52 protein-coding genes and 1 pseudogene (2 of these 53 cut by a window edge) are annotated in these 57671 nt (G+C 48.7%); 16 read left to right on the forward strand and 37 right to left on the reverse strand.

Going from position 1 to position 57671, the window contains the following annotated elements:
• Both cysE and trmJ read right to left on the reverse strand, forming a co-directional pair.
• A protein-coding gene (cysE, locus tag V7D78_RS00330; protein WP_333606425.1) for a serine O-acetyltransferase crosses the window boundary here: on the reverse strand, positions 1-637 show its 5' portion. It extends 173 nt beyond the left edge of the window; only the first 637 of its 810 coding nucleotides appear in the window; its start codon is at positions 635-637; its stop codon lies off the left edge, out of view.
• A gap of 5 nt (positions 638-642) precedes the next feature.
• Complete coding sequence (gene trmJ, locus V7D78_RS00335) at positions 643-1422, reverse strand: tRNA (cytosine(32)/uridine(32)-2'-O)-methyltransferase TrmJ (RefSeq protein WP_333606426.1); 780 nt, start codon at positions 1420-1422, stop codon at positions 643-645.
• 179 nt (positions 1423-1601) lie between these two features.
• On the opposite strand from trmJ, the gene V7D78_RS00340 reads away from it, so the two are divergent.
• The 3 genes from V7D78_RS00340 (at position 1602) to V7D78_RS00350 (ending at position 5643) form a co-directional block, all read left to right on the forward strand.
• Entirely contained in the window at positions 1602-2438 is an 837-nt protein-coding gene (locus V7D78_RS00340) for a class I SAM-dependent methyltransferase (protein WP_333606427.1), read from the forward strand.
• Positions 2439-2463: 25 nt separating this feature from the next.
• A complete protein-coding gene (gene purD, locus V7D78_RS00345) occupies positions 2464-3756 on the forward strand; it encodes a phosphoribosylamine--glycine ligase (RefSeq protein ID WP_333606428.1) in 1293 nt (430 codons plus the stop codon).
• A gap of 117 nt (positions 3757-3873) precedes the next feature.
• The gene (locus tag V7D78_RS00350) at positions 3874-5643 is read left to right on the forward strand and encodes an ExeM/NucH family extracellular endonuclease (RefSeq protein ID WP_333606429.1); all 1770 of its coding nucleotides are present in this window, start codon (positions 3874-3876) and stop codon (positions 5641-5643) included.
• Here the strand turns inward: V7D78_RS00350 and V7D78_RS00355 are convergent.
• Positions 5640-6032 (reverse strand): MAPEG family protein, encoded by a 393-nt coding sequence (locus V7D78_RS00355; RefSeq protein ID WP_333606430.1) that lies wholly within the window; start codon positions 6030-6032, stop codon positions 5640-5642. The two genes, V7D78_RS00350 and V7D78_RS00355, sit on opposite strands and share 4 nt — an antisense overlap.
• Before the next feature lie 163 nt (positions 6033-6195).
• Between V7D78_RS00355 and V7D78_RS00360 the strand changes: the two genes are divergently transcribed.
• Complete coding sequence (locus V7D78_RS00360) at positions 6196-7092, forward strand: phosphoribulokinase (RefSeq protein ID WP_333606431.1); 897 nt, start codon at positions 6196-6198, stop codon at positions 7090-7092.
• Between the two features lie 27 nt (positions 7093-7119).
• Here the strand turns inward: V7D78_RS00360 and speD are convergent, their stop codons facing one another.
• From speD to V7D78_RS00400, 8 genes are all read right to left on the reverse strand, one after another.
• Positions 7120-7926: an adenosylmethionine decarboxylase gene (speD, locus tag V7D78_RS00365; RefSeq protein WP_333606432.1), complete on the reverse strand. Its 807-nt coding sequence runs from the start codon at positions 7924-7926 to the stop codon at positions 7120-7122.
• A gap of 94 nt (positions 7927-8020) precedes the next feature.
• The gene (locus tag V7D78_RS00370) at positions 8021-8446 is read right to left on the reverse strand and encodes an OsmC family protein (protein WP_333606433.1); all 426 of its coding nucleotides are present in this window, start codon (positions 8444-8446) and stop codon (positions 8021-8023) included.
• Between the two features lie 103 nt (positions 8447-8549).
• Positions 8550-8900 carry a DUF3802 family protein gene (locus tag V7D78_RS00375; RefSeq protein WP_333606434.1) on the reverse strand — a complete coding sequence of 117 codons (351 nt, stop codon included), beginning with the start codon at positions 8898-8900 and terminating at the stop codon, positions 8550-8552.
• Between the two features lie 124 nt (positions 8901-9024).
• Positions 9025-10494 (reverse strand): succinylglutamate-semialdehyde dehydrogenase, encoded by a 1470-nt coding sequence (gene astD / locus V7D78_RS00380; protein ID WP_333606435.1) that lies wholly within the window; start codon positions 10492-10494, stop codon positions 9025-9027.
• A gap of 60 nt (positions 10495-10554) precedes the next feature.
• On the reverse strand, positions 10555-11571 hold the full coding sequence (gene astA, locus V7D78_RS00385) for an arginine N-succinyltransferase (RefSeq protein WP_333606436.1): 1017 nt from the start codon (positions 11569-11571) through the stop codon (positions 10555-10557).
• Between the two features lie 105 nt (positions 11572-11676).
• Positions 11677-12903, reverse strand: coding sequence for an aspartate aminotransferase family protein (locus V7D78_RS00390; RefSeq protein ID WP_333606437.1), 1227 nt, complete (start codon positions 12901-12903; stop codon positions 11677-11679).
• Between the two features lie 301 nt (positions 12904-13204).
• Positions 13205-14317 (reverse strand): HDOD domain-containing protein, encoded by a 1113-nt coding sequence (locus V7D78_RS00395; protein ID WP_333606438.1) that lies wholly within the window; start codon positions 14315-14317, stop codon positions 13205-13207.
• A 77-nt stretch (positions 14318-14394) separates the two neighbouring features.
• Positions 14395-14985 carry an anthranilate synthase component II gene (locus V7D78_RS00400; RefSeq protein WP_333606439.1) on the reverse strand — a complete coding sequence of 197 codons (591 nt, stop codon included), beginning with the start codon at positions 14983-14985 and terminating at the stop codon, positions 14395-14397.
• A 314-nt stretch (positions 14986-15299) separates the two neighbouring features.
• Between V7D78_RS00400 and V7D78_RS00405 the strand changes: the two genes are divergently transcribed.
• The 3 genes from V7D78_RS00405 to V7D78_RS00415 all read left to right on the forward strand — a co-directional run bounded on the left by V7D78_RS00405 (position 15300) and on the right by V7D78_RS00415 (position 19856).
• A complete protein-coding gene (locus V7D78_RS00405; RefSeq protein ID WP_333606440.1) occupies positions 15300-19199 on the forward strand; it encodes a hybrid sensor histidine kinase/response regulator transcription factor in 3900 nt (1299 codons plus the stop codon).
• Positions 19200-19287: 88 nt separating this feature from the next.
• Positions 19288-19536, forward strand: coding sequence for an AbrB/MazE/SpoVT family DNA-binding domain-containing protein (locus V7D78_RS00410; RefSeq protein WP_333606441.1), 249 nt, complete (start codon positions 19288-19290; stop codon positions 19534-19536).
• Positions 19530-19856 (forward strand): type II toxin-antitoxin system PemK/MazF family toxin, encoded by a 327-nt coding sequence (locus V7D78_RS00415; RefSeq protein WP_333606442.1) that lies wholly within the window; start codon positions 19530-19532, stop codon positions 19854-19856. The genes V7D78_RS00410 and V7D78_RS00415 overlap by 7 nt, the downstream gene beginning before the upstream one ends.
• A 27-nt stretch (positions 19857-19883) precedes the next feature.
• Here the strand turns inward: V7D78_RS00415 and V7D78_RS00420 are convergent, their stop codons facing one another.
• The 5 genes from V7D78_RS00420 to V7D78_RS00440 all read right to left on the reverse strand — a co-directional run bounded on the left by V7D78_RS00420 (position 19884) and on the right by V7D78_RS00440 (position 23980).
• Positions 19884-20498, reverse strand: coding sequence for a hypothetical protein (locus V7D78_RS00420; RefSeq protein ID WP_333606443.1), 615 nt, complete (start codon positions 20496-20498; stop codon positions 19884-19886).
• Between the two features lie 166 nt (positions 20499-20664).
• Positions 20665-21255, reverse strand: a complete 591-nt coding sequence (locus V7D78_RS00425; RefSeq protein WP_333606444.1) for a carboxymuconolactone decarboxylase family protein — start codon at positions 21253-21255, stop codon at positions 20665-20667.
• A 273-nt stretch (positions 21256-21528) separates the two neighbouring features.
• Positions 21529-22050 (reverse strand): Lcl C-terminal domain-containing protein, encoded by a 522-nt coding sequence (locus tag V7D78_RS00430; RefSeq protein ID WP_333606445.1) that lies wholly within the window; start codon positions 22048-22050, stop codon positions 21529-21531.
• Complete coding sequence (locus V7D78_RS00435; protein ID WP_333606446.1) at positions 22047-22376, reverse strand: hypothetical protein; 330 nt, start codon at positions 22374-22376, stop codon at positions 22047-22049. The genes V7D78_RS00430 and V7D78_RS00435 overlap by 4 nt, the downstream gene beginning before the upstream one ends.
• Positions 22377-22411: 35 nt before the next feature.
• Positions 22412-23980, reverse strand: a complete 1569-nt coding sequence (locus tag V7D78_RS00440) for a DUF1566 domain-containing protein (protein WP_333606447.1) — start codon at positions 23978-23980, stop codon at positions 22412-22414.
• Positions 23981-24350: 370 nt separating this feature from the next.
• Here V7D78_RS00440 and V7D78_RS00445 point away from each other — a divergent pair, with 370 nt between their 5' ends.
• Positions 24351-24611, forward strand: a complete 261-nt coding sequence (locus tag V7D78_RS00445; protein WP_333606448.1) for a hypothetical protein — start codon at positions 24351-24353, stop codon at positions 24609-24611.
• A 36-nt stretch (positions 24612-24647) separates the two neighbouring features.
• A complete protein-coding gene (locus tag V7D78_RS00450) occupies positions 24648-25829 on the forward strand; it encodes a helix-turn-helix transcriptional regulator (RefSeq protein ID WP_333606449.1) in 1182 nt (393 codons plus the stop codon).
• A 1-nt stretch (position 25830) separates the two neighbouring features.
• Here V7D78_RS00450 and trpS read toward each other — a convergent pair whose 3' ends face one another.
• Both trpS and rpe read right to left on the reverse strand, forming a co-directional pair.
• Positions 25831-26835 carry a tryptophan--tRNA ligase gene (trpS, locus tag V7D78_RS00455; RefSeq protein WP_333606450.1) on the reverse strand — a complete coding sequence of 335 codons (1005 nt, stop codon included), beginning with the start codon at positions 26833-26835 and terminating at the stop codon, positions 25831-25833.
• Positions 26836-26893: 58 nt separating this feature from the next.
• Positions 26894-27568, reverse strand: a complete 675-nt coding sequence (gene rpe / locus V7D78_RS00460; RefSeq protein ID WP_333606451.1) for a ribulose-phosphate 3-epimerase — start codon at positions 27566-27568, stop codon at positions 26894-26896.
• Between the two features lie 236 nt (positions 27569-27804).
• On the opposite strand from rpe, the gene V7D78_RS00465 reads away from it, so the two are divergent.
• From V7D78_RS00465 to V7D78_RS00475, 3 genes are all read left to right on the forward strand, one after another.
• Positions 27805-28488, forward strand: coding sequence for a TorF family putative porin (locus V7D78_RS00465; protein WP_333606452.1), 684 nt, complete (start codon positions 27805-27807; stop codon positions 28486-28488).
• Between the two features lie 109 nt (positions 28489-28597).
• Positions 28598-28846 (forward strand): hypothetical protein, encoded by a 249-nt coding sequence (locus V7D78_RS00470; RefSeq protein ID WP_333606453.1) that lies wholly within the window; start codon positions 28598-28600, stop codon positions 28844-28846.
• Positions 28847-28848: 2 nt separating this feature from the next.
• Positions 28849-29040: a DUF2970 domain-containing protein gene (locus V7D78_RS00475; protein WP_333606454.1), complete on the forward strand. Its 192-nt coding sequence runs from the start codon at positions 28849-28851 to the stop codon at positions 29038-29040.
• Here V7D78_RS00475 and V7D78_RS00480 read toward each other — a convergent pair.
• From V7D78_RS00480 to V7D78_RS00520, 9 genes are all read right to left on the reverse strand, one after another.
• The gene (locus tag V7D78_RS00480) at positions 28985-29863 is read right to left on the reverse strand and encodes a Dam family site-specific DNA-(adenine-N6)-methyltransferase (RefSeq protein ID WP_333606455.1); all 879 of its coding nucleotides are present in this window, start codon (positions 29861-29863) and stop codon (positions 28985-28987) included. The genes V7D78_RS00475 and V7D78_RS00480 overlap by 56 nt on opposite strands.
• Positions 29856-31184 (reverse strand): SPOR domain-containing protein, encoded by a 1329-nt coding sequence (locus V7D78_RS00485; RefSeq protein WP_333606456.1) that lies wholly within the window; start codon positions 31182-31184, stop codon positions 29856-29858. Before V7D78_RS00485 ends, V7D78_RS00480 begins: the two co-directional genes overlap by 8 nt.
• Positions 31184-32242, reverse strand: coding sequence for a 3-dehydroquinate synthase (gene aroB, locus V7D78_RS00490; protein ID WP_333606457.1), 1059 nt, complete (start codon positions 32240-32242; stop codon positions 31184-31186). Before aroB ends, V7D78_RS00485 begins: the two co-directional genes overlap by 1 nt.
• A gap of 22 nt (positions 32243-32264) precedes the next feature.
• Positions 32265-32783: a shikimate kinase AroK gene (gene aroK, locus V7D78_RS00495; protein WP_333606458.1), complete on the reverse strand. Its 519-nt coding sequence runs from the start codon at positions 32781-32783 to the stop codon at positions 32265-32267.
• A gap of 157 nt (positions 32784-32940) precedes the next feature.
• Positions 32941-35004 (reverse strand): type IV pilus secretin PilQ, encoded by a 2064-nt coding sequence (locus V7D78_RS00500; protein WP_333606459.1) that lies wholly within the window; start codon positions 35002-35004, stop codon positions 32941-32943.
• A gap of 15 nt (positions 35005-35019) precedes the next feature.
• Positions 35020-35559, reverse strand: coding sequence for a pilus assembly protein PilP (locus tag V7D78_RS00505; protein ID WP_333606460.1), 540 nt, complete (start codon positions 35557-35559; stop codon positions 35020-35022).
• Positions 35556-36152: a type 4a pilus biogenesis protein PilO gene (locus V7D78_RS00510; RefSeq protein ID WP_333606461.1), complete on the reverse strand. Its 597-nt coding sequence runs from the start codon at positions 36150-36152 to the stop codon at positions 35556-35558. Before V7D78_RS00510 ends, V7D78_RS00505 begins: the two co-directional genes overlap by 4 nt.
• Positions 36149-36730, reverse strand: coding sequence for a PilN domain-containing protein (locus V7D78_RS00515; RefSeq protein ID WP_333606462.1), 582 nt, complete (start codon positions 36728-36730; stop codon positions 36149-36151). The genes V7D78_RS00510 and V7D78_RS00515 overlap by 4 nt, the downstream gene beginning before the upstream one ends.
• On the reverse strand, positions 36718-37797 hold the full coding sequence (locus V7D78_RS00520; protein WP_333606463.1) for a pilus assembly protein PilM: 1080 nt from the start codon (positions 37795-37797) through the stop codon (positions 36718-36720). Before V7D78_RS00520 ends, V7D78_RS00515 begins: the two co-directional genes overlap by 13 nt.
• Before the next feature lie 201 nt (positions 37798-37998).
• Between V7D78_RS00520 and V7D78_RS00525 the strand changes: the two genes are divergently transcribed.
• Positions 37999-40575, forward strand: a complete 2577-nt coding sequence (locus V7D78_RS00525; RefSeq protein ID WP_333606464.1) for a penicillin-binding protein 1A — start codon at positions 37999-38001, stop codon at positions 40573-40575.
• A 68-nt stretch (positions 40576-40643) separates the two neighbouring features.
• On the opposite strand, the gene argH is transcribed toward V7D78_RS00525, so the two are convergent.
• The 8 genes from argH to metB all read right to left on the reverse strand — a co-directional run bounded on the left by argH (position 40644) and on the right by metB (position 52946).
• Positions 40644-42035: an argininosuccinate lyase gene (argH, locus tag V7D78_RS00530; RefSeq protein WP_333606465.1), complete on the reverse strand. Its 1392-nt coding sequence runs from the start codon at positions 42033-42035 to the stop codon at positions 40644-40646.
• A gap of 5 nt (positions 42036-42040) precedes the next feature.
• Entirely contained in the window at positions 42041-43246 is a 1206-nt protein-coding gene (locus tag V7D78_RS00535; protein WP_333606466.1) for an argininosuccinate synthase, read from the reverse strand.
• Between the two features lie 8 nt (positions 43247-43254).
• Positions 43255-44169 carry an ornithine carbamoyltransferase gene (locus tag V7D78_RS00540; protein WP_333606467.1) on the reverse strand — a complete coding sequence of 305 codons (915 nt, stop codon included), beginning with the start codon at positions 44167-44169 and terminating at the stop codon, positions 43255-43257.
• Positions 44170-44227: 58 nt separating this feature from the next.
• The gene (argB, locus tag V7D78_RS00545) at positions 44228-44992 is read right to left on the reverse strand and encodes an acetylglutamate kinase (protein WP_333606468.1); all 765 of its coding nucleotides are present in this window, start codon (positions 44990-44992) and stop codon (positions 44228-44230) included.
• Positions 44989-46020: an N-acetyl-gamma-glutamyl-phosphate reductase gene (gene argC / locus V7D78_RS00550; protein ID WP_333606469.1), complete on the reverse strand. Its 1032-nt coding sequence runs from the start codon at positions 46018-46020 to the stop codon at positions 44989-44991. The genes argB and argC overlap by 4 nt, the downstream gene beginning before the upstream one ends.
• A gap of 142 nt (positions 46021-46162) precedes the next feature.
• Positions 46163-49102, reverse strand: coding sequence for a diguanylate cyclase (locus V7D78_RS00555; RefSeq protein ID WP_333606470.1), 2940 nt, complete (start codon positions 49100-49102; stop codon positions 46163-46165).
• A 183-nt stretch (positions 49103-49285) separates the two neighbouring features.
• A complete protein-coding gene (gene metL / locus V7D78_RS00560; protein ID WP_333606471.1) occupies positions 49286-51658 on the reverse strand; it encodes a bifunctional aspartate kinase/homoserine dehydrogenase II in 2373 nt (790 codons plus the stop codon).
• Between the two features lie 16 nt (positions 51659-51674).
• A complete protein-coding gene (metB, locus tag V7D78_RS00565; protein WP_333606472.1) occupies positions 51675-52946 on the reverse strand; it encodes a cystathionine gamma-synthase in 1272 nt (423 codons plus the stop codon).
• Positions 52947-53143: 197 nt separating this feature from the next.
• On the opposite strand from metB, the gene metJ reads away from it, so the two are divergent.
• Together metJ and V7D78_RS00575 are read left to right on the forward strand one after the other, a co-directional pair.
• Entirely contained in the window at positions 53144-53479 is a 336-nt protein-coding gene (metJ, locus tag V7D78_RS00570; RefSeq protein ID WP_333606473.1) for a met regulon transcriptional regulator MetJ, read from the forward strand.
• A gap of 157 nt (positions 53480-53636) precedes the next feature.
• Positions 53637-54605, forward strand: a pseudogene (locus V7D78_RS00575) (sugar phosphate nucleotidyltransferase).
• A 93-nt stretch (positions 54606-54698) separates the two neighbouring features.
• On the opposite strand, the gene V7D78_RS00580 reads toward V7D78_RS00575, so the two are convergent.
• The gene (locus V7D78_RS00580; RefSeq protein WP_333606474.1) at positions 54699-55940 is read right to left on the reverse strand and encodes a malic enzyme-like NAD(P)-binding protein; all 1242 of its coding nucleotides are present in this window, start codon (positions 55938-55940) and stop codon (positions 54699-54701) included.
• 636 nt (positions 55941-56576) lie between these two features.
• Between V7D78_RS00580 and V7D78_RS00585 the strand changes: the two genes are divergently transcribed.
• Positions 56577-57509 (forward strand): tetratricopeptide repeat protein, encoded by a 933-nt coding sequence (locus V7D78_RS00585; protein ID WP_333606475.1) that lies wholly within the window; start codon positions 56577-56579, stop codon positions 57507-57509.
• Between the two features lie 96 nt (positions 57510-57605).
• Here V7D78_RS00585 and rpmE read toward each other — a convergent pair whose 3' ends face one another.
• On the reverse strand, positions 57606-57671 hold the end of the coding sequence (gene rpmE / locus V7D78_RS00590; RefSeq protein ID WP_008951171.1) for a 50S ribosomal protein L31. 147 nt of this gene lie beyond the right edge of the window; the window shows 66 of its 213 coding nt (coding positions 148-213); its start codon lies off the right edge, out of view; it ends in the stop codon at positions 57606-57608.

Here is a 57671-nt window from a genome sequence, read left to right on the forward strand (position 1 = left end):
GCAAATGGTCAAGCAAACTGCCGATGGCATTAGCCACAGGATCAGGATTGTCCGCAGCAACGGCATAGGCATCAAAGCCGAATTTTTTCGCCAGTTGCTGCCGTTGCGCAGATACTGCAGCATCGGCTTTCGCCACTACCCGTCCGGGAATACCAATAACAGTAGCACCGGGCGGCACATCTTTTACCACTACCGCATTAGAGCCTACCCGCGCCTGCTCACCTACAGTTAAGGGCCCCAGCACTTTGGCGCCGGCGCCAATGACAACACCATTGGCCAGAGTGGGATGGCGCTTACCAGGGTTCCAGCTGGTACCACCGAGCGTCACCCCATGATAAAGAGTACAATCATCACCAATTTCAGCAGTCTCACCAATCACCACGCCCATGCCATGGTCTATAAAGAAACGACGGCCAATTTTAGCGCCAGGATGAATTTCTACCCCCGTAAGCCAACGCGCAACCGTACTTAAAAAACGCGCCAGCCATTTCCAGTCAGCGCGCCATAGCCTGTGGCTTAAGCGATGCCACCAGATAGCATGCAAACCAGGGTAAGTGGTTAATACTTCAAAGGTGCTGCGGGCTGCCGGATCCCGCTCAAATACACTTTTGATATCTTCTTTGATACCAGCAAACATCGCCATTACCCCTTGTGAGTATTGTCGTTATCAGGTAACTGCACCGCAGTTTGTGTACTCTGTTCTGCTTTTTGCAGCCGCAGCAAGGACGTTAACATGCCACGTAAAATATTGTACTCGGCTTCTTCAGGGCGGGCCCGGGTAAACAGGCGCTTGAGTTTGGTCATCACTACGCCCGGATGCTGTTTAATAATAAAACCGGTATGTTGTAATGCCGCTTCAAGATGCTGATAAAAATTTTCCATCTGCAGCGCTGAGGGATAACGCACCGTATCGCTTTCAGGCGTCGGTTCACTATTAGCTAATGCCGCCATTCTGACTTCATAACAAAAAACCTGCACTGCCATCGCCAGATTAAGCGAACTGTATTCAGGGTTCGCATCAATACAGCAATGAAACTGGCATAGCTGTAACTCTTCGTTAGTTAGGCCGCTGCTTTCACGACCAAAGACTAAGGCCACCGGTTGTTGCTGACTTTCCATAATAGCTTTTTCAGCGCACTGTCGTGGATTGAGCATGGGCCAACTCAAGGTGCGACTGCGGGCGCTGCTGCCAACGACTAAGCCACAATCAGCTACGGCACTGGCTAAATCGTCAAATAACTGTGCTTTAGCCAAAATATCACTGGCACCTGCAGCCAGTGCATAGGCCTGGCCATCAGGTTCGGATTTAGGTGCTACTAAGCACAGTTGGGATAAGCCCATGGTTTTCATGGCGCGGGCCACCGAACCTATGTTACCGGTGTGGGTCGTTCCCACTAATACCACTTTGATCTGATCTAACATTTGGCCATCCCACTAAAAAGGGCTGGCATTCTACCATAGCAAATCACAATTGTTGATTGAAATTTAGCAGTCTAGCCACCTAAAAATTATACTTTAATCTTAGCTTATCTGGCAAAATCGCTGCAATGTCAGCGCCTTTTTGCTAGACTAGCCGTTCACTTCATCAGAGGTTTTACCCTATGAAAACAACTACCCTGTTATCTGTCGTCGCCTTATTAGGCTTAACCGCCTCACTCTGCACTGTGCCACGTGCCCTGGCCGCTAACGAGGAGCTAGAGCAAGCCGCTACTCATCATGTGCGTACTGAGCAAAATAAAGCACGGGATCAATACCGTAACCCAGTTGCTACGCTGGCGTTTTTTGATGTCACCCCTCACAGCAGCGTTGTAGAAATTTCTCCCGGCGCCGGCTGGTATACTGAAATACTGGCCCCCTTGTTAGCCGCACATGGCAATTTATATGCTGCGCATTTCCCGGCCGATACCACATCAGAATATGGCCAGCGCGCCAGGGCCAATTTTGTTACTAAGCTGGCCAGTGATCCTATATACCGCAAAGTACAGCTCACTGCCTTTGCCCCGCTGGCGGGCGTCGAAGTGGCACCAGCAGGCAGTGCCGACGTGGTTTTGACCTTTCGTAACCTGCATAACTGGTATATGGCCGGCGGTGAAGAAGCCATGCTGCACGCCTTTAACAACTTTTATACGGCGTTAAAACCCGGTGGCGTACTGGGTGTGGTAGAGCATCGCTTACCCGAGTCCCGCCTGGATACTAACTGGACGCGCAGTGGCTATTTTCCGCAAAGTCTGGCAGTAAAAATTGCCGAGCAAGCTGGTTTTGTGTTCGAAGCCAGCAGTGAGATTAATGCCAACCCTAAAGATACCGCTGATCACCCTAATGGCGTTTGGACTTTACCGCCGTCTTTGCGGGTAGGCGATGCTGATCCAGAGATTTATAAGGCCATTGGCGAGAGTGACCGCATGACCTTAAAGTTTCGTAAACCTTTAGCACAATAAACTTGTCAAACAAACGGAAATCTGAATGAAAGTAATGGTAATTGGCGGCGGTGGCCGCGAGCATGCACTGGCCTGGAAAGCGGCGCAATCGCCGTTAGTTAGCAAGGTGTTTGTAGCGCCCGGTAATGCCGGTACTGCCCGTGAGGGTAACTTACATAATGTGGCTATAGCCGCTGATGACATAGACGCCTTGTTAGCCTTTGCTAAAAGTGAGCAAATGGACCTGACCATAGTTGGCCCGGAAGCCCCACTGGCTAAAGGCGTGGTAGACACATTCCGCGCCAACGGCCTGGCCATTTTTGGCCCGACTCAGGCGGCAGCACAGTTAGAAAGCTCTAAGGCCTTTGCTAAAGACTTTTTGGCGCGTCATCACATTCCGACCGCCGCTTACCAGAACTTTACCGAAATCAGCGCCGCTAAAACTTATGTGCAGCAGTTAGGCACCCCTATCGTTATTAAGGCCGATGGTTTGGCCGCCGGTAAAGGCGTGATTATCGCCCAAACTGAAGTTGAAGCCTTTGCCGCAATTGACGATATGCTGTCAGGGAATAAATTTGGTGATGCCGGCAGTCGGGTAGTGATTGAAGAGTTCCTCAGCGGCGAAGAAGCCTCTTTTATTGTCATGGTCGATGGTGAGCATGCTCTTGCCTTTGCCTCGTCACAGGATCATAAAGCCCGTGATAATGGCGATAAAGGCCCCAATACAGGCGGTATGGGCGCCTACTCACCGGCGCCGGTGGTCACGCCAGCTGTACATGACTGGGTGATGCAGCAGGTGATTTATCCCACCGTGCGCGGCATGGCGGCAGAAGGAAATGTGTTTACCGGTTTTTTATATGCCGGCCTGATGATAGCGCCGGACGGCTCAGCTAAAGTACTGGAGTTTAATTGCCGCTTTGGCGATCCGGAAACCCAGCCGATAATGCTGCGACTGGACTCAGATCTGGTGGCACTGTGTCTGGCAGCGGTTAAAGGTAGACTCAACAGCACTGACATTCAGTTTAAGCCTCAGGCAGCAGTAGGTGTCGTGCTGGCCGCCGGTGGCTACCCGGACAGCTATGCCAAAGGCAAGGTTATTCATGGCTTGGATGACATTAACAGTGACAGCGCCCGGGTATTTCATGCCGGCACAGAATTACTGGATGGTCAGGTGGTTAGTAATGGTGGCCGGGTACTTTGCGCTACGGCGCTGGGGGAGAACGTCACGGCCGCTCAGCAAGCCGCCTATCAATTGGCCAGCAAGATAAGCTGGCAGGATATGTTTTACCGAACCGATATAGGCTATCGTGCTATTGCCCGTGAGCAACAGCAGCCTTAACCAGACTGTCATCTTTGCCGGTTACATTAGTAAAAATTAACGATTTTAAATCGAAACAAAAAGGTGCTGCGGCACCTTTTTTACTCTGACGTTGTATTAGTAAATGGAATCAACACTATGCTGCGTGTTTCCCTGTTATTGCTATTATTGATGCTAACCGGCTGCCAACGTGCAGCCTTACATTGTGATACAGCCTTTACTCCTATCGCCACTATTCAGGGCATAGGCGAGACCAGCCCTTTGCTGGGCAAGCAATTAATTACCCGTGGTGTGGTTCTCAGTGCTATATATACTGACAGCCCTAAACCGGGCATAGTGCTGCAAAGCCTGCAAGCCGATAATGACCCACGCACCGCAGAAGGCCTGTTTATCAGCCTGACTGAACCCGAGCGCTTTAGCCATGGAGAGGTATTACTACTGCAGGGCACCGTTGCGGAAATAGATCAGATGACCTCGCTGGTTGATGTCAGCTTAATCGAGAGCTGCGGTACTCACTCTGTTACCCCGCAGGAAATAAGCCTGCCGCTGCCTGCGGAACTGAATTGGGAAGCACTGGAAGGCATGTGGCTGCGCTTTATTCAGCCATTGGTGATCAATGATACCTATCAGCTGGGACGTTATGGTGAAATTTTGCTGGCCGATAAACGCCTGATGGTCCCAACACAGGTGGTGTTGCCTGGCGAGCCAGCCAGACAGCGGGCACTTGCGCAAGAGCGGCGTTCTGTGGTGCTGGATGACGGTTTATGGCAACAAAACCCAGATCCCTTGCCAAGCCCTTTTAATCTGCTCAGCGCTGTCACCCCCATTCGACTTGGTGACACTCTGCAAAATGTTGAAGGCATTTTAGTGCAAGACCAACGTGGTTTCCGCTTAGTCCCTACCCAAACTCCGCAACTGGTACAACGTAATCCCAGACCGGCACCACCGCAAGCAACAGCCCCCAGACAACTTAGAGTCGCCAGCTTTAATGTGCTGAACTTTTTCACCGGGGCTGATCAGCCAGAGGCCTTCCCTACCCGTCGCGGTGCCCGCTCTATGCAAGAATTAGCTCGTCAGCAAGCTAAACTGGTCAGTGCCATACTCTTAATGGATGCCGATATTATCGGCTTAAATGAATTGGAAAATAATGGCTATGACAATGGTAGTGCTATTGCGACGCTGGTAGCCGCACTGAACACCCAGACTGAACGGCCTTACGCTATAGTGCGCACCAATGAAACCCCGGGCACCGATCATATCAAAGTGGGCATTATCTACCGCCCGGATACAGTGCAAACGGTAGGGCAACCGGCAACACAAACCCAGGCTCCCTTTCATCAGTTACACCGGCCACCGGTTGCCGCCAGCTTTAAACATCGCTTTAGCGAGCAACCGCTGACGGTGGTGGTTAATCATTTTAAATCTAAAGGCAGCTGCCCAAGAGAAAATGCGGCTTCTGCCGCTCTACAGGGTGATCAGGGTGATGGCCAGGCATGTTGGAATGCTGCCCGGCTAGAAGCCAGCCAGGGCTTGCAACAATGGTTGCAAAGCAACCCTACTGGCATAAACAGCAACTATCAACTGCTACTGGGCGACTTAAACACGTATCGGATGGAAGACCCTATCCGTTATTTGGAGCAAGCCGGCTGGCACTATCTGTCGAGCAGTGAAGCCGAATATTCCTATACCTTTCGTGGCAGAAGTGGCTCTTTAGATCATGCGCTGGCCAGTCCGGCACTGGCTGCTCGCTTAGCAAAAGTGACCCACTGGTCAATAAATGCAGACGAAGCCGTGTTACTGGATTATAGCAGTCGCTTTAAACCGGCTTCGCTCGCAGCAGCACTCTATGCCGACAACCCCTTTCGCTCATCTGATCACGATCCTGTGATTGTCAGCTTACAGTTTTAAAGCGCCTGAATGGCCAGTAGCAACATGCTGCTGGCCATCACCATCCCCAGCAGCCAGGCAATAGAGCGGGCACTGGCCCAGTCAAACCAATAGCAGATTAGATAGGCGATTCTGGCAGCAACAAAACCCCAGGCTAACCAGATAACCGTAGTGGTGACTAAACTGGCCGCCACTACCGCCAGCATCGCGGCCAGATACACCGCTAAGGCTTCAAAACAATTGTAGTGAGCAGCATTACAGCGCTGACCAAAGCCGGTTAAGCGCGATTGTTGTTGCCGCGGGTAATGATTGTCATAGCCGCCAGCACGGTGCATCGCCCACACCAATGGTGCCTTAGCGATAAAGGGTAACAACGCAACAATAAATAACGTGGTTAACAAAGTGGCCATCGGTGATTGTCCTTTAGATCGGGTGCAATATTAAACGCCGTGCCCCAGCCGGCCGATCAGTAAGAGTAACACTATATCATCGCTTTATTGCTGAAGAATAACAGTTGCACCCTTGGCGTGGGTTGTTTTATGGTAAGAGTCCATTTTTTACAGGCGGCTGTGTATGTCACATAAAAATCCCATTATTGCCATTACCGGCTCTTCAGGTGCCGGCACCACCACGACGACCATCGCCTTTCAGCACATCTTTCGGACTTTGGGTATAGATGCCGCCTTTGTCGAGGGCGATTGTTTCCATCGCTTTAGCAGGCCGGAAATGGATTTGGCCATTCGCAAAGCACAGGAAGCCGGTAAGTACATCAGTTATTTTGGCCCTGAAGCGAATGATTTTGGCGCGCTCGAAACCTTTTTTGCCAGCTATGCTGAAACCGGCAGCGGCCGTATTCGCCATTATTTGCATACCTTTGATGAAGCCGTACCCTATAACCAACTACCCGGTACCTTTACGCCCTGGCAGGATTTAAGGCCCAATACCGATTTGTTGTTTTATGAGGGCCTGCATGGTGGAGCCGTAACAGAGCAGCACAATGTGGCGCAGCATGTTGATTTACTAATCGGCATGGTGCCGATAGTCAACCTGGAATGGATCCAGAAAATTATCCGCGACACCTCAGAGCGCGGTCATAGCCGTGAAGCCGTGCAAGCCAGCATAGTACGCAGCATGGATGATTATATTAACCATATTACGCCGCAATTTTCGCGCACCCACATCAACTTTCAGCGGGTACCGACAGTAGACACCTCTAACCCGTTCAGTGCCAAAGATATCCCGTCGCTGGATGAAAGCTTTGTAGTGATCCGCTTTCGTGGCATTAAGCATGTCGACTTCCCGTATTACCTGAGGATGATCCACGGCTCTTTTATGTCGAGGGTGAATACGCTGGTGGTACCGGGGGGCAAAATGGGTTTGGCGATGGAGCTGATTTTAACGCCACTGATAGAAGCTATTATGGTCAAGCGGCGACAGGCGCGTGGCCAGGTAGACTGGCTTGGCAACTAAAACGGGGCCGCAGCCCCGTTATATTGCTTACTTCATTTCTGGCAGATTACGGCCATAGAAGATTTCGCGGATTTCTTTAAAAACTTTTTTACTGACTTCTTTCTGTTCATCAGCTGGCATGCTATCGGTGCCCACACCAAACAAGTAGTTATTCAGGTTAGCTTCTTTAAGCATCATCTTGGTGTGAAACAGATTTTCCTGATAGACATTCACATCAATCATCTGGAAAGCTTTTTTGGTATCGCCATCCATAAAGTTCTGAATAGAACTGATCGGGTGATCAATATAATGCTTGGTACCGCTGATATCACGGGTAAAGCCACGCACCCGGTAATCGATGGTCACCACATCAGATTCAAAACTATGAATAAGGAAATTCAACGCTTTCAAAGGTGAAATAATGCCACAAGTTGATACTTCAATATCTGCGCGGAAAGTACAAATACCATCATGCGGATGGACTTCCGGGTAGGTATGCACACAGATATGGCTTTTATCTAAATGCGCTACTACCGTTTCTGGCAATGGGCCTGGGTTTTCAGAGTTATCCGGATCGACCAGAACCGGCTCTTCACTGACCAGAATAGTGACACTGGCTCCTTGTGGATCATAGTCCTGACGGGCGATATTCAGTACATTTGCGCCAATAATATCTACGACTTCGGTTAAGATATCAGTAAGGCGATCAGCATTGTACTGCTCGTCAATATACTCAATATATTCTTGCCGGTGTTGCTCGGTTTTGGCATAACAAATGTCATACAAACTGAAACTGAGGCTTTTTGTCAGGTTATTAAAGCCGTGCAGCTTTAATTTTTCAAAAGGCTTGACCACTTTTTCATCTCTCCAGTACAGGTGACATCATGTCACTGCAGTGCCCGCTAAATACATTGTCTGTATAGGCAGGCTTTATGTGTCAGAGCAGGCGTTAACTCTCAGCGCCTTGCTCTGGCGCGATAACACTGAACGAGTGCGTTACTTCAACACTTTTCGCCAACATTATAGAAACCGAACAATATTTTTCCGCGGATAAATCCACCGCCCGAGCCACCTGCTTTTCATTCAGGTTAACGCCGGATACTTCAAAGTGCAGGTGCAGCTTGGTAAAGACTTTTGGTATGGTCTCAGCGCGCTCTGCCGTGAGCTTAACCTGACAAGCGATGACCTGCTGCCGGGCTTTTTTCAAAATGCCGACCACATCCACTGACGAACAAGCGCCGGCAGACATCAACAGCATTTCCATCGGGCTTGGCGCCGCACTGGTGTCGCGATTTGCATCAAACACCACCGCATGACCGCTGCCCGAATGACCGATAAAGGTTAAGTCATTAACCCAACTGACTGTGGCTTGCATGAGCAGGCTCCGTCTAAAAATAAGGCGGGTATTTTACGTAAAAGCGGGGCGGGTAGCTAGCAGAAATGCCGTTAAATTGGCTGTTAATACATTTAATCGATGCTTAATCCAATAAATCGGCAACAGCGCTGTCAAACAGGTTTTTTATCAGCAAGGCGACTTCGTTAAGCAGCTCCGCCTGGGCAGGGGTAGCCGGCTGCTCCAGTACACTGGATAATACTTCCTGAAAATCATACATAATGCCATCTACTTCGCGGATAATCATTGAGCGATGATTCACTTCCAGTTCAGTGTGTTGAGTGCAAAGGGTAATAATTTGCTCTGCAATGCGTTCTTCGAGCAATTCACCAATACTTTTAGCATCAGGTTGACTAGTGTTGGCTTCCGTAAAGAGGGCCAGGTGTTCAGTCAAAAACTGGATAAGATGCTCGTAACCGGGTTTATCCGTGACCATAATAACGCCATACCTTAAGTGTTTAACTAGCAGCCTGCTTAACCATAGCCGTATTTAAGCAAAATGTCGCGAGGAACACAAATCGGGGCCGTAGCCCCGATCATGTTTTTACTAAGAAGAGAGATTAAAATTGCAGGCCAGGTGACAATTGCTCAGGCAGTACCACCTGTTCCAGCTCTACAGACGCCACCGGATAAGCACAGTAGTCCGCCGCATAATAAGCGCTGGCTCGGTGATTACCGCTACTGCCGATACCACCAAAAGGCGCTGCTGAACTGGCACCGGTAATAGGCCTGTTCCAGTTAACAATACCCGCGCGAATTCGCCGGAAAAAGTGCTGATACAATTCGGCGCTGTCGCTGAGTAAGCCTGCAGATAAACCAAAACTGGTATCATTGGCAGCATCAATAGCGGCATCGAAGTCATTAAAACGGAACACTTTTAACAGCGGACCGAAATGCTCTTCATCCGGGAAATTTTTAATAGCTGTGCAGTCCAGAATACCTGGCGATACCAGACCGGTGTCGGATTTTAAGTGTTTAAGTTCTATCAGCACATCGGCACCGGCAGCAACCAACTGCTGCTGTGCTGCTACCATGCCTTTAGCCGCTGCGACAGAGATCATTGAGCCAAAAAACGGCTGTGGATCGGCATCATACAAGCCTACCTGAATATTACGGGTGACTTCGATTAAGCGGCTGAGGATGGCATCCCCTTGAGCACCCTGGGGTAAAAATAATTTACGGGCGCAGGTGCAGCGCTGACCGGCAGAAATAAAAGCCGATTGCACAATATCATGTACTGCCGCATCAAGATTACTGACATCCTGTACGATAAGCGGGTTATTACCGCCCATTTCCAGCGCCAGAATTTTGTCTGGGCGGCCAGCAAATTGCTTATGTAAATAATGGCCGGTGCGTGAGCTGCCGGTAAAAAACAAGCCATCAATACCATTATGGCTGGCAATGGCTTTACCGGTATCAACTTCACCCTGTAACAAGTTTAATACGCCGGCCGGCAAGCCAGCCTTTTGCCATAATTGCACGGTATATTCGGCGACCAGTGGTGTTAATTCTGAAGGCTTAAACAACACCGTATTGCCCGCCAGCAAGGCTGGCACTATATGACCATTTGGCAAATGCCCCGGGAAATTATAAGGGCCGAATACCGCGACCACACCATGGGCTTTGTGGCGAATAAAGGCACGGCCTTGCGGCATCGGGTTTTCTTTAACACCAGTGCGCTCTTCATAGGCACGTACAGAAATATCAATTTTACCGATCATGGCTGCCACTTCAGTGCGGCTTTCCCACAGCGCTTTACCGGTATCACGGGCAATACACTGCGCCATCTGCTCTTTATTGGCACTCAATTGCTCTGCAAAGTTTTTAACAACAGCCACCCGCTCAGCAAAAGATAAATCGCCCCAGCTATACTGAGCAGCTCTGGCCGCCTGAATGGCCTGATCGACTTGCTCAGCTGATGCGGCTTCGCCTTGCCAGACAGGCTGGTTTTTGGCCGGATCCAGCGATACAAAGCTGTGGCCTTCGCCTGACAGCCACTCGCCATTAATAAATTGCACCTTGTTCGTCATGCTTACCTCAAATTATATGCGGCCTGAAATGAATACGACTTCATTAGTGTCAGACCGGCGTTAAATGCGACTGAGCCTGACCCAATCACCGGCAGACACCTGTAACGCCTCGGCAAACGCCGCTGGCAGTGTTACCTCTTCACTTTGTTCGCTCAGTTCCAGGTTTAACCAACTGGCCCGGAAATTAGCAATATCCGTATTGCAAATTAAGTACGGCTGGCTGCCTCTCACTTCACCAATCCTCACTTTTAGCCGACGACTATAGCGGATTGAGCGGATATGCTCCACCCTGGCTTCTACTGTTGGGCCGGCATCAAAAATATCCACGTAGCCGCGGTTAGAAAAACCCTCTGATTGCAGCAAAGCTAAAGCGGGTCGGGTTTTCTCATGCACTTTACCAATCACCTGCTGCGCCTGCTTACTTAGCAAGCTGACATAAATCGGATACTTGGGCATCAATTCAGCAATAAAAACCTTTTGGCCAATACCGGTCAAATAGTCGGCGGTGGGGAAATCGACTGAGAAAAAGTGTTCCTGCAGCCACTGCCAAAATGGTGAATTGCCATGTTCATCAGACACACCGCGCATTTCAGCAATAACCCTGTCAGCAAAACGCTCGGCAAACTCGGCCATAAATAAAAACCGGGTTTTTGATAATAAGCGACCATTGTTTTTTTCGCGACGGTTTTCACGCAAAAATAAGGTGCATAGCTCACTGACTCCGGTGTAATCATTACACAATGTCAGAATGTCGACTGTTTTATACACTCCCAGTGAACGGGAACTGTGTACCACCTTACCCAGATGGTAATGATAAAAGGCATCATCCAGTCCTACTGCAGCCTCTAAAGCACTGGTACCACAGACTTCTCTACTCTTTACATCTTCCAGTACAAACAAATAGCCTTCATCACCGGGGGCGGTCACCTTTTTGGCAAAGGATTGCTCTGAGCGGCTGATTTTTCGCATCAGCAGCTCATCGTTCACCGGCAAAGACGTAAAACCATGCCCTGATTCTACCGCCATCTGGTAGAGAGCCTGGTAATCATCCGCACGGATTGGGCGAATCACCATCATGGTCGCTTGCTCCATTTTTGCTTTATAACCTTACCGGGACCGCAGCCCCGGAATGCTTCATTGTTCGCGGTCTTTATGCCGCTGTATGCTTATTAAAGCCGCGTGTTATGCAGGCTGTAATTCTGTTACTTGCTTAACTGCTGCTTCAAAGCGCTGCATACCTTCACGGATTTCCTGTTCAGTTATCACCAGTGATGGTGCAAAGCGGATTACATCTACACCGGCAACCAATGCCAATAAACCCTGATCAGCTGAAGCCAGGAAGAAATCACGTGAGCGGCCTTTATAGCGCTCATTTAGTACCGCGCCCAGTAACATGCCCTTACCACGAACCTCGGCAAAAACCTGGTATTTGTCGTTAATGGCGGTCAGGCATTCACGGAACAGTTGCTCATTACGCAATACACCCTGCAGAACCTCAGGGCTGTTAATAGTATCAATCGCTGCTTCAGCCACAGCACAGGCTAGAGGGTTACCGCCGTAGGTGCTGCCATGAGTACCTACTTTTAAATGTTTTGCCACTGTTTCCGTGGTCAGCATAGCGCCCACCGGGAAACCACCGCCCAGTGATTTAGCCGAGGTCAGGATATCTGGCGTGACACCAGAATGCATGTAGGCAAACAACTTACCAGTTCGGCCAACACCGGTTTGCACTTCATCCATAATCAGTAACGCATTGTGCTGATCGCACAGCTGACGGACGCCACGCAAAAATTCATCATCGCCCGGAATAATACCGCCTTCACCCTGAATGGGCTCTAACACCACCGCACAGGTATGCTCAGTAATTAACGCTTTTACGCTATCCAGATTATTAAATTCAGCGTGTAAAATAGCACCGGGCTTAGGTCCAAAGCCATCGGAGTAGGACGCCTGACCACCTACCGTAACGGTAAAAAAGGTACGACCATGGAAGCTTTTGCTAAAGGAAATAATATCCTGTTTTTGCGCACCATAGTTATCCAGAGCCCAGCGCCGGGCCAGCTTAAAGGCGGCTTCGTTCGCCTCAGCACCGGAGTTACAAAAATACACTTTCTCAGCAAAGGTAGCATCGACCAGTTTCTTGGCCAGACGCAGCGCGGGTTCGTTGGTTAACACATTGCTTAAATGCCACAGTTGCTCGGCCTGATGTTTTAAGGCGCCTACCAGAGCAGGATGACAATGCCCGAGGCTGCTTACCGCAATACCACCAGCGAAATCGATATAATCGCGCCCGCTTTGATCCCAGACACGTGAGCCCTGACCTTTTACCGGGATCAATTGTGCCGGAGCATAATTGGGCACCATTACTTCATCAAACAGAGCGCGCGTTACCTGCATTTGAGCCGTCATTTTTGCGTATCCTCTTCTACTTAGGGTGGCGGTGGCCAGCATATCAGCGACCACTGTAAAGGCTTTTTTATACGTCATTATTGCAGATTAAACACGGCTTGTCTTGCTCTGAAAAAGGCTCAAACCCAGAAAAATCAAGGGCTGCAGATAGATTTGCATACTAAATGAATAAGTACGCATTGTCGTGTTGAAGCAGCATTTAAACGCAATGAGAGGCAGGTAGGACTAACGCGGCAAAGCCGCCTGTTGCCGCTGGGAAGCCTGCAACAGGCAGCTTTGCATGATTATGGTAAAGTTTTTTTTAACTATCAGCGGCTAAACGGCTTAAATCGGTGCTGTCTAATAGCAGACATTGCTCTGTACTAAGCTCTGCTTGCTGCAACCAACTCAAACGTTCTTCACTACTCAGCTTCTGTTGCTGCCACAGCTTAGTGGTTTGCACATAGACCTGAGCCTGTCGCACTAACTGGCTAAGAGGGGCCTGGCTAAATTGCATTTCATCTTCAGCCAGCAAATCCAGTGTTTGACATAACGCTAAGCGTTTAAGCCCCCAACGTGCCGTTAAATCAGCACTAAGAATAGCGGCAAATTCCTGTAATAAACTACTGAGAAAACTGCCATCAGCCGTTAAATTGTCTAAGGCATCTGTCAGCTCATAGTGACGCTCATTACGCGCTTTGAGTAACTCTCCCTGACGCACCTGCTGATAGGTGCGCAAGTAATTACGACACACCGCCATGTGTCCGAGGCTGTGATATAAGCCTATACAAAAGGCGGCATAAGGTAATTCAGCGCTCTGCTCTGCCAGTTTTCTGGCGGCCAGTGCCGTAGCAAGGCTATGATCCCAGATGCGCATCTTAAGCGCGATAAAGGGATCGGTTGAGTGAGGCAAGCTGCGACGCAAGCCATAAACAGGCACCACTGACTGCAGGGTTTCAAGGCCTAAAAACCGTAATCCAGTTTTAATATCCTTAATAAGAGCGCCGGATTTGGTACGGTTGCGGTATTGTGGTTGATTGACTAATTTCAGCAAATCCTGTTGCAGCCAGTCAATCTGGTGCACCAGAGGGTCCAGTGCATTTAACGTGACGCTGGGACTGGATAGCCGGTCCAGTAATTGGAAAAAAGCCTCACCCAGCTCAAACAAACTACTGCTCACCTGCTCAATATTTGCCAACTTACGCAGTACTTCATCCGCGACCTGCTCATGCAGATGAGCTTGAGTAAATTCAATAAATTGCTGCTTTGCTGCTTCTCCTGCAAGACGGGCTTGCTGCGCTTGTGCCTCAACAGCTAATAGGGTACGCCGGCTTTGTGCACCGGACTGACGATGGTCTAAACGCTGAGCTGCGGGGTTAACACCAATTAGCTCGTCCCAATATTGCTGTGATAATGCACTGAATCCCTTTAACATCTTGAAGAGAAGCTCCTTGATTGTTGCTGCGTTCTGCCAGAATACAGTCTTGTTATTATTAGCTGAAACACTATGACTTAATCGGCATTTGCCAGCGCCAGAAAATTTGCCAGCATGCTTTTGCCACTATCACTAAGTATAGCCTCCGGGTGAAACTGCACGCCATGCACAGCTAACTGCCGATGACATAACCCCATCATTTCTGCTGGCAAATCATATTGTACTTCAGCCCAGGCTGTTGCCATCAATTCCCCAGGCAAGCTATCTGTTTCCACTAATAGTGAATGATAACGGGTAACACTGAGTGGGTTGGGTAAGCCTTTAAACACAGAGGCATTGTTATGCGTAAGCCAGGAGTTTTTGCCATGCATCACCTTAGCCGCACTCACCACACGAGCACCAAACACCTGCGCAATAGCCTGATGGCCTAAACAAACACCTAACACCGGCACTTTACCGGCAAAATGTTCTATGGCGGCTAAACTAACACCGGCCTGATCAGGATTGCCCGGTCCCGGAGATATCACCAGATAATCAGGGTTAAGCGCAGCGAGTTGCTTAACACTAAGCTCATCATTGCGTTTAACCATCACCTGCTGCCCCAGCTCTGCAAAGTACTGCACCAGATTCCAGGTAAAAGAATCGTAGTTATCTATCATCAGCAGCATGCAGCTGATACTCCATTTAAATAATGGCTAGCATTAAACCAGACAGCTACCCTTGCCAGCAAGCACTAGCATAAATAATGAGTTAATTGCTTATTACTTGCGCTACTATATTTATTACTGCTAATTTATTAAAACCAGACATGTAGAACAACAATTAAATGGATTTTAAGCGTTTACTTATTTTACGTCTCGTAATTTGCATCGGTGCGCTGTCATTTACAATACGTGCAGAAACTTGCCTTATCGACAGACTGTCTGTTCGTAATATTAGTCTGTCAGGCTTAACTGACAACAGTACCATTACCGGCATTGATATGGATAGCATAGGCCGGCTTTGGCTAAATACTGAAAATGGTGTGCTGTTGTACGACGGCCAACGGGGTTTCCCACTGCGATATGAACCCGGCAATAGTGAGGGCTTAGCCTTTACCTTTGCTGGCGCAGTATTAGAACAAGACAAATTTTATTTAATCCCTCACGACAACGTACAACATACTTTGATAAATAAAGTGGACGGCAGTATTGAACAACTGCACGCAACCCCCCTGCCAAATTCAAGATTGCGTAAGCTAACACCAGATACCTTACCACAGTTTTATTTTGCCAATATGCGGGGGTACAGGTTGGGTGAAATGATGCAAACATTTTCGTATGAAGATATCGATCTATTTCTTATTAACCGGGACTTACTATCAGCAGCCACGTTGTGGCATCAGGCAGAAACTTATATTCAACGTCAGCCAACCCCTTGGTCACTGTCACGGGTATTTCAGTGGCAAAACACTGGCATAATGCTGGCGCGAGATACGACTACCAGTAGCTTTCTGAATCCCTCAGGTAGCCTGATACAGGTTAGGAACAACCAGCTGCAACAGCTTCAAGATTTCGGTAACAACATTATAGATGCTATTCCCCACCAAAATAGCCTGTTGCTGTTATCCACCGACGATAACGGGCTGTACTTAAGGCAGTTAAACCAGGGCTTACAAACGATCAGTACACATAAAATATCAACAAAGGCTACCAGCGGCACCCTGTTACTCGGGCCAGAGCAGACTATATGGGGGCTAACTAATGACAAAACCTTATTTCAATTGTGTGATGGCAAACCGCGTTTCGCCGGGCTTACACCTTATCTGCAGCCAGATAACCTTTTTAATAATAAAGGCGGTTGGGACTACTTCAAGCGCTTGTGGATAGCGGCACCGGAAGGTGGCTTACAGCAACTGAATATCACACCAGAATACCTGCGGTTGTACCACCCGCTTAACAGTGGCCTGCCGACGCAAGCTACCCGGGTAGCAAAAGTGTTTGATGACAATACCTTAATTGTTGCTACTCAAAATGAAGGCGTTTATTTACTCAACAAACACAATGGACGTTTAATTAGCGATATGACTCCGCAAGAGGGTATGTCTGGCTGGCGGGATCTGCATGTTGATAACGGTGATATCTGGCTGTCCGGAATTTATGGCTTATGGTTTAAACCTGCTCAAGGCCAATGGAAGCAACTTGAGCAAATACAAGGATTTAGCCTGACATTTGACGAAAGCAGCATCTGGCGTTTAACCGTCAAAGGGGTGACGCATTGGGATAGTGCTGGCCAGCTAATTAACCGTTATGAGCATAACCTGCCTGCACGGGCAGCCTTTATAAAAGACCATTCGCTGGTTGTGTCACACCACTTAGGTGAGGCAGAGTTTTACCGGCTGACTGCCAATAACCTTACCCCTGAACTTATCACCCCAGACCAGCGCAGCAATCCCTACCCTTTTGCCCTTACCCCCTATCGCAACGGGGTATGGCATGGCAGCTGGGGCGGCGGTTTAAGTTATTATAATGAGCAACTTGAGCTGCAATTTCAGCTAACCACCCGCCATGGCCTGCCCTCGAATATTGTGTTTGGTATCTTAACTGACGAGCAACAACGGGTGTGGCTAAGCACTGATCAGGGCTTAGCCGTACTGACTTTTTGCGAGCAGGAACTTAATGTTGCTTGCCTAAAACAGATCGATATCATTGACGATAAGCAAGGTTTGCTGTGTAACGAGTTTGATTCTGAAAGCCATTACAAAGCCAGTAACGGTGATTTGTATTTTGGTGGCCAGTGTGGCGTGGTCAGGATCACCCCCAGCCTTTATCAGTCCAATGCCATACCTGTGAGCTTATATTTAAGTGAACTACAACAAGATGGCCAGCACCTGCCGGGGCTAAGCCCTTTTAACCTGCCCTTTAACCAGGCGCAGTTAACCCTTAATGCCAACAGCAACATTAAGCTAGCTTTTGCCGGTGCGCCCTTAGGGCAACTGCAACAACTCAGATACCGGCTAAATAAAACCGATTGGCAGTTATTAAGCGCCCCCTTTGAATTGCAGTTTGCCCGGCTGGGTTATGGAGAACAACTGATTCAAGTGCAGGCGCTGGATGCCAATCACCGCCCGGTCAGTGAGCTATATCAATACACTTTGCTGGTGTTAACACCCTGGTATTTTACCCACTGGGCGCTACTATTTTACCTGTTAATGCTGGCCGGCGGCCTGCTGGCGCTGTACCGCTATCGCCAGCGTTTATTGCTTAAGCGTAATAAAGAGTTGCAACAAGAGGTGGCAGAAAAAACGGCCGAGTTGGGCAACAGTAATCTGGCGCTGCACAACAACCTACAGCAGCACCAGCAAATGGTGGAGTATTTAAGCCATGAGCTACGCACGCCGTTAAGCCTGATGCTACTGCCGCTGCAGCAGCTGGAACCGCAGCTGAGCGGTAAGCAAAAAACCCTGTTGCAACAAGCCGAACTGGCCGGTCAACGGCTGCACGGTTTTATTGAGCAACTATTACAACTGGGCCAGCACACCGACTTTAGCAAGCAACCCAGGGTCTTTGTCGAAATACCCGTTATTGTGCAGCAATTGGTGCAAAGTTACCTGCCGCTGGCACAAGCTAAGCAACAGCATCTGCAGCTTGCCGGCGACCTCAGTAGCCAAACCGGTTACTGGCAGCGCCAAAGCCTGGATATTATTTTGTCTAACCTGCTTTCCAATGCCATTAAACATTGCCCTTTAGGGGCCAGCATCAGAGTGAGCCTCAGCTATCAGCCACAGTGGCTGGTTATGGAAGTCTGCGACACTGGTCAGGGCATAGCACAGGACTGGCAGCAGCAGATTTTTGAAAAACATAGCCGGGCCAATACCCGGGTAACGGGCAATGGCCTGGGGCTGAATATCGTTAAAACCCTGTGCCAGCAACAAGGCGGCGACATTCAGTTGTTACCCTCCGCCCAGGGCAGCTGCTTTGAAGTCAGGTTACCAATGGCCGAACAGCTACCCGGCAATGCTAAGCTTGCCGCCGACTTGGATCTTAAGCCTACGGCCAACACCGGTGAGCAGATGGCAGTGAAAACGCCACAGAGTAACGGGCGACAGCTGTTGCTGCTGGCCGAAGATGAACCCGAGCTACGCCAGCAACTTAGCCGTATACTGCAAGCTCACTTTGAAGTGATTAGCGCCGCTGATGGTGACAGTGCCTGGCAACTGCTGCAGCAGCATTTACCCGACATTGTGGTCAGTGATGTACAAATGCCTAAATTAAGCGGTATTGAGCTGTGCCAGCTGAGTAAAAATTCCGACAGCACCAGCCATATTCCTATTCTGTTGCTGTCGGCCTGGGCCGGTACCGAGCATCAACGCACTGGCTTGCAAGCCAGAGCAGATGACTACATTACCAAGCCGGTACAAACCGATTTGCTATTGCATAAAATCAATAACTTGCTTAGTACCTTGCAGGCGCAGGCGCTAAAGTTACAGCTAGCGTTTCACCAAACTGATGCCGCGACCAGCAGTACCCCGCCAGAGAGTCAAGCTGCAGTGATGTTAGATAAACAAGAGCGAATTTTGCAGCAGGTACGCCAACACATACTGGCGAAAATTCAGGCCGGACAAGGCGCTAAATTGAACAGCCAGCAACTGGCAGCGCTGGCTAATCTCAGTGAAAAGCAGCTTAACCGTTACTGTCAGCAGCGCTGCCAATGCAGCCTGGCCGAGCTGATTAACCTGACCAAGTTACGCCAGGCCAAACAGTTACTGGGCAATATGGCGCTGAACATAGCGCAAGTCAGTGAGCAGGCCGGTTTTAGCAGCCAGGCGTATTTTAGTAAGGTATTTAAAGCGCAGTATGGCAAAACACCAGGGGAGTATCGCAAAGCCCGGGATCATGGTTGAAGTGGTATTTTCTATAACGCAGCCGCTGTTTGACAACATCAGTAATTACAATATAATTACTGGCAACAGTATGCTAGCAGGTGGCGTTATGGCGCACATGATTCAGATAGGTAATTCTAAGGGTATTCGTATTCCGCAAGCCATTATTAAACAAACCGGTTTTGAAAACAAAGAACTGGCCTTTAAAGTTGTGCCTGAAGGTTTACTGATAACCCCTGTGCCGCAACCAAGATCGCAATGGGCTGAGCAGGTGGAACAGGCATTAACTTCGCAATCTGACGTAGCCGATCAGGAATGGCTGGATGCAGAGCTAACTGATGAAGACACCACATGGTAAGCCAGCCAAAGCGGTTTGAGGTATGGCTGGTTAATTTAGATCCCACCAAAGGGCGGGAGATCAACAAAACCCGCCCTTGTGTTGTCGTCCCACCAAACGAATTAGGTAAGCTGTCAACGGTGCTGATGGCGCCTATGACCAGCCAGGGTTTTGCTTTACCATGCCGGGTGGCATGCGACTTTCAGGGCAAATCGGGGTTTATTCTGCTAGATCAGCTAAGGGCTGTGGACAAACAACGGCTGGTAAAAAAACTGGGTAGCCTGACAAACGAAACGCAAGCAGCCCTCTGTCATACCCTGGTAACAATGTTTAGCCTTTAACCATCCCAAAGCCAGACAGGAGCATATTCAGCTCCGCCGCCGGCACAGCACCAATAAACCAGGCAATAACAGCAAGGCTGTTGCAGGTGCTGGCACCGCAACGGAGGGCGGTGTGGACTGGGGTGGCAGTTGCAGTAAGTCCGGGTGGTTAACGTCATATAGCGTAGCTATTGAGCGGTTGACAAAAAATGTACCTGTCAGGCCATAGATCTCATCAGCCCCTGGTAAAATATCCTGCGTAAAATCACCAAACAGCTGAAAACCTATTCCCCTTATAGCCATACCGGCAATTGCATTGCTAAATGGGTTACGGCCACCACCCGCTAAGGCTTCGCCTGCCTGAAAATCCAGTTCAGTTTCGGTCACCCCTAAATACCCAAAGGTGTTGGTGCTTTGCTCACCAAGCATGGTCAACACTATGTCAAACACCGGAAACCGCCATGAGTTTATAACATAGTCAGCAACTCCATCGGTGTAAAAACTAAACTGCACCTGTATAACTGTGCCTACCGGCAAATTTGGCTCGTAGTCGTTTTGTTCTATCACTCCTGAATAGCCTACCGTTATCAGCGTAGCCTTAGCCGCAGGGCTAAACCACAACACACTGCTTAACAACAAGACTAAAATGAATGTAAAGCGCATAAAAAAGTTCCTTTTTTGCTTAAACTGCCAAAAGCCTAGCAAGCCTCTGTCAGAACGCTAGCGACAAAACAGACAATCTTTTGCACTTTTCAGACATTTTATGGGGTTTAAGCCAAAACAGGGGCGCTAGCCTAAGTTGAAGCCTGTATCAGGCGCATCTTAGCCTTCAGCGATGCTTGCCCACTTGCCAGGAGCTTTGCTGCAAATGGGTATTACCGGCAGCGACAGCGCCCGGCTCTAATGTGGTGGCCATCGAATCGTTCCAGCGGTTCAGATAACCGAACAACGCTATTACCCCCAATATTTCGACAATTTCGCCTTCATCCCAGTGCTGCTGCATTGCACTTTGAATACTGTCATCAACCGCATTGGGCACACTGGAGGCGGCTAAGGCAAACTCAAAAGCCGCTTTTTCAGCTGCGCTAAACAAGGGGCTGTCACGAAATTGCCAAATTGCCGCTAAACGTTCAGCACTGCCACCATAGCGCTCCGCCGCCAAAATAGTGTGTGCCTGGCAATAGTTGCAACCGGTATTGGCAGAGGTTAAATACCCGATCAGGCGTTTTTGCTCTGCTGTCACCCGCCCTTCATTCGCCATTACGGCTTTATTTAACTGAATAAAGGCTTTGGCAATCGCCGGGCGGCGCTGCATGGTCAGTACACTATTGGGGCAAAAGCCCAGGGTTTCATTAAAAAAGCTGGCCAGCTCACGCACGTCTGCATCATGGTCCTGCGCTAAGGGGGTTATAAGCGGCATGCTACACTCCGGTTGGTTTTGTGTTTTAGTCATGCTCACTGTAAGCGCAAAGCACAGCTCAGGCAATAACGGTAAGGCAGCTGTTTAAAGACGATAGGCAGGCGCATTTATAATTGCGCCGGAGGTAATATCAGGCGGCATGTTTTGTTATGACTCTAATTTTAATGACCCTGATTTTATTAAAGGGCCGAGTCTTCGAGCCTCGACTAAACGATCGCCGACTCGCTGATTCACTGATCGATTATTTCCCCCAAAGCCGCTACGCGGCCCAAATCACTGACCGGCGCGCACCAAACGCACTCTAAAGTCGAAGTTCTTAAGGTAGCCGTCGACATAGCCGCCGTTGAAAACGACGCCCCACGTGTAAGCGGAACCGTCGGCATGGGGCGACGACGACCAGAACCAACTGGATGGAGTTCCAGGGAAGATAGCTGTGTTAATCGCCGGGCTGACGCAGCGCTCTTCCACAATGGATTCCAACTCATTTTTATTGGGCAGCCGCCAGTCGCTGTAACCGCCAAATTCGTGGCTTTGCGCGGCGGCCAGCGCGTTGGCCCAGGTGTAGGTACTGGTGCTGCCACTGCAGCTGCTGCCATCCCAGCTCTGGCCCAGCCTGCAACGCATCCACATTAGCCCGGTGGTGGTGTGGGTTACGGTGCCATTATTATGCACAGTAAAATCACTGCTTGGCGTGCTTGCCGGAATATCATCACGACAAGCTGCATTAGCGCTTTGCACTGACCATGCCAGTAATAGCACGCTCAGCAGCATTTTGGGGGTGGCGAGTATCTTCATACTATTTCCCTATTTTTTGAGTTCAGAATAATCATGCATACAGGCCAAGCCATTAGAAGATTTGCAAAGGCCTTTAATTCCCTGGCCAGTTGTATCTGCAACTTAAGGTCATCCACTAACTCCGCAACCTGTTGCACCAGCTTAATATGGCTGTGCTTGCGCGAGACAGCACGGTGAATACTCTGGCACAGCCGCATGGTCGTGGCGCGCAACTGCTCACCAATGCTGTACTTGTGGTAGCGGCAAAAGCTGCGCACCACCTGCTCTGTCTCAAGCAGTAAGCGATTTGCATCGCGCCATATCGGTAACCGGTTCAGATGTCGCATTTAGTTACTCTTCCTTTTCCTTGCCAAAAGCCCAATCACTGGCCGGCGCGCACCAAACGGACTCTACGGCCGTAGTCCTTATAGAAGCCGTTGACATGGCCGTAGTAGAAATAGACGTTCCACGCGTAAGCGGAACCGTCGGCATTGGGCGACGACGACCAGAACCAAACCGATGGGGTGTTTGGAAAATATGCCGTATCAATAGCCGGAATAATGCGGCCGTTATGCACAATGCTCAGTAATTCCTTGCGTGTTGGCATGCGCCAATCACTGGCGCCGCAAAGGCCTTGGTTATTTACTGCCTGCACAAACGCATGAGTATCGCAAGCACTGCCGCTGCAAATGCCGCCATTCTGGGTGCCAGCTCCACCGCCATTGGTAGTGTTATCGGGGTTATACCAGCTGTAGGTATGATTCATATCCCGCAGGCCGCCATTGGTGGTTTTTACTTCCCAAATAAGCCCGGTAACGTTATCCCGCACACAGCTCCACTGGCTGCCGGCAGTTTCAGTGCCATTGGCATCCCAGGTCACATCCTGAATGGGAAGCACGCTGCCATCGGCGGCAATTTTAGTGTAATCAAAACCAGCGGCGCCGCCGCCAATTTTAGTTAAGGTGCCGGCGCGCGCCTTGGCATCGCGGCCAAAGTCACCATCTTGCCCTTCAAAGCCGGCTACCGGGCAATCGAGGTTATTGGTGTTGGCATTGGCGCACCAATCAATACCGGTATCGTTTAAGTCACCAATCGGCTCAAAGGCAAAACTGGCATCAATAGTACAAGCGGCAGTAATAGCCCCGGTGGTGTAGGTTTCGCCGGCTAAACTGCCACCACAGCCGGTTACCTCAACAATTCGGTGGTTAGCGTCGGCTACGACACTAAATTGTGCGGTTTCGCCATGTAGCACACTTAGACTACCTGGGGTAATTTGCCCGCCTGCGGTCGCAATAGCAGTAACCATATAGCTGTTGCGGCTAAAGCTGGCCATCACCGTACAACTACTTGTAATGCTACCCGTAGTGTAAGTGCTGCCACTTAAACTCCCGCCACAACCACTCACCGCATCAATGCTATAACCTGCATCCGCAGTCACTTCAAAAGTGGTAGTAGCGCCATGATTTACTGCGCTGCTGGCCAGGCTAATGCTGCCGCCCTCACCGGCGGTGGCGGTTACCGTATAGCTATTCAGGCTAAAACTGGCCTGCACACTGCAAGCGCTGGTTATGACGCCAGTGGGAAAGGTATTGCCCGTTAAACTCCCACCACAACCACTCACCGCATCAATGCTATAGCCAGCATCAGCTGTCACTTCAAACGTTGTAATAGCGCCATGATTTACTGCTCTGCTGGCCGGGCTAATGCTGCCGCCCTCACCGGCGGTGGCGGTTACCGTGTAGCTATTCAGGCTAAAACTGGCTGAAACAGTGCAATTACTGGTAATGCTACCGGTAGTGTAAGTGCTGCCACTTAAAGTGCCGTTACAGCCAGTGACATTACCGACACTGTAGCCGGTGTCAGCAGACACAGTAAAGGTGGTGGTCTGGCCGCTTTGCACGCTGCGACTGGCAGGGGAGAGGCTGCCGCCGCTGCCGGCAGAGGTGGACACAGTGTAAGATGCAGGAGGCGTTGTGCCGCCGCCAGAACCACCAGAACTGTCGCTGCCGCCGCCACAGGCAACCAGCAGCAATGAAGATAACGTAAACGCAAATTTAACCAGAGGCTTAACCGGGGCATGCACTTACATAAAATTGGCATCCTGTTGCTAATAATATTTTTCCACCGTCTTACCCTAGCCAGCTTTTTAGCCTTAACCAAGCCACAAACCGGACAACTTTTTATACTTTTCGGACAAAATATGCCCTTGATGGCCAAAATGTCCGATATGTGCAAAAGGTTGTCCGAATTGTGATATCGCCGGCCGGCGTTTTTATTAATAATCAGACAACCGCTGAAAACGCCTGGCAGGTACTGGCTTGATGATTGATTTAGCAGGGAATAATGAACCTAAGGTATGTTGCCGCAACTATGTGGCCATGGTGGACTACATTAACCATTATGGCGACAGCGCCGATATAGCCCGCTTGTTTAGCGGCATTTTAGGGCCTAACCTGAGCCGCTCGCCCTTTTACTGCCTGGATGGCGAGCCGCTGAGCTACCATTACCTGACCAACACTCTGAACTGGCTGCCAAACTCACTAAACCTGATCATTTTTAGCAACCTGGGCCAATTGCCGTAAAGTGCTTTTGAAATTGGCCGCCATACCGTTAAAAACATGCCGGCGCAGCGCAACCATGTGATGGCGGCGTTTTTGCACTTGCTGGGGCCGGAGCACAGTGTGCGGTTGGTTGACCGCATAAACCGCCAGTTTAACCAGACCAAGCAGGTGGTGTTGTCCGACTTTAGCCGGACGGGTGGCTGCATTGAGCTGCGCTATCTGCCTGGAATAACACACAATACTGTGATTACCGAGCAGAACCTCGGCTGTTATGTCGGCACCCTGGAGTTATTTGGCTACCAAAAGGTACAAGGCAAAGTGCTGCAGGATCATCAGGCAGTTGATCTCAGCGGCGCAGGTTACAGCCGGTTACAGTTTCAGTTTCAGGGCGAAAGCCTGTGGCAGCGGCTGCGCTGGCTTGCAGGTTATACCCTGGCGGGCTTGTGCTGCCGCACTTACCTGAAAAGCCACCATGTGTTTCATCGTTATCACCGTGAGGTGATTGATGCCTTTCAGGCCGAGCTTAACCAAAAAGAGCAGGCGCTGGCACTAAACCAGCACTACTACCAGCAGCTGGTGAATGAGAACACACAGCGCAATAGCGAATTAGAGCGCCAGGTGGCAGAGCGCACGGCCAGTTTAACCAAAGAAATAAGCACCCGCCAGCAGCTGGTACAGCAACTCAGTGCTGAGTTGCACATTCCGCTTACTCTGATGCAGCAACAACTGCTGCAGTTACAGCAACACCCTGACGATGCAGCCAGTATCAGCAGCTGCAGCAAACAGCTCGCTCGCTCATTAAACCGCTTGCATGCGACTTTATTGCAATTACCGGATGTTCAGTTTCAACAGGATTTACTCGCCAGACCTGATAGCAGCGCTGCGCTTGCACAAGATTTACACTTTGATGAAAAACTACAACGGATGCTGCAACTGCATTACGCTAAAGCCGACTTTAATGTTAGCCAGCTAGCACAGTTACTAAGCTGCACCGAACGCACCCTGCACCGTAAAGCCCAGCAAAGCTGTGGCAAAAGCCCATCGGCACTATTAAGGGATTACCGGATAAACCAGGCTAAATTATTGCTGCAACATGGCAGCAGCATTAAAGATACCGCCCACTTAAGCGGCTTTAGCAGTGTGTCTTATTTTAGTGCCAGCTTTAAAAAAGCCGCCGGCATAACGCCGGCGGATTATCTGAAACAAGGCCAGCATGTTGTGGCCTCAACTGCACAATAACTTAAGGCAGTACAAAACCTACCGCATCATTTACTTTAGCCAGTGTTGCTGCCGCGCGGCTGCGGGCTTTTTCGGCACCAGCACGCATCACGCTTTGCAGCGTGGGTAAATCTGCCCGTAACTCGGTAAAGGACTTTTGCACCGGCTCCAGCAGGCTGATAACCGCATCAGCCACATCGCCTTTTAAATGGCCGTACATCTTGCCTTCGTACTCGGCTTCCAGCTCGGCCACCGCTTTACCGGTAACACCACTTAAGATACTCAGCAGATTGGCTACGCCAGGCTTGGCATCGATATCAAAGCGCACCCGTGGCGGGTCTTCAGAGTCTGTCATCGCCTTTTTAAACTTCTTGCTGATCATCTTTGGATCTTCAAGTAAACCGACGAAGTTCCACGGATTGTCATCCGATTTAGACATCTTCTTCGTCGGGTCTTGCAAGCTCATTACCCGGGCCGCGACCTGTGGAATATAAGGCTCAGGCACAGTAAAGATATCGCCATGTGCCGAATTAAAGCGCATCGCCACGTCACGGGCTAATTCTAAGTGTTGTTTTTGATCATGGCCGACCGGAATTTGGTTGGCCTGATACAGCAGAATATCAGCCGCCATTAATACCGGATAAGTGAATAAGCCAGCGTTAACGTTATTGTTATGGCGCTCTGACTTGTCTTTGAACTGCGTCATGCGGCCAAGCTCCCCAAACTGGGTATAGCAATTTAGTACCCAGGCTAACTGGCTGTGTTCAGGCACATGCGATTGCATAAATACGGCCGAACGCTTCGGGTCGATGCCACAGGCTAAATACAGCGCTAAACTATCCAGCGAGGCATTGCGTAGCGCCTGCGGATCCTGACGTACCGTGATAGCATGTAAATCAACAATACAGTACAAGCAATCGTAATCATCCTGCATTTGATCCCACTGGCGCAGGGCTCCCAGATAATTACCAATGGTCAGCTGTCCTGATGGCTGGGCGCCACTAAGTACTATGGGTTTACTGCTCATGCTGTATTCAATCCTGTGTCAGTCGTAAAAATGGAGGCTATTATACTGTTTATTTGCGTTAGCGCGACACCGCTGCAAGCTGTTGCCGCATCTTTGCAATGGTTTGCGCATAATCCGGACTGTTAAAAATAGCTGAACCGGCGACAAACATATCGGCACCTGCCGCTGCAATATCGGCAATATTATCGACGGTAACACCACCGTCAATCTCCAACCGGATAGGCCGGCCACTTTGCTGAATGATTTGACGGGCAGCGGCCAGTTTATCTAAGGTTGCCGGGATAAATTTCTGACCGCCAAACCCCGGATTCACTGACATCAGTAATACTACATCCACTTTATCCAGCACATAGTCCAGATAACTCAGTGGTGTTGCCGGATTAAACACTAAACCCGCCTGACAGCCGTGGCTTTTAACCAGTTGTAAACTGCGGTCAATATGGCGCGAAGCTTCCGGGTGAAAGGTAATAATGCTGGCCCCCGCTTCAGCAAATTGCGGGACCAGGCTATCTACCGGCTCCACCATCAAATGCACATCTATTGGCGCGGTAATGCCATAGTCACGCAAGGCTTTACATACCATTGGTCCCATTGTCAGGTTAGGCACATAATGGTTATCCATCACATCAAAGTGCACCACATCGGCACCTGCAGCCAGAACTTTGGCAACATCATCACCTAAACGGGCAAAATCAGCCGATAAAATCGAAGGAGCAATTAAAAATGGTGACATGACTAAGTTCCTGACAAGCTAAAACGCAGACTTTACTGAATTCACCAGCAAATTGCACGTGATACCCACCAGCTACCCTTTGCACAAAAACCAAGCAATCACGCACCAGCACAGCGCAAACATAGGTATATCAGTAGCGCCAAATTATTATAAGCCTCTGTTTTATATTAACTTAAACCCATGGCATGCATCTTGGAATAGTTAGCCAAGGGAACTCACATAAAAAGGTAATAAAAATGACAAAACACACAACTCAACACACCCGGGTAGCCAGCGCACTGTTACTGGCATTGGCAGGCAGCAGTTTTAGTCTGGCAGCCGTTGAACTTAGCGGCGACATTACCTTCACCTCAGATTATGTCTTCAGAGGTATTTCACAAACGGAAGAAGCGCCTGCCATACAGGGCGGACTAACCCTGAGCAATGAATCAGGCTTTTACGTTTCAGTATGGGGCTCTAGTGTTGATTTTGGTGGTCAGGGAACCCTTGAATTGGATGTTTTGCTAGGCTGGAGTGGTGATATCGCAGAGGGTTGGTCCGCTGATGTCGGTATAATGCGCTACGGTTACCCGAATACTGAATTTGCCGGCTCAAATTTCTGGGAATTGTATGGCTCAGTATCCTATGCAGATTTTACATTGGGATTAGCTTATAGCGATGATTACTATGGCAATAGTGGTAGTTACATCTATGCCTATGCTGGCTACAGCTATGCCATTAGCGACGCTTTGACAGTGGATTTTCATATTGGTCAAAACGAGTTTCGTGATGACAGCTCTGCCAGTTATCTGGATTATGGCGTGAGCCTGAGTACCGAGCTGCTAGGGGCGGGCTTAGCGCTGGCCTATATCGGCACTGACATCAAAGACTGCAATTTATGTGATAGCCGGGTGGTTTTTAGTGTCAGTAAAAGCTTTTAAGGGCAGATCCATTGTTAGCCTTTAACGTATACTAAATAATCAACTTGAGACAACGCCGAAAATAAAGTATTATTAGCGGCGTTGATTTAATACGTTAACAGGGATTTACATGAAAATAACCCATATTGGTAAGCTGGCGATTGCTGCTGTCATACTTGTACTGGTTGGCATGGTCTGGCAGCTGGATGCTGCGGCATCTTGTAATCGTGGTCAGGACCAGGCTGCACACTGTCAAACATCACTGCAACAAAGCTGGGCTAATTGGTTTGCCGGCAAAAGCCGCTCCACTCAGTTTCATTTTGTTGATTTTCTTGAATTACTTAATCGCCTTAATCCAACTAAGCCGGTCAAATCCTGAGCATGGCCAACAAGCCTGGTTGGCGCCAGGTACTAAAAGCAGTGTTGGGCGCCTTTATTGGTGTGCAATCTGAGCAGCAGCGACAGCAAGATTTTAACGCTTCCAGTCCTGCCCCGTTTATTATTGCCGGCCTGATCATTACCCTGTTTTTTGTACTGTTGCTGTTGTTAACCGTGCGGCTGGTACTGGCTTAGCCGGATAACTGGCAAACAACTCTGCAACTTTAGCCCGTGTCGCTCCCTGCTGACTAATTGAGCGCCCTACCTGCATAGACGTTAATTTAGCCTGATGGTAAATTTGCCGGGTCCAGGTCGTATCATGATTGCTGATCAACACATTAATGCCCCGTTGTTGCGCCTGCTCCGCTAAAATGGCTAATTGCGCCTGATCATCCAGGCTAAAACCCTGCTTTGCATAACCGGTGAAACTGGCTGTTTTGCTCAAGGGCACATAAGGCGGATCACAATACACCGTACTTCCCGCTTCAGCTGCAGCAAAAGCCTGCTGATAGCTGACGCAACGAAATACCGCGCGCTGCGCTTTCTCAGCAAAAAAATGCAGCTCTGCTTCCGGAAAGTAAGGTTTTTTATAACGGCCAAAAGGCACATTAAACTTACCGGATAAATTATATCGGCACAGACCATTGTAACCATGCCGGTTTAAGTACAAAAACAATAACGCCCGCTGATACTGATCAGTGCACTGATTAAATTCATCCCTTAAGCGCAGATAACTATCGCGTTGATTGCTGCTCTCAACAAAAAACGTCCGCGCATCAGCTATGAAATGCTCACTCTGCTGCTGTAAAATCTGATACAGGTGAATCAAGTCAGCGTTAATATCATACAGTTGATACTGCGAGTAATCGGTGTTTAAAAACACTGAGCCAGCACCCACAAAGGGCTCAACCAGCGTATCTGTCGCTACTAAGTGCTGTCGAAGTGAGTCTACCAGGCTATATTTACCACCTGCCCATTTTAAAAAAGCCCGATGCTTTTTGTTTACAGCCTTAGTCATGCTGTTGCCCTTGCTGCTCGCGGAGCCGTTGTAAGGCTTTGATTTCCTGCTGCACCGGGCGCAGGCTTTTGGCAAAGGGGCCTGCGGCCTGTAATCTGGCTGGCAAGGTTGCAATTAGACTCAGCGCTGCCGAACTATCAGCCTGTAATTCAGATAGTAATACCCACTGCAGCTTACCCTGCCAACTGCGTTGATAGCGATAGAATATCAGCCCCGGGTATTGCTGTTCAAAGCGCTCTACTGCGGCAAGATCAGATAATACCGCAAACTGTAACGCGACCATGCTGGCAGATGCCGCCAGTAACATCGCCTCATCTGCAGGCCACTCGGGTTCACTCTGAGTCTGAATCAGTTCATGACTTTCATCTGTGCTGTCAGTCAGTTCTGGTGCCAGCACAGGCTGCTCAGGCTCGATAGCAAGGGTTTCCGCTAAAGGAAGCGGCTCTGTCAAGTTGCCGGGAAACTCATTGCTGGCGGCCGATTGCTCTTTGAAGGGCTCTGCTTGCTGCTCATCGTCAGCAGGAACTGTTGGTTCTTCGATTATTTGCGTTAGCGTCGTGTCAGGCTGTTGCGGCTTAGCAGTATGTTGATTTGGCACTGCAGACCCTAACGTCTGCTTGTCGTTATCAGTTTGCCACCAGTACCAACTACTGCTAATCAACAGCAACAGCAAGGCTAAACCTGGTAGTAAGTATTGCCATGGCAATGCTGGTTTCACGCTTGAACGCTGTGCCGATGCCGCTGGTGGGTCGAGCAGCAGGCGAATATTGCCTTGTGCCGCGGCTAACCTGCTGGCGAGGGTCAGTGGATCTAACTGCTCCTGTTGCAGCAACTGCTGAGCATCCGCCAGGGTTAATGGGTTAATCGTCAAATTAAGCTGAGCACTGGCTAGCGGCGATTCACAAAAGCAACACAGCGATACCGGTAAACCAAGTAACCATTGTTGCTCGGTTTCTGGAAATTGCTGAAAGTTGTCTACTAATAAGACTAAAGGTTGGTCTGCAGCAGTCAGATGATGCAGCGCTTGTTCAAAATCAACATGGCTGGCCTGATTCGCTCCGAGCCACTGAGTCAGCAGCTGTTGCTCCAGCTCTGCTCTTCCCTGCACAGCACTTATTAACGCCACATTATGCTCAGCGGAAAACACTTCAGCGAGAACCAGCGCTAAGGTCGTTTTACCACTGCCAATAGTACCTAATATTGCAAACCGTTTTAAATCGTTAAAGGTCAGTTGAAACAGCAGACGTTGCAGCAACTCTTGCTGTGTCGGCAAAAGATGTGCAAAGTCCGCTAAAGAGTGAGCAAAATGTTTTAGCTGCATCAGTCGAATACCGCAAATAGTTCCTGCTCAGTGACATCTGACACAATGCGTGTTGCGCCAAGCTTTGTCGGCAGTATAAAGCGCATTTGGCCATTTTTAACTTTTTTATCGGTTTTCATATAAGGCATAAAGTCGCTGATCTTCATACCCTCTGGTGCTGTGATGGGCAAGCCAAAACTACTAATTAAGCGTTGTGTTAAGGCCAGTTCATCAGTAGAAATCCAGCTTCTGGTAAATGCCAGCCGCGCAGCCATCATCATACCTGCTGCCACCGCTTCACCATGTAACCATTTGCCATAGCCGATAAAGGCTTCAATAGCATGACCAAACGTATGGCCTAAATTAAGTAAAGCGCGCTCACCTTGTTCGGTTTCATCACGACTAACGATATCTGCTTTCATCTGGCAGCAATGTCTTATCATTTCGGCTAATATCTCAGGCTGCTGCTGGTTAATGGCATCAGTGTTCTGCAGTAACCAGTGGCAAAAAGCTGCATCGCCCAACAGACCGTATTTAACGACTTCTGCCATGCCTGCCGCAAATTCACGTGCCGGTAATGTTTGCAGTACTTGAGTATTGATGATCACCTGCTCTGGCTGCTTAAAGGCACCTATCATGTTTTTGCCAAGCGGATGATTGACCGCCGTTTTCCCGCCAACAGAAGAATCTACCTGTGATAACAAAGTTGTCGGGCATTGCACAAAACGTACGCCACGTTGAAAACACGCTGCTACAAAACCCGTTAAATCGCCAATGACGCCCCCGCCCAGTGCTACCAGCACCAGATCACGTGACAAACCCTCTGTCATTAAGTAACTGAGTACCTGCTCGAATGATGCCAGGGTTTTATAAGCCTCGCCATCGGGCACTAAAAAGTGCCGTGGTTTAGCTGCAGGAAATAAGGCTTGTACACTGTCAAGATAGCGTTCAGCAACGACAGGGTTGGAAATAATTACCACTTGCTGCGCAGCGGCCAGTGTCGGCAAAGCCGCCGTGAAACTATCCGCAATGTGAATGGGGTAGCTGCGCTCGCCAAGTTGTACATCAACTTTCTGCATTGCAGCACTCCTGAAACAGTGGTTAAAAACCTATTTGATTGATGATCTGATTGGCCACAGCACGGGCACTTTGTTCATCCGTACGCACGGTAAAATCGGCAATTTCCTCATACAGTGGATTGCGCTCTGCTGCCAGACGCTCAAGTACTTCACGAGGTGCTTCTTCAGTTTGCAGTAACGGGCGACGCTTATCACGCTGGGTACGGGCTACTTGCTTTTCGATAGGGGTTTCCAGATATACCACTATGCCACGTGCAGATAACCGGTTACGGGTTTCTTTACTCAACACAGAGCCACCACCGGTAGCCAGCACTATACCTTGCAGCTCGGTTAGATCCTGGATAACGCCTTCTTCGCGCACCCGAAAGCCTTCCTCGCCTTCCAAATCGAATACCCAGGCAATATCAGCGCCAGTACGGCGTTCTATTTCCTGATCCGAATCGAAGAAATCAAGGTGAAGCATGTCTGCTAAATGACGTCCAATCGTGCTTTTACCAGCACCCATTGGGCCAACAAGGAAGATATTACGTTTTTCTGCCATAAGTCGTATTGCTAAATCAGCTAACTCAATGAAAAGTTGAATTGAAGGACCAAAAGGCTCCCGCGAAAAATTAAAGCGCTGAATTATGTCAGCAATGGCCTTTCATTGGCAAGATAAATCTGCAGGGACAACTAAGGTTGTCCCTGCAGATTACTGATTACAGACCTTCAGTCAAAATACGCGGGGTAACAAAAATCAGTAGTTCATTCTTTTCATTAACATCGCGGGTTGAACGGAATAAGGCGCCTACGTAAGGAATATCACCAAACAACGGTACCTTAGACACAGTCGACAGGATTTGCTGTTGGTAGATACCACCCAGTACGATGGTTTCACCATTATCAACCAGCACTTGCGTCATAATTTGCTGAGTATCAATGGCCGTTGCCGGGCCTGTAGGGGTTTGTACTGTCTCACCACGGGTATTTTGAGTAATTACCAGGTCCAATATGATTTTATTGTCCGGGGTAATTTGCGGCGTAACGGTTAAGCTTAACACCGCTTTTTTGAACTCAACGGTAGTGGCACCACTAGACGCCGCCTGTACATAAGGAATTTCAACACCCTGCTCAATACGCGCTTCTTTTTGGTTAGAAGTAGTAATACGCGGGCTGGCAATAATTTCACCTTTATTTTCCTGCTCCAGCGCAGACAGCTCTAAATCTAACAAGGTACCATCAGCAAGACGAGCCACATGGAAAGCAATACTACCGGCCGGGTTCTGAATAGGCAGGTTTACATTCCAACGGTCATTCAGCGCAGGGAAGTTACCAGTAGAGACGGTATTAGCACCCGGTGCATTACCAGATACACCACGATTACCACCACTAGTGCTTTGCTGGTCACTGAAACCCCAGCGAATACCCAACTCATCAGTCACACTGTCACGAACCGTAACCATACGAGATTCAATTAACACCTGACGCACAGGGATATCAAGTCTTTCGATTAAACGGCGAACACTTTCAATGTTACGCGCCGTATCTTTGATCAGAATGGTATTAGTACGCTCATCCACCACGACACTACCGCGGCTTGATAACAGTGTTGCGTCACGATTTCCAAGCAGGCCCGCTAAATCACCCGCTTTGGCATAGTTAATAGTCAAAAAATCGGAGAACAAGGGTTCTAGCTGCTCAACATTTAGTTTAGCCTCCAGCTCACGGGCTTCACGCGCTGCCAGTTCTTCAGTGGGTGCGACCATGAGAATGTTGCCATCCATCCGCTTGTCCAGGCCTTTTACCCGCAACACTATATCCAATGCTTGGTCCCATGGCGTACCATCAAGCCGCAGCGTGATATTGCCGGTAACAGAATCACTGGTAACTAAGTTAAAACCGTTATAGTCGGCGATAATCTGCAGTACAGTCCGGATAGAAATATCTTGAAAATTCAATGAGATAGGGCGACCCTTATACTCGCGTCCACCACCTAAAATACTGCGATTAGTAGTGTCGCGTTCAATATTCAGCGTAAAGATGTTATCAATCTGCTGGTAGGTGTAGGTGAATTCAGCAGTGGTATCAATCACCAATCTTGCTGAGGCGCCTTCTTTAAAAGTCTCGATGCTTTTAACAATGGTACCAAAGTCCATTACGTCTAACTGATATAACAGCTCATCTAAAATATCAGTGTTATGGAATTCGACTTCCAATTTACCCAAGCGCTCAGCCACATCGATAGCCGCGGTATTTTCACGTAAAAATACTAATACGCGACCTTCGCCCTTTTCACCGCGACGAAAATCAATCGCTTGCAAACGGTTAATATACGTTGGCGTAACATCTGCAGCCTGACCAATCTGACCCGCTGTCGGGTTATCAGAGATGTGCATGTAGAACACATTTCCACGCACCCTGGTGCGGTAAATCTTCAGATAATCCAGGTAGATAACTGATTTGAAGCCATCGCCTACAAATTCAGACTTAACCCTTTTCACGCCCGCTTTATCAATCAGTACTTCTTCCAGTTTTTCTTCGTAGTCAGAGTTATCAAAAAATAACTCTATACGGGCAGGTTCGTTAAATACCTGAATACTGGGGTCAGTGTATAAATCTTCATCGAAAATAAATTCGATTTCAGTTTCGCCTGTTAATAAGGGGTTATAGCGTACATCATATAACAGAGGTACTGCTGTGGCAGGCAAGGCCACCAATAACGCGAGCAAACCTAAGGTTGTGCCGGTAATTCCAGAGGCTATTTTTTTGATTATTTTATCCATGATATACTCACACACCTATCGATTACTTGCCACTGCTGCTGCATCAACCATTTGAATCATGGTCGTTCTTTCTTTCCAGCAACCTGCCCCGTCCGGGATTAACTCTAATAATTCCACATGCGTAGGTTCAACACTGATCACCCGGCCGTGAAATAAGCCTACATAGTTATTCAGTGTAACCCTGTGCAGGGTTCGATCCGACGCTTCTATCAACGCCCAGATATTACCGGTATCACCTAAAGTTCCGCGCATCCGTAAGTTATCCAGAGCATATTTTTCTAGTGGCTCTTTACGGCGACGTGGATCCGGATGCAGACAGTCCTGCACTTGCAAGAAACGATCCTGAACTGCTTCTGGTCTGGGTTCAGAGAATGGGCTGCGACTATTTTGCGAGCCATAAGCGATATGCACAAATTCCTTGACCTCAGGTAAAGGTTCTACCCTTGGTCGGGTATTTGCTTTAACTGAATCCATATGGTCCTGAATTTCACTTAGATCATCAAAACAGCCTGTAAGTATTAAACTGGCTGAGACGACAAACAACCACTTTCTCATTGTGCCGTCTCCTTATAACGATAAGTTTTCGCTACTACGTTAAAGCGCAACCGTTCATTACGTTCCATTTGAATAGTAAAATCGTGCAGACTGACAATACGTGGTAGTTTGGCCACTTCACTGACGAAGTTACCAAATTGATGGTAGTCGCCTACTACATCGATCTTAATCGGTAGCTCGGTGTAAAACTCTTTTTCAATTTCCGGCTCCCAGTTAATCCGCAAGAACGTCAAACCGCTGGTAGTACCCACATAAGTAATATCATCCAGCAAGCCGGGCGTTTCATGAGTTGTTGGCAGCTGTTTCAATAAAAATGAAAAGGTATTTTCCATTTCTACCATTTGCTGTTTATACAAATCGAGGTTAACGGCTGATGCATAGCGCGCACTGAACGTTTGTTTTAACTCTGCTTCCTTAGCTTTGGCTGCAGTAAGCTCATCTATTTTGCTATCTATAAACAAGAAATAGGTCAGTGTAGAAACAAGTATGGCAACGATTACACCAAAGGCAACTTTTACCACAACAGGCCAGGAGCCCATGTTCTCCAGGTCAAGATCGTTCAGATCAATGTCTGATAAATTGAAATTTTTCATTGTGTTCCACCCTGTGCAGTAGCATCCTGCAGAGCTTCGTAACCTTCCACCTGAAGGTGCATTTTAAAGTTACTTAATAAACGGGTTTGATCCTGACCGGCTTCAATAAACTCTAATAAAGGCGCTGACAATAATGCAGAATCATCTGCATCACGGAGCATAGTTGAGAGTCGGTTATTTGACTCACTTTTGCCAATCAGCAGCAAGGCATTACCTTTTTTCTCTAATTGCGTCAAATAAACGCCAGAAGGAACGATGGAGGCTATTTCTGACATAATTTGAGTACCCAGATTCCGGCTACCCTGTAACTGCTCAATTAACGTCATACGTTGTTGTAAACTACGTTTAGTTTCATTGAGTGTTCTGATCTCTGCAATGCGCTGATCCAGAACCCGGATTTCGTTTTCTAAGTACCGATTTTTCTGGTACTGGCCTTCGATGCGAGCACCATAGACCATGTTAATCAGGAAAAACGCTAAAAAACTCACCACGGCAGTAGCAGCAAGCAGCGTAACATATTGTTGTTGTTTTTCTTTTCTAGCCGCTTCACGCCACGGCAATAAGTTTATATATGCCATGCTGAAAAACTCCGTAAAGCCAAACCACTGGCAACCATTAATTGCGATGCTTGTTTATTCAATTGCTCGCGGTCTACTGAAGTTGCTACTTCCATCGTTTTAAACGGATTAGCGACTACAGTATGAATACCCAATTCATCTATTAATAAGCGATCTATGCCTTCAATTAATGCGGTTCCACCAGACACCACTAAGTAATCTACAGCATCTTTACCACTGCTAGTCAGATACATCTGGATACCACGACGGATTTGTTGCAGTAACATGGTTTGAAAAGGTGCTAATACCTCAAAGGTATAGTTAGGTGGTAAATCACCGGTAACCTTAGCCAGCTCTGCTTCATCATAGGTTTTATTGTAGTAGGACAAAATGCTGCGGGTGTATTGCTCACCGCCAAACACCTGATCCCGGGTATATAAGGTTTTGCCTTTCTCGACGATACTTAATAGCGTCATGGTGGCACCAATATCTACCATGGCCACTACTTTAGAAGAAGCATCATCAGGCAACTGCTTTAAACACAGGCTGGCAGCACGACTTAAAGCATAACTTTCGACATCAATCACTTTAGCAACAAAACCGCTGCTATCTAATGCGGCCACTCTTGCTTCAACACTTTCGGTTCGTGCTGCACTGAGTAACACATTTACCTTAGACGGATCAGATTCATTAACGTCTAGCTTCTCAAAATCAAGGCTGACTTCATTAAGTGGATATGGGATCAGTGTATCGGCTTCAACCTCTATCTGACTTTCAAGTTCAGCATCGGTTAAGGACACATCCATAAAAATGACTTTACTGATCACCGTAGATCCAGATACTGCAGCAGCAGCATGTTTTATAGACCTAGGGATCTTTTTACGGATCTTACTGAGCACATTACCAACAGCTTCAATGTCCTGGATCTCACGATCAGACATTGCGCCCTTGGCCATGGGTTCGACGGCAAAGGCTTCCACCTTATACTGGTTGCCGTGCTGACTGAGCAGCACAGCTTTAACTGAATGGGCTCCGATGTCGATGCCCACCATCATAGGGGTTTGCTTACTGAACAGGCGATTTATCATAGCTTCCTGCGGCCGTGTTAACGTTATGATTATTATTATCGTATTCTTAGCGCAGACACCGTTTTTTAGCAAGAAAAAGCGTTTAATCTACTGCCAATAAATATATACTAGCAGCGTTGTAAAGGAATTGGGAGTAAAAATTGGGGTTATTCAGTGTCTTGGGTTAAAAAACTTTTATTGCTGCTGTTAGTTGGATCCCTATTGTCGATCCTTTCAGTACTTGGCATGTACTTTTATGTGCGAAGTGAACTGCCAGATGTAGCCACCTTGAAGGAAGTTAAACTGCAAACGCCTATGCAGGTATTTACTTATGACGGGGAGTTAATATCGCAATTTGGTGAAAAGCGCCGTATTCCGCTAAAACTGGATGAGATGCCCCCTTTGCTGATCCAAGCGTTCTTAGCCATTGAAGATACTCGCTTTTATGACCACCCCGGCATCGATATTATTGGAATTATGCGTGCGGCTACGGTCGTTATTAGCTCTGGTGAAGCGACCCAGGGAGCCAGTACCATTACTCAGCAACTTGCCCGCAATTTCTTTTTAACGCGTGAAAAAAAGATCATGCGCAAGATCAAAGAGATCTTTTTAGCCATCCATATTGAGCAGTTGCTGAGCAAAGATGAAATTCTCGAACTGTATTTAAATAAAATTGAGTTGGGCCACCGCTCCTTTGGTGTCGGTGCCGCCGCGCAGGTTTATTTTGGCAAAACGGTACATGACTTATCAGTAGATGAAATGGCGATTATCGCCGGCTTACCACAAGCCCCCTCAGTATTAAATCCGGTTCGCTCTGCCAGTAATGCCAGGGTAAGGCGCAATATTGTGCTTGGCCGTATGTTGGCTACAGGTGTTATTGACCAAGCAACTTATCAACAAGCTGTAGCTGCTCCGGTTATCAGCCGCCGCCATGGAGCTCAGATTACCGCGACAGCACCCTATATTGCAGAGATGGTCCGCCAGGAAATGGTTAATCGCTATGGCGAAGAGGTGGCTTATTCTGAAGGTTTTCGCGTCTACACTACGGTAAATAGCCAACACCAGCTGGCCGCAATGCAAGCCTTACAGCAAAATCTGTATAACTATGATGAACGCCATGGTTATCGGGGCCCTGTTGCCTTGCTCTGGCAGCATCTAGAACAGGCAGAGCCGGCCAGTGAAACAGAATCAGAAGCGCCGCAATATGATCTGGATATGATCAATGCCTACCTTAATCAGCAACAGTCTATCGAAGATCTGATCCCTGCAGTTGTCCTGAGCGTGCAGGAACAACAAGCACAGGTGTTAGCCCGCGGCGGTAACGAGCTGACATTAGAGTGGGATGGCTTAAAATGGGCCAGAGCTTTTATTAATGATGAACGCCAGGGTCCTGCCCCACGCAATGCAGCGGCCATTTTGCAGCCTGGAATGCATATTCTTATTCGCCAGCAAGATGACAACTGGCGGCTAAGCCAGGTACCCGCTGCCAGCAGTGCCCTGGTGGCAATTGATCCACAAGATGGAGCTATCAGGGCCTTGGTTGGTGGATACAGTTTTAGCCAAAGCCAGTTTAATCGGGTGACTCAGGCTAAACGTCAAGCAGGATCTACCATTAAGCCGTTTATTTACTCTGCAGCGCTAGAGCAAGATTTTACACTGGCTACTATTATGAATGATGCGCCCATCCATCAATGGGACAGCAATGCCGGAATTGCCTGGCGGCCACGCAATTCACCCGCCGTCTATGATGGTCCTATCCGGATCCGTGAAGCCTTGGCAAAATCTAAAAATGTAGTATCAATACGTTTATTAAGAGGTGTGGGCATTGATAATACAATCAATCACCTGCAAAAATTTGGTTTTGCCCCTTCAGATTTACCCCGCAATGAAACCTTAGCGTTAGGCTCTGCTTCGGTCACCCCGCTGGAATTAGTCACAGGATTTGCAGTGTTTGCTAATGGCGGCTATCTGGTGCAGCCCTATGTCATTGAGCGGGTAGTCAATGAGCAAGCTGAAGTTATTTTTCAACATCAGCCTTTACTGGCTTGCCCGCAATGCGAGCTTGATGAATTAGCTGAGCAAGCCGCTAACAGCAAGGTTGCAGCGGATACAAACACGGATTTAGACCCTGAGCAGCAATTAGCGGCGTTATTTAATGATGTTGCTGCTCCTGTTGATGCGGATGCAGATGCAAATGAACCCAAGATAACACGTGCACCACGCGTCATCTCTGAGCAAAATGCCTTTTTGATCAGTGATGCACTTAAGAGCAGTGTATGGGGTGGCGGTAACTGGAGCCGTGGTACTGGTTGGAATGGTACCGCTTGGCGCTTACAAAGCTTAAAGCGACGCGATTTATCGGGTAAAACTGGTACCACTAATGATTCAAAAGACACCTGGTTTACGGGTTTCACCCCTACTCTGGCCGTCACCAGTTGGGTTGGTTTTGATGATGCCAATCGCAGTTTAGGCACGGCGACCCGCAATACGAATTATGGTGTAGAACAAAGCGCCGGTACTGAAGCGGGTGCTCGTACTGCCTTACCCGCCTGGCAGAGCTTTATGGCACAGGTATTAAAAGACTACCCCGAGCAAGCCAGCTCGCCACCTATGGGTATTTCATCAGTACGCATAGATTTAGAGTCAGGTTTACTTACCCGTCAGGCGGATCACACTAGCAGCTTTGAGTTTTTTAAGCTGGGTACTGAGCCAGCGCAATATGCCAGCAGCACCTTACCGCAATTGCGCTTTGATGCAGATAAACCTCAAGACAAAGAAGAAGTCGATTTGTTTGAGTAACTGGCGTAGGGTCTAACATTTAGTATTGAGGGCAATGTTGCCCTCAATACCATTCATGCTCTGCGTAATTACGAACTCTTCGTCTGCAACTCAAGCCATTGCTTAGCCGCTATAAAGGCTTGCGCTACTTGATGCGGTGCAGTGCCGCCCAGCGCCTGACGTTTTGCTAAACCTGCCTCTATCGTCAGCGCGGCAAACACAACCTCAGTAATAAGCGGGCATATCTGCTGAAACTGCGCCAAAGTCAATGCCTCTAGCGGCTTTTGCTGGGCTGAGGCAGCTAACACCAATTCACCTGCTAACTCATGCGCATCGCGAAAAGCAACACCTTTGGCGACCAGATAATCCGCCAGGTCTGTGGCATTGCTATACCCCAACTCGGCCGCTAAGCGACACTGCGCTTCATTGACGGTTAAGTGCGGTAACACTGTGGCCAGTACCCGCAAACTTTGCTGCCAACTGGCCATCAAATCAAAAAAGCCCTGTTTGTCTTCCTGCATATCTTTGTTATAGGCCAGCGGTAAGCCTTTGAGGACATGCAAAATGGCCACTAAATGCCCCAATACCCGGCCGGTTTTACCGCGCAGTAACTCAAACACGTCCGGGTTTTTCTTTTGTGGCATTAAAGATGAGCCGCTACTGATAGCATCACCCAGTTTAAAAAAGCCGGCTTCGCCTGAGCAGAAAAAAATCACATCTTCTGATAATCGCGATAAATGTGTCATACATAAACTGGCTGCAGCAGATAACTCAACCACATAGTCTCTGTCTGACACGGCATCCAGACTGTTTAGTGCGGCCTGCGCAAAGCCAAGCTGTTGCGCCAGCAACTGGCGGTCAATCGCCACCCCAGTCCCAGCAAGGGCGCCACAGCCCAGTGGACAGACATCCAACCGCTTTAACGCATCATCTAAACGCCCCAGATCGCGCTTAAACATCTCAACATAGGCCAGCGCCCAGTGTGCCACTAACACCGGTTGAGCCCGCTGCAAATGGGTAAAGCCTGGCATTACAGCACTGCCCGCACGCTCAGCAAAGGCTAATAGCGCTGCTATTGCCCCCAGTAAACTGGCACGAACCTGCTGACTGCTTAACCTTGTCCATAAACGTAAGTCAGTTGCCACCAAATCATTGCGGCTGCGACCGGTATGTAGTTTTTTGGCGACATTGCCCAGTGTCGTGGTGAGCTGCGCTTCAACCCAGCTGTGAATATCTTCTTCCTGCGTTTGCAGCGGCAATTTTGGATCAGCTTTAATGGCAATAGCTAAGTCAGCTAAACCAGCATCTAACTGCTGTGCTTCTGTCTGGTTGATAATACCCGCTTGCAATAACCCTGCAGCCCAGGCTCTTGAGGCTGCAATATCTTGCAAGGCTAACTGATAGTCAAAGCTTAGCGAATCATTAAAATCGCGAAACTCAGCCAATGTCGCTTCGGTAAAACGACCTCCCCACATAGCCATAATGCTTAATCCTTTTGCGCGTGTAAGGCACGAATGCGGCTTGCCAGACTGTATAACCGGATAAAGCCTTCCGCATCTTTCTGGTTGTACACTTCATCCCCCTCAAAAGTCGCAAAGGCTTCTGAATAAAGGCTATTTGGCGAGCGGCGTTTTGCTACTGTGACATTCCCTTTGTACAGCTTAATCACCACATCACCGGTCAGTTGTTGCGCCAGCGAGGTCGCAGCGGCCAGTAAAGCGTCTTTTAATGGCGTAAACCAGCGACCATCGTATACCAGCTGCGCAAACTCCTGACCGACCTCTTCGCGGTATTTTAGCGAAGTACGATCATAAACCAAGGCCTCCAGGCCCTTTAGTGCAGCCAGCAGAATAGTGCCGCCCGGGGTTTCATAACAACCTCGGGACTTCATGCCCACTAAACGGTTTTCCACTATATCAATACGGCCAACACCATGCTCTGAACCAATTTCATTCAAGAGTTCAATGGCTGCAACGCCGCCCATGGCCTTACCGTTAATCTTGCTCAGCTCACCCGCTTCGAAGCTCAGCTCTATATATGCCGCTTGATCGGGGGCTTGTTCTGGGGATTTAGTCCACATCCAGATTTGCTCTGAGGGTTCATTCCATGGGTTTTCAATTTCGCCACCTTCATGCGAAATATGCCACAGGTTAGCATCCCGGCTATAAATTTTAGTGGCAGAGGCGGTAGTAGGTATTTGTTTCTTCGCTAAATAATCCAAAAGCGATTGCCGGGAATTGAATTCCCACTCACGCCAGGGGGCTATCACTTTTAACTGTGGTGCCAGCGCCGCGAAAGCGCCCTCAAATCTGACTTGATCATTACCTTTACCGGTACAACCATGACACAGCGCATCAGCGCCCAACTCTAAAGCTAATTTTACTTGAGCACGGGCAATGACAGGGCGCGCCATAGAAGTGCCCAGCAAATACTGACCTTCGTACACGGCACCGGTTTTAAGTGTCGGAAAAATCACTTCCTGCACCAGTTCTTCACGTAAATCCACCACATAACAGCTGCTGGCACCCGATTTAATGGCTTTTTCTTCAACGCCAGCCAACTCTTCATCACCCTGGCCGACATTCGCAACAAAGGCAATGACTTCACAGTCGTAATTATCTTTTAGCCAAGGCACTATGGCAGAGGTATCTAAGCCACCGGAATACGCCAACACCACTTTTTTAATACTCATCTTTCACCTCAACTAAATAAACTGACTAATACGGCGTTTTGCGCGTGCATGCGATTTTCGGCCTGCTGTAATACTAAGGAATAACTGCTGTCGAGCACTTCGGAAGTCACTTCCTGCCCACGGTGCGCAGGTAAACAATGCATAAAATGTTTAACACCCAAACGTTGCATCACTGCGGTATTAATTTGATAGGGCGAAAATAATTGCTCTATTAAAGCCGGATCAGCCCGGGTGCCCATCGACAACCAGGTATCGGTGTACAAGGCATCGGCACCGGCTGCTGACGATAAATGCTGACTTAACCTAAGGTTGGCACCACTTTTTTCTGCCAGTCCCTGCGCTTTCAGTAACACATGTGCATCCGGCCCAAAACCTTGAGGCGTGACCACGGTTAAATCCATACCCAGAATAGCAGCGCCGAGCATTAAGGAATGACAAACATTATTGCCATCACCAACAAAGGCCAGATGCACCTTGCTCAAATCACCAAACTGTTCTTTTAACGTCAGTAAATCGGCGAGCGCCTGACAGGGATGATATAAATCACTCAGCGCATTAATCACCGGCTTTTTACTGCTCAGTGCCAGCTGGACCAGTGTTTTTTGCGAGTAAACCCGCGCCACTATGGCATCTGTCCAACACGCCAGATTACTGCCAAAGTCTTCGACAGATTCGCGCACACCCAAAGCACCATTTTGCTGATCAAGATAAACACTATGGCCACCGAGCTTATTGATGCCGACATCAAAACTGACCCGGGTTCGCAGTGAAGGCTTTTCAAATAACAGCGCTATACTGCGACCTTTCAGCGCATGCTGATAGGTCTCAGGTGATTGTTTGATGTGTAGCGCCAATTCAAGCAGCGCAGATAATTGTGATTGATCCAGTTCAGCCAGACAGAGCAGCTGGGTTAATTTACTCATAAAACACGCGTATCCGCTAAGCGGTATCCTTATTTAAAGCGCCCGCTGACGCTTTGGGTTAGTAAAGAATACAGGTGCCCACGGGCTTATCCTGCATCAGGTTGATTAAATCTTCCGGGTGCTGCCAACCGGCGACAACGATATTGCTTTTAAGCACAGCTGCCGTATCTAAAGCAGCATCCAATTTTACTTTCATGCCACCTTTAATAATGCCCTGCTCCACCAGTTTGGCAGCATCAGCCGGGCTTAGCTGCGCAATCAACTGCATCTGCCCATCTAAAATACCGGGTACATCAGTCAGCAAAACCAACTGGCCTTTAACCAACTGGCAAATGGCTGCCGCAGCCAAATCAGCATTTACATTCAGTAACTGCCCATCCGCTGCAATTCCAATAGAGCTAAACACCGGGGTAAAACCCTGAGCCAGCAATACCTCTAACAATGCTGGATCGGCTGGTTTAGCAATACCCACCGCACCCAGGCGCTGATTAACGGTAAACTGACAAGCGCCACCGGCAGACAAATTTAGGCCCACCGGTTTTAAACCGGCCAGCATAGCGCGGCTGACCATTTCGGCATTAACGGCACCCGCTAAAGCGCCAGTGATCACCGGCATCTGCTCTGCAGGCGACACCCGCTGGCCATCAATTTTTTCGGTGTTAAAACCAAATTTCGCTAACCACTGATCAACCTGATCGCCACCGCCATGCACCAGAATTACTGGCCGCTGGGTTTTGATACTGGCGCAAACCGTTAGCAAAGCATCCAGTGCGGCTCTATCTTGTAATAAGCGGCCGCCCATTTTTAAAACGACAGGTTTCATACCACAGCTCCTGGTAACAGACCTGAGGTTTCAGGTTTACCAAAACGCACGTTAGCCGCTTGCATCGCCTGTGCGGCGGCGCCTTTTAATAAATTATCTATGGCCGACATGATCACCAGCTGCTCACCATCCTGCTGCCAGTACAAGTCACAAAATGGCGTACCGGCAACATCCGCCACATTAGGTGATGTCTTGCTAAAACGGATTAACGGCTTACCCTGATAAGCACTGGCAAAGGCCGCATCTACCTGGGCATTGGATACCCCGGCTTTTAAATTGACGACACAGGTGGCCAGAATACCGCGTTTAAAGTTACCTAAATGCGGGGTAAACACCACTTTTCGCCCCAGCGTCTGCTCGATTTCTGGCCGATGGCGGTGCTTAAAAAACCCATAGGCATTTAAGCCTACTTCGCAAAAAGAGGTACTCAAGCTGGCTTTACGCCCCGCGCCTGACACACCGCTGGTGGCGCTGATCACAGGAATACAGTCATCAAGCACTAAACCCGCCCTGAGCACCGGTAGCAGCGCTAACGCGCAGGCAGTAGGGTAACAACCCGGTACCGCCACCAATTCCCCCAGTGGCTTATCAATCCACTCCATTAACGAATAGACAGCCTGGGATAACAACTCAGGGTGCTGATGGCTATAGCCATAATACTCTGGGTATAACTCAGGTTGCTTCAAACGAAAAGCACCAGATAAATCAAAAACCTTAATGCCTTTTGCCAAGAGTTTAGGGGCGATAGCTTCACTGGCTTCATGTGGTAGTGCTAAAAAAGCTACGGCAACGTCTAAATCGGCAAGCCGCTGGTCTTGCCAGGGTTCAACCAGTATATCAACCTGTGCAGCTAACCGAGGATAAAGGCTGGACAAAGGTTCACTGTCACGACCGCCGGAGGCAAAAGCATAACTAAGTTCAAAATACGGATTTTGAGTTAACAGTGCACACAATTCAGCACCGCTGTAACCTGCGGCCCCCAGTACTGCACTACGAATTTTGTCCGGTAAAATAGATGAAACAGACATGACACTCTCTCGATTTAAAACGGTAGCTACAACATATAGCATAAAACAGCCGCTAGTGTAGACTGGCCATTAGTCGCAATCAAGAATTATTATGCTGTTTTTATGAATTTTTATTTACTTTGACGATCGAGGTAGTTGCGATTCAATCAATCACCACTAAGCGGTTTCGGCCTGTGTGCTTAGCTTGGTATAATGCTTTGTCAGCCTGTTGTAACAGTTGTTCACTATCTTGCATACCGACATTGGCAGCCAGACCGATACTAATAGTTAATTGCAAACCCTGTGCAATATCTTCACAGTCAGTGTGTTGAATAATTAACCGTAATCGCTCACAGACTTCGCTGGCGGCCGTCAAATCAGTATTGGGCATTAGCATGACAAACTCTTCACCGCCCCACCGCGCCAGATGATCAATATTACGACTATGTAATTTAAATTGCAGCGCCACCCGCTTTAACACTTCATCACCAATAGTATGTGACCATTGATCATTGACCCGTTTAAAGTGGTCTATATCCAGCAAGGCTAAACACAGAGTAGACCCTGAACGTTGCGCCCGGTTAAACTCTAATTGCAAGGCTTCATCAAAAGCCCGCCGGTTAGCCATACCTGTCAGTACATCCTGGCGGGCTAATTGCTGCAATTCAGCGGTTTGCTCGGCTACCAGCTGTTTTAGTTTAAGCTCACTGCGCTGTAATGCCGCCAGACGCCAACGTACCGCTAAAAACAATATACTGGCTAAAACCAGTAGCAGGAACAGCTGAAAACCCAGCCGCTGCCAAATAAAGGGGGCAATACTAATCTGTATCGCTGTATCAAGCTCGCTCCACTGGCCATCTGGGTAACGGGCTGCCACTCTGAACAGATAATCACCAGGACCTAAGTTGGTATACTCCGCATATACCTGATTGCCGCGTTTAACCCAGTCCAGATCAAAACCCTCGAGTTTGGTACGGTACTGAATGCGATGTGGCATAACGTAGCCCAGGCCCACATAACGTAATTCCAGTCGATTAACACCCGCAGCAAGCTGATAGTGTTGCTGCGGCACCTGCAACTGACCGTTGACTAATAAAGCTTCCATCACCACTGGCGGTTGCATTGCCAAAATAGAGGACAGGTGATCGGGATTGACTACACTGACACCGCGCGACGTCGCAATCCAGACAGTACCATCATGATGCAATGCCGCAGCCGGATTAGAGCCACCATTGGCCTGCGCACTGGCCATACCATCACTTTCGCCATAGAGTTCAAACTCAACCTGCTGACGCTGGCCGCGCACGACTTCAAGTGCCTGCTGCCGACTGAAACGCAGCACGCCACGGTTAGTACTCAGCCAAAAATAACCATGCTGGTCCTGAACCAGCTGAAACAATTTATCAAAAGGAATACCTTGCTGGCGGCCGATGATAGTTAAATCACCGCTGTGCAAATCCAACGCCACCAGCCCCCGATCAGTAGGCAACCAAAGAAGACCGGCATCTTTATCTTCTAAAAAACCAAAAGCGTATTCGGCATCGTCCAGTTGATTCAGTGGCAAGGTTTGCAAGTGTTCGCCCAGGGTAAATGCTACACCCTCGCCAGTGCCGAAAAACAGGCTGCTTTCTGCTGTTTTATGTAGCGCCATACTGAATATTGACGGCAAGCCATGCTCGGTAGTTAATGTCTTTTGCGCCACACCTCTTGCATCCATTAAGGTGGCGCCCTGCGCAGTGGCCAGCCAGAGTGCCCCGTCTGACAAGGGAAGCATGGCTCTGATTTCATTCGCGGCCAGACCTTGCCCTACCCGGTAATGGCGTAACACTTTCAGTTCAGGGGTTAATTGCAATTGCATAGCACCATCTGAGTAAGTGCCGACCCACAATGTATTATTAAGACCTTGTGCCAGGCTAAGGACTGACTGCCCTATACTGACTTCACTTAAATCCAGACGTCGCCATTCCTTATCGCACCGCTGGTTTAAGCCACGACTGGACCCTACATAAAGACAGCCATCGGCATGAGACAGCACCGTCCGCACAAAATTATCCGCTAAGCCATGCTGTGTCTGATAAGTGGTAAAAGGGGCATCGCGTAATCTGAATACGCCACCATTAGTGCCGACCCACAAGCTGTTTTCGCGGTCCAGCAGTAAATCCAACACCCTGTTATTGGGTAAGCCTTCAGCCTGCCCCAGCTGATCCCACTGGCCATCACTATAACGCAACAAACCACGATCGACCGTGCCTATCCAAATTAGGTCTTGTTGTAACAAGATGGCGGTTACCGGTACTTCTGTCAGAAACTCAGTTAAGTGCTGTGTGTCAGGATCATATTGAAACAAGCCACGTTCAGTACCAATTAATAACTGACCATTATCGCGCTCAGCCAGTGCAAAAATTCGGGCTTGATTAATTTCGGGAAAATTCAGCGGTACCAGTTTGTCTTGCAGTACATACACTAGTCCAGCGCCGGTCCCCACCCAAATGCGACCAGCTTCGTCTTCCAGCAAACTGTAAACTGCATCAAAAGGTAAACCATCTGCCTGTGACCAATGCCGCCTTTGTTGATCCGGCCCCAATCGATATAAACCACCACCTTCTGTACCAATCCACAGTTGTTGCTGAGAATCTGCCAACAGGCGATTTATTAAAGTTCCTATGGATTGTTTAGCATGCCATTGCTGAGCCGTCACTCTGGCGAGGCCTCCCCGTGAGCCACCCACCCATAAATGCCCCTCGCTGTCATGATGTAAGGCTCGAATGCCTGAATCTGGTAAACCGGTCTCGGGGCTGCGATCAAACACGATAAATTCGCGACCATTATAGCGAGCTACACCTTCCCAGGTAGCAAACCAGATATAACCATCAGCCGTTTGCGCTATGGCATTAACAGTGTTATGCGGCAACCCATGCACTTTGCTCCAGCTTTCAGTAAAGTAATCGGCGAGCGGCTTTTGAGGCGAAGGAGGCGGCACAGTATGCTTAGATGCTGGAGTAGTATGCTCAGCAGTAATATCTGCAGTTACCGCAGGCGAGACAGGCAGTAAAAATAAACTTAACGCTATTAAGATTTGTTGCCATTTACTGCCAACTGGCATTCATACAACCCTGTATCATGAATGACGATAGGTTAAAGATTACCGGATGCCTGGCTGCTTTACCACACTTCGATACAAAAAAGCCTGATTGTGATGGTAAAAAAATGCCAGGACTTTATAACAACCCCTGGCCACTCAACACTAAAGGGTTGGCAAAACTGAGTGACTAAAGCTCTCTGCTGCCTAAAAAGATTGCAATTGCCGGGCTAGTACAGCAAGGTCAGCATGCAAGCCTCCGGCGGTAACTTCACGCCCGGCACCCGGTCCTTTTAACACCAGTGGATTAGGACTATACCAGTCAGATTCTACCACAAAAATATTATCGCAAGGTGCTAACGCCGCCAGCGGATGATCAGGCAATACCGCTTGCAACGCGACCTCTGCGCTTACCCCTGTTGCCGTCAAACTTAACTTAGCAGCATATCGTAGCACCTTACCTTCAGCCTCAGCTGCCTGAAATGCTTTGGCCATCTGCTGATCTAACAGCGCACGCTCAGACCAAAAACTTGCCCAATCATCTTGCGCTAAATTAGCCGCTAACAGGGGCGATAACCGAATATCCTCCAGCTCCAGTGTTAAGCCCAGTTCGCGCGCCAGCACCAGTAATTTACGTTGCACATCTGCGCCAGATAGATCATCGCGCGGATCCGGCTCTGTTAAACCTAATTGCTGCGCCTGCAACAAATAATCTGTAAAGGCCTGCTTGCCATCATACTTACACAGCAACCAGGACAGGGTGCCAGAAAATACACCACTGATCTGACGTACACTATCACCACTGTCAAGTAACTCCTGCAATACACGCTGTACCGGTATACCAGCACCCACTGTAGTATTGCTGAGCCAACTAAGCTGGGCATTGGCAAATTGCTGCTTTAACTGTTGATACTGGCTTGAGGGCAGCGTTACACCCTGTTTGTTGGCACTGATAATATGACAACCTGCTGCCACCAATTCTGTATACCGTTCTGCAAATTGCCGGCTTGGGGTAATGTCCACCAACACCTTGGGTGATGGCAACGCTTTGAGGTAAGCCAGTAATTCAGACCATTGATAGTGACTGCTGTTGGCCAAACCCTCAGCCCAGTAATGTGAATCGAGTTGTTTTCCCAACCAGGCCTGACGTGAGTTAATAACACCGGCCAATTGCAAATCTAATGAGCCCGCCAGCCGTTGCTGCTGCCGGGGTAGTAAACGTAAAAATTCTGCCCCCACATTACCGCTTCCTGCCACCACTAACTGTAATTGCGGTGTTGGCTTTACGCACTCGTGGTGTATCTCATCTAATATTGTCACAGCTAACTCCTGTTTAAACAGCCAGACTGCCAGCTGATCATTTTCATAGTGATGCTTTATTGCCGCGGTCTTTAAGATGCCAGCCAACTTTTGGCTTGATATCGCACCGGCTTTTAACCAGGCGAGCGCATAATAACTGGCAGTATCTGATAGTGGATGGGCTCCGGCTTGCTGTAAAGCGGCTAAGGCTGCAGGTAATGCGGCTTTTGGCAGCAACCAACTCTGCCCTGTGCCGGTATGCGGCAGCTCAATGACGGGCTGTTGTAATTGCAACGAAAGTTGAGTAGCAGACAGGGCTATCTGATCGTGAAAACTAACTAAACACGCACAATTTAACTCCGTTATAAAATGTCGCCTTGCCGCTTGAGGTTTTACCCGGCAACCACTTTGCTGCGGGCTAAAGCTGCTACGTACCACCAGCTCTGCACCAACGGCGGTTAAAGGCGCTAAAGTGCGGGCATGCAATACCGGATTGCCAAGCGCTGCCAGCTCGCAGGCTTGTTGCCAATTCACTTCAGCATAAGGCACTGCTGCAGATACTTTGCGCGGATCGGCACTGAAAATAGCCGGGACATCGGTCCAAATAGTCACGCAGCGGGCGACTAAAATACGCCCTAAAATCGTGGCTGAAAAATCGCTGCCATTGCGGCCTAAAGTGATATCCTCGCCAAGATCATTGCGGGCAATAAAACCAGTTACAACATTAATATCTGCCAGCTGTTGTCGCTCCAGCAATGCCGCGCTACCTTGCCAACACACCTGCTGCTGTTGAACAAGGATAAAATCCCGCGCATCCAGTGCAGAACTTTGTCTACCGCGTTGTTGCAACAACTGGCTCAACAATAAGGCAGAAAAACGCTCACCAATCGACAGTACTGCCACCTGCTGTTGTGCAGCCAACAATCCCGGTAAGTCATCAAGCCACTGCTTTACAGTACACAACATCTTATCAGCACGCGTTGCAGGCAGGCTACTTTGCACCAGCTCATTAAGCTGCAACGCTAAAGCAGCTATTGCTGGCTTAACATCGCGCTGCTCTGCGGCCAGCGCTAATAAAGCCAATAACGTATCTGTGGTATCACCGGGGGCCGACACCACCAGCCATAATGACTCCGCCGTTTGCTGGCAGACGATATCGGCCACAGCGGCAAAACGCCCGGCATCAGCCAGGCTACTGCCGCCGAATTTATGTACCTCAAGGGCTGGGTTACAGCCGTTGTGAGAACGAGTGACGGCTGCATCTGAAGAGTGTAACGTCATACTTTTAAATCCAGTATTACCAAAAAGCCGCTAAGGCCGGATTATTAACAAACAGTGTATTGCCGTCAGATGGCAGCTTTGCGCTATCAACCGCTTGCTGATCTTTTGACTGTGCGTCTTGCTGTTGTGCACGAGCGACCGCAGCAAAAGCACCGGCTAAATCGGCAATTAAATCGGCCGCGTCTTCAATGCCCACAGATAAACGGATAAGACATGGCGCTATGCCTGCAGTCTGCTGCGCAGTGGCATCCATAGAGGCATGAGTCATAGTACCAGGATGGCAGATCAGGCTTTCGGTGCCACCTAAAGATTGCGCCAGAGTAAAGAACTGCAACGCTTCAAAAAATACCGACAACAAGGCCCGCGGCGCGGCTAGCTCAAAACTGCACATGGCACCAAAACCTTGTTGTTGCTGTTTTGCTATCTGATGACCGGGGTGATCTGGTAAGCCCGGGTAGTAGATTTTGGCCACCAGTGGCTGCTCTTGCAAAAATGCGACAATTTGCTGGGTATTGTCTTGCTGCACGCGTAAACGAGGGCCCAGCGTGCGTAAACCTCGCAAAGTTAAATAGGCGTCAAAGGGTGCACCCGTGACGCCCAGGCAGTTAGCCCACCATTTAAGTTCATCGGCAATCAGGCTGTCTTTGGCAATTAAGGCCCCGGCAACCACATCACTGTGGCCATTAATATATTTAGTGGTGGAATGCACCACTAAATCGGCACCTAATAACAGCGGGCGCTGCAACAAAGGCGATAAAAAGGTGTTATCAACTACGACCTTTGCCGTTAACTCTGCCGCTAACTGGCAAACAGCACGGATATCAGTAATTTGTAATAATGGGTTACTCGGTGTTTCCAGCCAAATCATCGCCGGTTTAGCTGCTTTTATTTGCGCAGCCCAGTCAGGCTGCTGAAAGTTAATAATTTTTAGCTTAAACGCCTGTTTACGCTGCGCCAGATTGGTAAATAACCGGTAACTGCCGCCATAACAATCATGTGGGATCACCAGCGTATCAACTGGGGTCAGTAATTGCAGCGCCAGCAAGCAGGCCGACATACCGGTATTTGTGACTATCGCTCTGGTGCCACCTTCCAGCTCAGCTAACGCCTCGCCCAGAATATCCCGGGTCGGGTTATTTGAGCGTGAGTAATCGTAAGCACCAGCTTGTTCAAAAGCGGGTAATTTATAGGTTGAGCTCAAATACAGAGGCGGAGTCACCGCAGCAAAGGCAGTATCTTCGGCGATGCCAGCCCGGGCGGCGATGGTGGCCGGATGACGTTTTGACATAATGGCTGCTCCAGCTTTGGATGCTTAGACGTCTAAAAGTATAAAGCTAAAAAAAAGGATGTCAAACCATTTAGCCGTCTATAATGATTATTTGCTGTACACTATTTGACTGCAGCAGATAAAGCGTTAGAATTCGGCAACTGCGCGAGCAATCCTGTTTCTTGAGCAATTTTCTCGACCAATAACAAGGGAACCCTATGGCTAAGTGGAACGGTGAGTATATTCACCCCTACGCGGAACACGGTAAAAAATCAGAACAAGTCAAAAAAATCACCGTCTCTATCCCGCTGAACGTGTTAAAAGTGTTAACCGACGAACGCACCCGACGCCAGGTCAATAACCTGCGACATGCCACTAACAGTGAGTTACTCTGTGAAGCCTTTTTACATGCATTCACCGGCCAACCGCTGCCGGCTGATGACGATTTACGTAAAGACAACCCGCATCAGGTGCCTACTGAAGTGCGGCAAATTTTAACCAGTATGGGCAAGCCGATTCCGGTTATCATTGAAGCAGACAGCGACGAAGAATAAAACTATCGTCTGCGTTAGCAAAACCGCCGATTGGCGGTTTTTTTGTGCCTGCGAACCGCCTTTTACAAGAAACACTTTTATTTTGATCTGTATCAAGCGAGTTGCGGGGAGCTGAACTAGGCTTAATGGCACCTCAAGCCTGCATAGCGAAGGTGATATGTCGGACGTATTAAGCGTTTTACTGGCCGGTGGCTGTGGCAGCCGCTTGCGCCCGTTAACCTTAGATCAGGCCAAGCCTGTGGTGCCCTTTGCTGGGGGCTTTAGCATAATCGATTTTGTGCTAAGTAATTTACTGCATTCCGGCTTTACTGACTTAATGGTGCTAACGCAATATCAGGCCGCGGGCGTAGAACGTTATTTACAACAAAGTTGAGCCAAACGCTTTCGCCGCCAAGGATTCTTACACTGCTATAGTGCCCCTGCCACTACAAATGCCGGCACCGCTGGCGCTGTCGCTCGTCAGTTGAGCCAAATCCGCGAACTACGACCACAGCATATTGCCGTATTAAGTGCTGACCATATCTACAAAATGGATTATCGGCAAATGCTGGCGTATCATCTGCAAAAACAAGCAGCGGTGACATTAGCAGCGGTGGCTATCCCCAGAGCTTATGCAAAGCATTTTGGCATTATTCAAACCGATGCCCGTGGTCGCATGACCGGTTTTATTGAAAAACCACAAACAGAACAACCCTGTATGCCCAATCGACCTGGCTATGTGCTGGCATCTATGGGCAACTACATGTTTACTGATACCGCTTTATATCAGGCACTGGCTCAATACCACAGCGGGCAACCTCTTGATTTCGGCCAGCAACTGTTACCAGAGATTTATCAGCAGCAAGCCGTTTATGTGTATGACTTTTCAAACAACCAGCTACCCGGTGCACAAACCCTGGCGGGTTACTGGCGTGATGTTGGCACCCTGAATGCCTATTATGCTGCACAGCAGGATGTGTTAAACCATCTGGAATGGTTACAAGGCTCAACGCAGCAATGGCCTATTCTTAGTGGCAGAGCTGAAACACTAAGGCAGCAGGGGCATCAATTAAGCATGGTTCGCCCGATGGTGGGTGGTTATCCTTGCTATCCTCACAAGACAGCAAGCGCACAGCTACGGTTATAGTTTATGCATAAGTGCAAAGCTGCAAAGGAACCAATAAAAAAAACCGCCGCAGCGGTTTTTTGTCTGACGGAACCATTACCGGCTAACCAGGCATTACCTGAAATAGTTCGCCGGCATCTCAATCCGAGCTACACCCGATGCAATAGCCGCTTCTGCCACGGCACGAGCTACTCTTGGCAGTAACCGTGGGTCCATTGGCTTGGGGATGATATAGCTTTTACCAAATTGCAAGCTGTCAACCTTAGCGGCCGTTAATACTTCCTGCGGAACCGGCTCTTTGGCAATGGCGCGGATAGCATTGACGGCGGCTATTTTCATCTCATCATTGATCCGGCTGGCGCGTACATCCAAAGCACCACGAAAAATAAATGGGAAACACAGCACGTTGTTTACCTGATTAGGGTAATCTGAGCGACCGGTGGCCATAATTAAATCATCACGCATAGCGTGGGCCAGCGCAGGTTTAATTTCCGGATCCGGGTTAGAACAGGCAAAGATCACCGGTTTTTCGGCCATCAGTTTCAGTGCTTCAGGCGGTAAAACGTCAGGGCCTGATACGCCAACAAAAACATCGGCGCCCACCAACGCATCTTCAAGGATGCGTTTGTCAGTATTGTTAGCAAACAACAGTTTATACTGGTTTAAATCATCACGACGAGTGTGAATCACACCCTTGGTATCCAGCATATAGATATGCTCTCGCTGGGCACCACATTTAATCAACAATTCCATACAGGCAATGGCGGCAGCACCGGCACCCATACAAACGATAATAGCGTTACGGATATCTTTGCCCTGAATTTCCAACGCATTCAGCATGCCGGCAGCAGTAACAATGGCCGTACCATGCTGATCGTCATGAAATACCGGGATATTACAGCGTTTGATTAGTTCTTTTTCGATTTCAAAACACTCCGGTGCCTTGATATCTTCTAAATTAATACCGCCAAAAGTATCAGCAATATTAGCTACTGTATTAATAAATTCTTCAGTGGTACGGTGAGTGACTTCGATATCAATCGAATCCAGATTAGCAAAACGTTTAAATAATAACGCCTTACCCTCCATCACCGGTTTGGAGGCCATAGGTCCTAAATTACCCAGCCCCAGAATTGCGGTTCCATTACTTATTACCGCCACTAAATTGCCCTTTGCCGTATATTTGTAAACGTTATCAACGTCAGCAGCAATTTCCCGAACGGGTTCAGCCACGCCCGGGCTGTAAGCTAAAGCTAAATCGGTCACCGTTTCAGCGGGTTTACTAATTTCAATACTGATTTTACCGGGCTTGGGCTCGGCGTGATAGCGTAGTGCCTGCTCTCTGAAATCTGACATCGTGCGTTTCCTGACATTGATAGTGCGGGTAAAGCCCTGCCTGTTATTTGATGCAGCTGGCAGTGGCCCAAAATGTCGCTCATTCTAATAAGCTGACCGACAGAATAACACCGGTTTCGTGCTGGACGTACCAGAGTAGCAGGTCGTTGTCTGTACGACTTTGGTGTTATCTGTAACAGGTTATAACAAGAAAGGGACCTGACTGCCAAGCCCCTGCCAGGAGCGCCATAACGGCAATCAAGTCAATTGTTAGCGATATTGTCGATAAGCATGCAGTGAATACTCATTTTTAAGCGCAGCTGCTAAGTTAACCACACAACTGCAAGGGCTGAGCAAACCGCAGCACATAAGCCGTGTAGACGGCTATTAGTAAAATATGCCCCTAAAAAGCTTGATGAAGCCTCAGGATAAATATTTTTTTTGTAAATAATGATTATTTGTCTAAAAAAGCAGCAACTCATGGCCTTGGATAAGATCTGCGTTTCCGTTTTGCACGTTGATAACAATATTCTATGACGCAAGAGGTAACCTGGTTAATAGTTGCTTACATTTTGCTCAGGGGAAAACATTGACCTAAATAACCCCATGGTTGATCATGATTACACTATTTTAACTAAAAAGCCTTCAGGAGCTTTTATGAACCGTTCACTTATCGCAGTGGCTGTGCTGTTGGCAAGCAGCGTTGCCGGCTTTAGCCCAACAGCCTTTTCCAGCCAGGCCAGCAGTAACAGTCAGCAAGTTTGTGCCGACAAAGACTGCACTACTGAATTGCGCAAATTAATGCGCCTAGCCCGTAATGGCAGTGGTGATGCGGCGGCTATCGTCGCCATGGCTTATGCCACCGGTGATGGTCTGGAGCAAGACCGTAAAGAAGCGCTTCGCTTTCTAAGGCTGGGTGTGCGGCATCGTAATGCCATGGCCACCTATCTGATGTCAGATTGGTTGCGAAATGGCTTTATGGTAGAGCAGGATTTGGCCGAGGCTGACAAACTGCTGGATCTCGCGGTTGCACAAAAATACTCCCCGGCGCAATACCAGAAAGCCATGCTGTTATTACAAACTGAAGAAGAGACATCGGTAGCAGAGGCTGTGAAACTTCTGGAAGCCGCCGCTGACCAAAAACTGGTCAATGCCATGTATTTACTGGCCCGTTTTAAACACGAAGGCATCGCCACTGAGCAAGACTTGCCCGGCGCTGCTGAGTTATACCGCTACCTGGTGATGTCTGGCCATAATGAATCACGGCCACATATGCAAAGCCTGATGGCCGAATTACGCCAGGCTTCTGCTGCAAACGCCGGACCCGGCGAAGATCACGCTGAGTTACTCAGTCGCTTGCAAGATGCTGATAACGTAGAAGTGATCAAGGTAGTCGGCTCAGTTAATCAAACTAATACCATGCTTGATGGTATGGTACGCCGGCTCACTGAAACCGGTCGATATGATAATCGCAGTATTGGTAGCCGAATTCGCGGTGTCAGTTGTGAGCAGTCAGGTTCTAACTGTGGTGTGATTCGCCCGGACAGCAGCAGTGGCTCAATTTCTGAAGCACTCTCTGGAGGCAAATAAGATAGAGCAAGTAACAATAAGCAAGAACCTGCAAATTGCAGCTGACACAAAAAAAGCACCCTAAGGTGCTTTTTTTGTTGGTCGTAACTGGCAGGATTAACGGCTGCCCAGTACCGAGAAACGCTTTTTGAAGCGATCAACACGGCCGCCCACGTCTAACAC

This window comes from Arsukibacterium sp. (genome assembly GCF_036735525.1).
Lineage (GTDB): Bacteria > Pseudomonadota > Gammaproteobacteria > Enterobacterales > Alteromonadaceae > Alishewanella.

Coding starts and splice junctions, on each gene's coding strand:
- V7D78_RS00395 (WP_333606438.1), bottom strand. CDS start 14,317: ATGTTAAAGGGATTCAGTGCATTATCACAGCAATATTGGGACGAGCTA.
- V7D78_RS00430 (WP_333606445.1), bottom strand. CDS start 22,050: ATGAAGATACTCGCCACCCCCAAAATGCTGCTGAGCGTGCTATTACTG.
- V7D78_RS00360 (WP_333606431.1), top strand. CDS start 6,196: ATGTCACATAAAAATCCCATTATTGCCATTACCGGCTCTTCAGGTGCC.
- V7D78_RS00410 (WP_333606441.1), top strand. CDS start 19,288: ATGGCGCACATGATTCAGATAGGTAATTCTAAGGGTATTCGTATTCCG.
- astA (WP_333606436.1), bottom strand. CDS start 11,571: ATGATGGTGATTCGCCCAATCCGTGCGGATGATTACCAGGCTCTCTAC.
- V7D78_RS00450 (WP_333606449.1), top strand. CDS start 24,648: ATGCCGGCGCAGCGCAACCATGTGATGGCGGCGTTTTTGCACTTGCTG.
- argH (WP_333606465.1), bottom strand. CDS start 42,035: ATGGCTATGTGGGGAGGTCGTTTTACCGAAGCGACATTGGCTGAGTTT.
- V7D78_RS00340 (WP_333606427.1), top strand. CDS start 1,602: ATGAAAACAACTACCCTGTTATCTGTCGTCGCCTTATTAGGCTTAACC.
- metL (WP_333606471.1), bottom strand. CDS start 51,658: ATGACGTTACACTCTTCAGATGCAGCCGTCACTCGTTCTCACAACGGC.
- trmJ (WP_333606426.1), bottom strand. CDS start 1,422: ATGTTAGATCAGATCAAAGTGGTATTAGTGGGAACGACCCACACCGGT.
- V7D78_RS00435 (WP_333606446.1), bottom strand. CDS start 22,376: ATGCGACATCTGAACCGGTTACCGATATGGCGCGATGCAAATCGCTTA.
- V7D78_RS00445 (WP_333606448.1), top strand. CDS start 24,351: ATGATTGATTTAGCAGGGAATAATGAACCTAAGGTATGTTGCCGCAAC.
- V7D78_RS00555 (WP_333606470.1), bottom strand. CDS start 49,102: ATGCCAGTTGGCAGTAAATGGCAACAAATCTTAATAGCGTTAAGTTTA.
- trpS (WP_333606450.1), bottom strand. CDS start 26,835: ATGAGCAGTAAACCCATAGTACTTAGTGGCGCCCAGCCATCAGGACAG.
- V7D78_RS00500 (WP_333606459.1), bottom strand. CDS start 35,004: ATGGATAAAATAATCAAAAAAATAGCCTCTGGAATTACCGGCACAACC.
- V7D78_RS00515 (WP_333606462.1), bottom strand. CDS start 36,730: ATGGCATATATAAACTTATTGCCGTGGCGTGAAGCGGCTAGAAAAGAA.
- V7D78_RS00425 (WP_333606444.1), bottom strand. CDS start 21,255: ATGCCGCTTATAACCCCCTTAGCGCAGGACCATGATGCAGACGTGCGT.
- argB (WP_333606468.1), bottom strand. CDS start 44,992: ATGAAACCTGTCGTTTTAAAAATGGGCGGCCGCTTATTACAAGATAGA.
- astD (WP_333606435.1), bottom strand. CDS start 10,494: ATGACGAACAAGGTGCAATTTATTAATGGCGAGTGGCTGTCAGGCGAA.
- V7D78_RS00585 (WP_333606475.1), top strand. CDS start 56,577: ATGAACCGTTCACTTATCGCAGTGGCTGTGCTGTTGGCAAGCAGCGTT.
- purD (WP_333606428.1), top strand. CDS start 2,464: ATGAAAGTAATGGTAATTGGCGGCGGTGGCCGCGAGCATGCACTGGCC.
- V7D78_RS00370 (WP_333606433.1), bottom strand. CDS start 8,446: ATGCAAGCCACAGTCAGTTGGGTTAATGACTTAACCTTTATCGGTCAT.
- V7D78_RS00375 (WP_333606434.1), bottom strand. CDS start 8,900: ATGGTCACGGATAAACCCGGTTACGAGCATCTTATCCAGTTTTTGACT.
- V7D78_RS00540 (WP_333606467.1), bottom strand. CDS start 44,169: ATGAGTAAATTAACCCAGCTGCTCTGTCTGGCTGAACTGGATCAATCA.
- metB (WP_333606472.1), bottom strand. CDS start 52,946: ATGTCAAAACGTCATCCGGCCACCATCGCCGCCCGGGCTGGCATCGCC.
- aroK (WP_333606458.1), bottom strand. CDS start 32,783: ATGGCAGAAAAACGTAATATCTTCCTTGTTGGCCCAATGGGTGCTGGT.
- V7D78_RS00350 (WP_333606429.1), top strand. CDS start 3,874: ATGCTGCGTGTTTCCCTGTTATTGCTATTATTGATGCTAACCGGCTGC.
- V7D78_RS00355 (WP_333606430.1), bottom strand. CDS start 6,032: ATGGCCACTTTGTTAACCACGTTATTTATTGTTGCGTTGTTACCCTTT.
- V7D78_RS00400 (WP_333606439.1), bottom strand. CDS start 14,985: ATGCTGCTGATGATAGATAACTACGATTCTTTTACCTGGAATCTGGTG.
- V7D78_RS00390 (WP_333606437.1), bottom strand. CDS start 12,903: ATGACGGCTCAAATGCAGGTAACGCGCGCTCTGTTTGATGAAGTAATG.
- V7D78_RS00475 (WP_333606454.1), top strand. CDS start 28,849: ATGGCCAACAAGCCTGGTTGGCGCCAGGTACTAAAAGCAGTGTTGGGC.
- V7D78_RS00420 (WP_333606443.1), bottom strand. CDS start 20,498: ATGCGCTTTACATTCATTTTAGTCTTGTTGTTAAGCAGTGTGTTGTGG.
- aroB (WP_333606457.1), bottom strand. CDS start 32,242: ATGCAGAAAGTTGATGTACAACTTGGCGAGCGCAGCTACCCCATTCAC.
- V7D78_RS00520 (WP_333606463.1), bottom strand. CDS start 37,797: ATGATAAATCGCCTGTTCAGTAAGCAAACCCCTATGATGGTGGGCATC.
- argC (WP_333606469.1), bottom strand. CDS start 46,020: ATGTCTGTTTCATCTATTTTACCGGACAAAATTCGTAGTGCAGTACTG.
- V7D78_RS00535 (WP_333606466.1), bottom strand. CDS start 43,246: ATGAGTATTAAAAAAGTGGTGTTGGCGTATTCCGGTGGCTTAGATACC.
- V7D78_RS00480 (WP_333606455.1), bottom strand. CDS start 29,863: ATGACTAAGGCTGTAAACAAAAAGCATCGGGCTTTTTTAAAATGGGCA.
- V7D78_RS00485 (WP_333606456.1), bottom strand. CDS start 31,184: ATGCAGCTAAAACATTTTGCTCACTCTTTAGCGGACTTTGCACATCTT.
- rpe (WP_333606451.1), bottom strand. CDS start 27,568: ATGTCACCATTTTTAATTGCTCCTTCGATTTTATCGGCTGATTTTGCC.
- V7D78_RS00580 (WP_333606474.1), bottom strand. CDS start 55,940: ATGTCAGATTTCAGAGAGCAGGCACTACGCTATCACGCCGAGCCCAAG.
- V7D78_RS00415 (WP_333606442.1), top strand. CDS start 19,530: ATGGTAAGCCAGCCAAAGCGGTTTGAGGTATGGCTGGTTAATTTAGAT.
- V7D78_RS00505 (WP_333606460.1), bottom strand. CDS start 35,559: ATGAGAAAGTGGTTGTTTGTCGTCTCAGCCAGTTTAATACTTACAGGC.
- metJ (WP_333606473.1), top strand. CDS start 53,144: ATGGCTAAGTGGAACGGTGAGTATATTCACCCCTACGCGGAACACGGT.
- V7D78_RS00510 (WP_333606461.1), bottom strand. CDS start 36,152: ATGAAAAATTTCAATTTATCAGACATTGATCTGAACGATCTTGACCTG.
- V7D78_RS00465 (WP_333606452.1), top strand. CDS start 27,805: ATGACAAAACACACAACTCAACACACCCGGGTAGCCAGCGCACTGTTA.
- V7D78_RS00470 (WP_333606453.1), top strand. CDS start 28,598: ATGAAAATAACCCATATTGGTAAGCTGGCGATTGCTGCTGTCATACTT.
- V7D78_RS00405 (WP_333606440.1), top strand. CDS start 15,300: ATGGATAGCATAGGCCGGCTTTGGCTAAATACTGAAAATGGTGTGCTG.